Below are 44,202 nucleotides of genomic sequence, written 5' to 3'. Positions count from 1 at the left end.
AATGCCGGCGGACGATACGTCCGGCCGATAGAATTGAAGATTTGCGGCGGTCATGGCCCAGGGGAGACGCCCGGTCCCATTCCGAACCCGGAAGCTAAGGCCTGGCACGGCGATGGTACTGCACCCGACAGGGTGTGGGAGAGTAGCACACCGCCGCATTCACACTTATCGAGGCCCCGATACCCATACGGTATCGGGGCCTCTTGCATACCCGGACACATCGGCATCGGCCCGCGGCCGATTCTGTTCTGTCCGCCGCCCAAGGGCGGCGCAACTGCTCTCCCCCACCCGGCTGCGCCGGGAGCCCCCTCGTCAGAGGGGGCCAAACACACATGGCATCAATTCATACGGCCTAGGGCGATGGCGCAGGAGAGGACGAATGCTTCTCTCGGGTCGGTCGCATCCCAGCCCGTTGATTCAGCAGCGCGCTTCAAGCGGTACCGAATCGTATTGGGATGTACATTCAATTCTTTAGCGGCGGTTTCCAAAGAGCCGCCATACTTCAAAAACGTGGAAACAGTCAATAGCGTAGGATCATCAGGTCCAGCTGCAGCCAAACTGCCATACACCACGTTAACCAGCTCTTCCTGAGCATCACGGTCGCCAATCATCGCTCGCTCCGGCAGAGCATCATCATTGCGCAATGGTCGCGGCAATTGTGGAACTGCAGCCGCCAATGCAGGAGCAGCCTGCAAGCAATATAACGCGGTCTGTATCGTCCTCATTGCGCCCTGTGCACCAGTGCGCTGAGGGCCTAATGCCAAAGGCTTTACATCGTCAAATTCAGAGGCAATCGTATTGCAGATGATTTCAGGAGTGGCAGCACCCGCTGGCCGAATCAGTGCCACAACAACAGCATGAGACTTATCTGACTGATTACCTTGATTACCTTTATCACCATAAGTCGCAAGAGTGGTAATCGGATTGCTCATAACATGCTCTGCCGTCAGACATACGCCACCGAAATCAGAGACGATTTTCTCAATGGATTTGCGCGTACGTGCTGAAGAGCGTGCCGGATATCCAGCTATGGCATAGCTGTCAAAATCACCCTCAAAACCAAGCAGTGCGAATAAAGAAGTCACACGCTGATCAGATAAGCGATTAAACAGACATTCGAAAAGAACTTTGCGTATCCGATCAACAGCGCAGGCATCAGTGCCGTCTGCCACATCGGCGGCAAGAAGATCAAGAAAGTCTGAAGGCATAACCAATAGTGTAAACCTTGACGCTTATGAGTGAATAGTCAATTGGGAAGCAGCCGCTAATTCCGCGCGCGACTCACGCCAGTACGTGAGCACCACAAACCCGAATACAAAAGCCACAGGCAGCATATGACGCTCGAAATTATTGGCCGGCGCAGTAATCATCACGCCCATAAGCAATAGCAGCGGAATATGCGTCATCAATGTGAGCCAACGGCGGCGGATCACCTCAGCAGCACCGATCAACAATGTCATCACCACATAGAAATTGCCATGCGTTGGCCAGCCAAGTACAGGAATCTCGCCCCAAGCTTTTGCAAAGCCGGCAATTTGCTCGCGCCAATTATGGTTATAGGACTTAATCCATACCGAATTTTTTTGCACATAATCGCTGGTCACGTAATAGGTCATCGATACATACGGTTGATCGGTCACATTGAAATAACCGAAGCATTTAGCAAGCAGCGCATCGAGCGCGATGATTGGATTGTCTTTGACGATATCAAGCCATGCCTTATTGAAGTTCGCCATATCTTCCGGCGTCACCGTACGCCATTTATAACTGACTTTTTTGGCTTGAATACCAGAGGATTTCACCGGATCGGCATCCTGCTGGGAGTATGCGTCAGCCATCTGATCCTCGTTGAACACGGGGGAGAGGTTCTTTTTGGCTTCGGCGGAAATACCGTCTGGATTGCGTTGTGCCACGCGCGCAATCATCTGCAGCTGTACGCCGCGGCTTTCGATGGGATCTCCACCGATAATAACGCCTGAGGAAATGGCTAGGGAGATGCCACCGTGAATCAGCACGGTGGGAATCAGCAGGGCGGCAACATAGGTGGCCCAGCGTCGACGGTCGGCAATAATCGCGAGCACGATTTGCAGGGCGATAATGTACCAGGCGTATTTGGCGGAGATCAGCATGACCGACGTAGACACAATAAAGGCGATAAAACTGTGGCGTGGCAGGCGCAGAATTGGCAATGCGGCAGGCTTAGCAGCAGACTTTGTTGCCTGCTTGGCTGCCGGCCTCCACGTTTGCGTGAGCTCATACCAGATGCCAAACCACCAGACGAACGCGAATGCGAACAGAGGTGATTTGGTCAGCGAAATCGTTGAGAATACAGCCAACGGGCACACCATAAAGAACAGCAGAATTAGGAATCGAGCCAGTCCGCCAGCCTGCTGAGGAACTGCGGCATCATCAGCATGTGCAGAGACTGATGCTGCGCTGCCTGGCTGATTGTTAAGCCAAGGGCGATTCAGGAATCGATGTGCTGTGGCTGCGCAGCAGAACACGGCAAACAACATTTGCAGAGCGGCGAGCACCACAATGCCAGCATCGTTTGAGCCAGTCACATATCGCGAGAAGGCGGCCGTAGCACCGTAAATCAGGGTGAGCACGATATTGTGCTGATCGGTGAGATACGTGGGGTCGGAAGGCCACATATAGTGCGCGGTGGGGTAGATGTCCATCGGCACGAAGGAGAAGAAGCCGATATACGGCTGTTTCAGGCCAGTCCACTGGTTCCAGGCCCAGCTGAATTCGCGGATTTGTGAGCGGACATCTGCGCCAAATGCGGCGAGCAGGGTAGTGGGTACCCAGAGCCAGCCGATGAAGAACACCAGCAACAGCTTCCAGAATCGATTGGTGCCGCGGATAATCCAGCGATTCGCAAACGATAGCGCGGACGCTACAGCATGCAGCACATCATGTGCGGAAATATGGAAGCGACGCTTCTGCGCAACGGTTGAGCGCGATTGATCACTGTTCTGTGATTTCTGGACATTTGCGGCGTCTGCATTATCCGCACTGTCTGCATTGCTTGCATTATCAGTCGCGCTCGCCGTCGCAATGGTACGCAACCGTTGGACTGCATTGTGTAGATATGCTCTGAGTTTGGCGGGAAGTACGCGTCCAAGTTCCGCATAGCGCACAAATCCAAGAATGATAGCGAAATAGATAATGAACGAACCGATAAAGATTGCGGTGTTCGCCCAGTTCCAATGCGCAATAGTGCCGGTTTCAAAATCCCAGTACAGCGGGCCCACCGCAGTGCACAATGCCAGCCATAGGCAAGCCAGTACTGCCAGCGTCCACCGTGCGATAGCGCCGATACGGGCAATGCGCGGATGAGCACGGCGGGAAACGACTTGCTGTTGCGTGGGAACTGGTTGATGCATGGTTGTAATGGTAGCTGGATATGCAGTCGGACGCATTGTTGCGACAGATGAAGGTTGATTGTTTTGTGCGTAAAGTTTCTAGGCTGAGCAGTGGAACTTGGGCAATGCGCCGGCTGCGTAATGGAACAGTATGAACTGCGCTGTGACTTTGCTCACCTGTGAACGCTCACACAGTGCAATATCGTCAAAAACCTTGATTTTTAGCCGTTTTTCGTGGGATTTTTGGTTTTCGGGACGAGCAAAATGAGGTAACGTTTTGCCCATGATGCTTGCACTACATACCACGATGCCGCGGTTGCCAAAAACCGAGGCCGTTGCGAATCGGGTCGTCAGTGTTGCCGAAACCGATTCCACGAATGCACTGGCCGCCCAGATGATTACGGACGGCTCATTGATGCCGCCTGCGGGCGAGGTCAATGGAGAGTCCAAGCATAATGGTCGTCTTGCCGTAGATGTGGTAGTGGCAGACAGCCAGGTTGCTGGGCGCGGTCGGAATGGTCATGGTTGGATTAGTCAGCCCGGATGCTGCTCAACCATCTCCTATGTTGTCCGTATGCCGCGTGAGATCGCGACGGATGGCTCGCTGAACGGCTGGCTGCAAATGATTGCGGGACTGGCCACTCTTGATGCGCTGAACGGCATGATTGAGGAATCCGGCGCTTCCATGATCGATGCCGCGCACTTCCTTGAACTCAAATGGCCGAACGATGTGTTCTGCCATGGTTTGAAGCTTGGTGGATTGCTATCCGAGTTGGTGATGATTCCGGATTCCGCTGGCGCTAGCGATGATGTGGCGCTGGTGTTCGGCATTGGCTTGAATCTGGCGCTTGCTCCAAGCCGTCTGCCCACGGCAAAATCGACTTCACTGCAGCTGCACGCCACTGGATTGCCATCATTTGATGACATGCGTGATGATGTAGCCGCCCGCGAAGTTGTTGGATTGGGTGAGCGGTTGGCCAAGTTTGTGGCCGATCCTGCAGGCCAGGCTGAGGCTTTGCGTGAGGAAATGAAAGCGGTTTGCTGGGCGCGCGGCCGTGAAGTCGAGGCGCATTTCACCGATGGCAGTTCGCTTATTGGCGAGGCCATTGGACTTGATGATGATGCCTCGCTTATTCTGCGTACCCCAGATGGAGTGGATCATATTGTGCACACGGCTGATGTTGGTGTGCTGTAAATAGATGTCGTCAACGTCGCAGTTGCCGTTGGCGATGCAAGAAAGTAGAGAGAACAGTGTGGGCTACGGGGCATATCCGTAGCCCACACTGCGTATTACAGATGTTGCTGATAGTCGCTCGGCAATCAGCGGCTCAGCTTGGTTAATCCAGCTGCAGCCAAAGCGGCGACAACAGCCTTGACGGCGTCACCGGCAACAAAGCCCATCGAAGCCAGTGCCACAGCGGCAATCGGAGCACCAGTTAGTGCAGACTGCACGAGGAAACCAAAAGCGTACACGACTACAACGCCGCCAATCAGCGCAGCAAATAAATAACGCCCGGCAGTCAGCGCTGCTGCAGCTACGGAAGTGGTGTTGGCCTTACCGCGCAGCAGAGCGATAGCCACAACGCCCGGCAAGAATCCGAAGATGAATCCAGCGCTCGGGCCTACCAGTGCCATCGTGGAAGCTCCACCGGCAAATACCGGCAGACCAATCGCACCTGCTGCAATGTACAAGGCAAGAGCAGAGCCAGCCTGACGCCAAGACAGCATAAGACCAGCAAGCATCACCACAAAAGTCTGCAGCGTAATAGGAACCGGCGTACCGGGAATCGGAATTTCGCCAGCGGCTGCGGACAGCCAGAGCAGCACGGCGAACAGCACCGGCTTCCAAGAAGCGGCGATGACGCGGCGCGCTACTGAGCTAGCGGCGGCAGCGGGAGTTGTGGTGTGTGAAGACTGCATAATAATTCCCCTTGCGTGTGAATGCTCGACAGCAACATGTCTCACACCTTTTTGGGAATGAGACAGCAGGTATTGCTGATTGGCAAATTGTGGAAGGTGACGGCTGAATCAATCAGAGTGTGATTTAGGAGCCTTCCCCCAACAATTGCCATCGTACGAATGTTTGGTTTTGTGTAGTTTCGTGTGGAAATACAAAAATCAAAAGTTATCTTTGTTGTAAGTTGACGAATAAGCGCATTAATGTCAACTTTGAATTTCGTTTATTAATGAGCCAATAATCGGCGGAATACTGCGGATTATAGGGTGCTAAACTTGCCGGTTACGTAAGCGAAACTTACGCAGACGTTTGTTTGGGCTCTACAAAACCAAGTGATCGGTTTTGTTTGGATGCCGATTGCCGAGGCTGGCTCACGCGAGGACAATCTGACGATATGACTCAAAGTGTCAAGAAATTACTGATCGCGAACCGAGGTGAAATAGCCCTTCGCGTGGTACGCACGGCCAAGGAGATGGGGATATCCACAGTGGCCGTGTACGCCGAACAAGATCGAAACAGCCGATACGTAGACATGGCGGATGAAGCCTACCTGCTGTCCGGCGACACCTACAAAGACACCTACCTCAACGAAGACTTGCTCATCGATATTCTCCATCGCTCCGGAGCAAACGCCGTGCATCCCGGCTACGGATTCCTTTCCGAAGTGCCGAGTTTCGCGGTCAAGGTTGAGGAAGCCGGTGCCATCTGGGTGGGTCCGCATCACACCGCACTCGTGGACCTTGGCGATAAAATCACCGCTCGCCGAGTGGCCTTGCGAGCCAAAGTGCCGCCTGTGCCGGGTATTTCCGAACCAGTGACCGACGTGCGCACGCTGCTCGACTTCGCGCATACCCACGGATACCCCATCATGATGAAGCGCACTGATGGCGGTGGCGGTCATGGCATCACCGTGGTGCATGATGATGAAGAGCTGCGCCGCTTCTATATGAACCATGATGCGCTGCAGGGCGGCGACCTGAATGAATACTTCATTGAAAAGTTCGTGGACAAGGCTCGCCATGTGGAAACCCAGTCTGGCCGCGATTCGCATGGCAATTTCACCGTCTACTCCACCCGTGACTGTTCACTGCAGCGCCGCAACCAGAAGCTTGTGGAAGAGGCGCCCGCTCCATACTTAAGCGAAGCAGTGGTATCGACGCTGGAGGAATACTCCCGCAGACTGTTCACCACCGTGGATTACGTGGGCCTCGGCACATGTGAATTCATGGTGACGCCGAACGGCAAGGTCTATTTCCTGGAGGTCAATCCGCGCCTTCAAGTGGAACATACGGTGTCTGAAGAAGTCAGCGGACTCGACTTGGTGCGCGAGCAGCTGGTCATTGCCTCGGGTGGTGAATTGACACATGCGCCCGAGCCGCGCGGTCACAGTTTTGAACTGCGCATCACCAGCGAGGATCCGGCAACCAATCTGACTCCAGGTTCCGGCACGTTAGAGAAAATCCAATGGCCTGCAGGCCCGGGTGTGCGCATTGATACCGGCGTGGAACAAGGCGACACGATTTCACCAAAGTTCGATTCGATGATGGGCAAGGTGATTGTCACCGCGCAGAACCGTCTCGATGCCGTGGCCCGCGTGCGCCGAGTGCTCGACGAACTGGTGATCGAAGGCGTACCGACGCCAATCTCGCTGTACAAGGAGATCTTCCGTAACGACGATTTCACCGCCGAGCATGGGCATCCATTCTCCGTGACCACCAAGTGGCTAGAACGCACCTACCTGAATCGTGAGCCGAATTCCGCTCGTGCCGGTCAGCCAGCCTCCCTGGCAGGCGCGGCTGCTGGAGCTCCTGGTGCGGCAGCAGGAAACACGGATAAAGCCAAGTCTGAAACATTCGTTATCGAAATGAACGACCGCCGAGTCAAGCTCACTGTGCCGCTGGACATTGTGGAAAACCTGACCGGCTCGGCCCGCGCTCGCAATGCTAAGCGCCCAACCCAGCCGTTGCGCGGCGCTGGTCTGCACAACGTGGCATCCGGAGCTGCTGCAGTAAACGATGGTGCAAAGTCCGGCATTATCGCATCGCCAATGCAGGCCGTGGTCACGCGCATCAACGTATCCGAAGGCCAGCAGGTAGCCAAGGGCGATTTGCTCGTGGTGCTCGAATCCATGAAGATGGAGAACTACGTGTACGCGCCTGCAGCCGGCGAAGTCAAGAAGATCTTCGTGAGCCCCGCCGATGGCGTGGAAGCCGGAGACACGTTGGTGACACTGGATGTGACTGCCGGCAAGAAGGGGAGCGGCAATGACTGACATTATGGATTCGCCGGCTGTGAAGGCCGTGCAGGCTGCTGCCTCGACTGCTGCGGCTGGTGCGATTGCGACTGCGCAGCCCTCCGGGCATCAGCCGTTGCGCGCAGCCGTGGTTCGTGCGGCCGAACTGGCCCGTGCTGCCGAAGATCGCGCTCGCGATAAGCAGCATGCCAAAGGCAAGAAAACCGCACGCGAACGCCTCGACCTGCTCTTCGATACCGATTCCTTCGAGGAAATTGGCCGATTCCAAGGCGGCAACATCGCCGGTGGCAATGCCGGAGCCGCAGTCATCACCGGTTTCGGACTGGTCTACGGACGCAAAGTCGCCGTGTACGCCCAGGACTTCTCCGTCAAAGGCGGCACATTAGGTACTGCGGAAGGCGAGAAGATCTGCCGACTCATGGACATGGCCATCGACCTCAAAGTGCCGATTGTTGCCATCGTGGATTCTGGCGGCGCTCGCATTCAGGAAGGCGTGGCCGCACTCACCCAATACGGTCGCATCTTCCGCAAAACCTGCGAAGCCAGCGGTTTTGTACCTCAGTTGAGCCTGATTTTGGGCCCATGCGCCGGTGGTGCCGTCTACTGCCCGGCCCTGACGGATCTCATCATCATGACCCGCGAAAACTCGAACATGTTCGTCACTGGACCGGATGTGGTCAAGGCAGCCACCGGCGAAACCATTTCCATGGCGGACCTCGGTGGCGGCGAAGTGCACAACAAGGTATCCGGCGTAGCCCATTATCTCGGTGAAGACGAATCCGACGCCATCGACTACGCGCGAACAGTGCTCGCCTACCTGCCATCTAATGCCGAAAGTCAGCCGCCTGTATACGCGTACGCCGCCACTCGCGCCGAACGCGACACCGCCAAACGACTGGCCACCATCGTGCCTGCCAACGAACGCCAACCGTACGACATGCTCGACGTCATCCGCTGCATCACCGACTACGGCGAATTCGTGCAAGTGCAGGAACTGTTCGGTGCCTCGGCGCTCGTGGGATTCGCCTGCATTGAAGGCAAACCGGTGGGTATTGTGGCAAACCAGCCGAACGTTCGCGCCGGCATTCTGGACGTCGATTCGTCCGAAAAAGTCGCACGATTCGTACGTCTATGCGACGCCTTCAATCTGCCGGTGGTCACACTGGTGGACGTGCCCGGATACAAGCCCGGCTCCGATCAGGAACATGCCGGCATCATCCGCCGCGGAGCCAAAGTCATTTACGCCTACGCCAATGCTCAGGTGCCACTGGTCACCGTGGTGCTGCGCAAGGCGTTCGGCGGCGCATACATCGTGATGGGATCCAAAGCCATCGGTGCCGATCTGAACTTCGCTTGGCCGAGCTCGCAGATTGCAGTGCTGGGTGCCGCTGGAGCAGTCAATATTATTCATCGCCATGATTTGGCCAAAGCCAAAGCATCCGGGCTTGATGTGGAGGCCTTGCGAGCCAAGTACATCAAGGAATACGAAACCAGCACTGTGAACGCGAACCTCTCGCTCGAAATCGGGCAGATTGACGCGATGATCGACCCCGAGCAGACCCGCGAAGTCATCGTGGAATCGCTCGCCACGCTGGCCACCAAGCGGCGTGTGAAACGCACCCCCAAACACCACGGCAACCAACCGCTGTAACGCTGGCCCCCTCGTCAGAGGGAGCCGAACTTTGAACTTTGTAAGACGCAAACCAACCAACCCAAGGAACACTATGACTACCTTCTTCCTGAACCGACTGGCCGCTGAGCCGCATGCGCTCGCCTTTGCCGGACAATCCACCCCGTGGCCGGTGGCGCTCGCCGATCAGACCACCGATCCGAGCCTTGCCGAAGCACTGCATGCACATGCCGAAGCCGCCAGCCGACTGCTCGCTCCAGTCGCCGCAGACCTGCTCGCCACCACAGGTCGCCCTGTTGATCTGTTTGGCTTCACCGCAAATCCGGCTCGCCTGGGTACGGCAGCTGACGCCACCGCATCAGTCGAAGGCATCGCACTAACCCAGCTGGGCGCATTGCTCGACCTCGAGCATCTCGGCTACAGCCTGCCTGCCGCCAAGCCGGTTGCCGTGCTTGGCCATTCGCAAGGCGTGCTTGCCGTACACATGGCTCGCGCTATCGAGAAAGCCGGCTCTGTGGAGGCAGCCGGCGACGCATTGAACGAAATCCTGGCCACTGCCTCCCTGATCGGTGCAGCCGGCACCCGCCGCGTGCGCGAACTGGGACTCGGCGCCAAGTATGGCGAGGCCAGCCCGATGCTCTCCGTCAAGGGGGCGACCAAGGCACAAGTCGAGGCACTTATCGCGCGCGTTGTTGACGCCAAGCATGCGCGCGGACCGATTTCCATCGCCGTCACCAATTCCAGCAATCATTACGTGCTGTCGGGCTACCCCGAAGATTTGGCTGCGTTCGCTGTTGAAACCGAACGCGAACACAAGCATCAGGCCAAACTGCGCGAACAGAAGCTGCGCGGCGGTACCGTGTTCAATCCAACGCTCGAATATTTGGAAGTCACCCTGCCATTCCACTCGCCGCTGATGGCCGAGGCTGTGGAGCAGACCGTGGCATGGGCGGCAGCCTGCGGCTTCGACCAGAGCCGTGCACGCGCGCTCGCAGAGGAAGTTCTCATTAATCATGTGGATTGGAATGCGCGCGTCAAGCATCTGCTGGAAACCGCTGACAATCCGGCCAAGCTGTGGATTGTGGATTTGGGTCCGGGCAATACGCTGGGCAAGCTGATTGGCAACGTGGTGCAGGGTACCGGCGTTGGCGTGGTGGAGGCCACGACGCTGGCTGAACGCGCGGCACTGTCGACGCTGGAAACCGAGCCCGAACGCACGCAGAACTGGAAGACATTCGCGCCGCGCGTGATCGCAACCCCGGCCGGAAGCAAGCTTGTCACCAAGTTCTCCAAGCTCACCGGCAAACCGCCGGTACTGCTGCCAGGCATGACTCCTACCACAGTGGACCCGGAAATCGTGGCTGCGGCCGCCAACGCCGGCTACTGGGCTGAGCTCGCAGGCGGTGGCCAGGTAACCGCTGAAGTCTTCGACCGTCACGTGGCTGAGCTGGAACAGCAGCTCGAAGAAGGCCGCACGGTGGAATTCAACGCCATGTTCATGGATCGCTACCTGTGGAACCTGCAGTTCGGCTCCTCCCGCATCGTGCCGAAGAAGCGCGCTTCCGGCGCTCCGATTGATGGCGTGGTGGTGTCCGCTGGCATTCCTGAACTCGATGAGGCCGTTGCTTTGATCAAGTCCCTGCATGCGGACGGCTTGCCATACGTGAGCTTCAAGCCGGGTACCGTTGAGCAGATTCGCCAGGTGGTGGCTATTGCCAAGGCCGTGGCTCCTGCAACCATCATGATTCAGGTGGAAGGCGGCGAGGCGGGCGGTCACCATAGCTGGGAGGCTTTGGATGATCTGCTGGCCGCCACCTACGCTGACGTACGCGCTTGCGAAAACCTGGTGCTGGTGGCCGGTGGCGGTATCGGTACTCCTGAACGTGCCGCCGACTACATTTCCGGCCAGTGGGCTCGCGCATACGGCCTGCCGGATATGCCGGTGGATGGCGTGCTGGTGGGCACCGCCGTGATGACGGCCAAGGAAGCGCACACCAGTCCGGAAGTCAAGCAGCTGCTGGTCAAGACCCAAGGCATTGCTGCCGCTACTGATGGCGCTGAAGTCACTGATAAGGCTCCTGCTGACGTGTTCGCGCCTCAGGCCTCGCATTGGGTGCCGTCCGGAAAGTCCGTGGGCGGTGTCTCCTCTGGTTTGAGCCACCTACACGCGGACATCTATGAGCTGGAGAACGCTTCCGCTGAATGCGGCCGACTGCTGGTGCGTGTTATGAAGCATCCAGAGGAGCTGGACTCTCGCCGCGAGGAAATCATCGCAGCATTGGATAAGACCGCCAAGCCATACTTCGGCGACCTTGCTTCCATGACCTATCTCGAATGGGCTCAGCGTTTCGCCAAACTCGCCTTTCCCTGGGTCGATCCCACGTATGCCGATCGCTTCCAGCATCTGCTCGAGCGTATCGAAGCGCGCGTCAACGATACCGATTCCGGTGAGTTCACCTCCCAGCTGTTCGCCGCAACCGATGCCACTGCCGACGTGGCTGCCGCAGCCGGTCTGCTGACCCGTGCCGGCGTGGCCGCCGATCCGGAAGCCGCACTCGCCAAGCTTGCTGAAGTCTACCCGCGTACTGCCGAGCTCAAGGTAGTGCCCGCGGATGTGGCATGGTTCCCAGTGCTTGTGCGCGAGTATCCGAAGCCGATGCCATTCGTGCCGGTTATCGATCATGATCTGCTGCGCTGGTGGGGTCAGGATCAGCTCTGGCAGTCCGAAGATGCGCGCTATTCCGCCGATTCCGTGCGCGCTATTCCGGGTCCGATTTCCGTGGCTGGCATTACCACGGTGGATGAGCCGGTGGCTTCGATTCTCGGCCGCTTTGAGCAGGCTGCTATCGAACGTGCGAAGGAGGCGGAAGCTGGTGAAGCTGAGGTTGCCGATTTCGCAGCACTTGGCGAAGCCTTGTCTGCTGAAGACTTCATCCGTAAGTCCCCGAACATCTCTTGGGTTGGTCACATTACCGACAATCCCGCCTACGGCACCGCCTTGGGCGACGAGAATTATGAGATTCGCGCATTCGATGCCGCAGCGGGCAAGTACGATCTCGACATCCATCTCGATACTTTCTGGGACAACGATCCGGACGGCGGCACTTCTAAGCATGCCGTGCGCGACATCGTCATTCCGTTGATTGTGAACGGTGCTGAGCCTGGCCGAGTGCCGGTAGTGGATCGTGAGCGACTGATTCCAGACGTGTATGCGATGCTCGCCGCCACCGCAGGCATCGGCAACACCGCAATCACCGGCGACAAACTCACCGCAATGCCGCAGATTGTGCCAGCCTCTCGGCTCCCTCTGACGAGGGAGCTGTCTGCACAGCAGACTGAGGGAGAGAAGGCCAACAACACAGCGACTGCGGCAGCGGTCTCCTCTGATCGTCCGTTCGGCGAAGCATACACTACCTACACTCTCTCCGCCAACCTTGGTTTCGACCACGAAGCGGCCACCGGTGGCGCTCTGCCTGCAGCACTGCAGCCCAGCCGCATCGCGCCTGATGCATTGGTCGGCCCGGCATGGCCGGCGATTTACGCGGCACTCGGCTCCGTATCCGTCAACGGATACCCGGTAATCGAAGGCCTGCTCAATGCTGTGCATCTCGACCATCTCATCGAACTTGAAGTTGATGAAGAAGAACTGCTGCGCCACGTTGGCGAGACCGTTGCACTCACCTCGTGGGCGGAGGACTACTTCGAATCCGCATCCGGCCGCGTAGTCGCTATCCATGTGACCCACACCGCCGCCGACGGCACGCTGCTCGCCCGCGAAACCGAACGTTTCGCGATTCGCGGCCGCGTCTATTCTGACGCACTGCCGGCCGATGCGCCGGAATTCGGTGGGGCCGAACACGACGAAATCGAGTCCACTCCAAGGCGTTTGCTGCGCCGCGTGAAGGTCACCGCTCCGAGCGACATGACTGCCTTCGCCCGCACTTCCGGTGATTTCAACCCGATTCACACCTCCACTCGTGGCGCGCGTATCTCCGGCCTCAAGGCTCCGCTCGTGCATGGTATGTGGCTGTCCGCCACCGCCCAGCACGCCGTGCAAGCCAAGGACGATAAGGGTGCTCATTACGAGATTGCCGGCTGGACCTACAACATGTACGGCATGGTGCAGCTCGGTGACGTGGTCGAGATTTCCGTGGAACGCGTCGGCAAGGTCAGCCACGGCGGCATGACTCTCGAAGTCACCTGCCGTATCGATGGCCAGTTGGTCTCCCGCGGCACCGCACTGGTTCGCGCACCTCGCGCTGCTTTCGTCTACCCAGGCCAGGGCATCCAGAAGCAAGGTATGGTATTGGACGAGCGTGCCAAGTCCGCTGCTGCCCGCGACGTATGGGAGCGTGCAGATAAGCTGACCCGCACCAAGCTGGGATTCTCCATCATCGGACTGGTTCGCGATAATCCTAAGGAACTGACCGCCAACGGCGTCACCTATCGTCACCCTGAAGGACTGCTCAATCTCACCCAGTTCACTCAGGTGGCGCTCGCTACCGTGGCCTTCGCGCAAACCGCACGTTTGCGCGAAGCCGGTGCTGATATTTGGCCCGCTTACTTTGCTGGCCATTCACTCGGTGAATACAATGCGCTGTCTGCATTCGCTGGCGTGATTCCGTTGGAAACCGTGCTGGAACTCGTGTTCCACCGTGGTTCCACCATGCACCATCTGATCGATCGCGACGCCCAGGGCCGCTCCAACTACCGCATGGGAGCCCTGCGCCCAAACCAGTTCGGTGTGGATGACGCGCACGTGCGCGAGTACGTTGACAGCGTGGCGCAAAAGAGCGGCGAATTCCTGCAGATTGTGAACTACAACCTTGCCGGCCAGCAGTACGCCATCGCCGGCACGATTGCAGGCCTCAAGGCCCTGAAGACCGACGCCGCACGCCGCGTTGCCGAATACGGTGGCAAGCCGGCGTTCATGCTGGTGCCGGGCATTGATGTGCCGTTCCACTCCACACTGCTGCGCAAGGGCGTGCCGGAGTTCCGCGACAAGCTCGACGCACTGCTGCCGCAGTACATCGACTACCGTGGCCGTCTGGTTGGCCGTTATATTCCGAACCTGGTGGCTGTGCCGTTTGAGATGACGCGCGAATTCGCGGCGAAGATTCTTGAAGTCGTGCCGTCCGAGCGCATCCGCGAGGCGCTGGAGAATCCGGCTGTGTGGGATTCCTATGCTGCCGACGATCAGAAGCTCGGCCGACTGCTGCTGACCGAACTGCTCTCCTGGCAGTTCGCCTCCCCGGTGCGTTGGATTGAAACCCAGGCCCTGCTGTTCGGCTCTCGAACTGCTGGAGGACTCGGCGTTGAAGAATACGTGGAAGTCGGACTCGGTAACGCGCCGACCCTGGCCAACCTCGGTGCCAAGACCCTGCGTCTGCCCGAATTCGCCGGCACCGACACCGTGGTCTACAACGTAGGCCGCGACGAAGGCCGCGTCTACATGACCGATTCGGACTCGCTGGTTCCTGAGGAAGATGACGAGTCCACTTCGGCTCCCTCTGACGACGGGGCTGGCAGCCGCAGGCTGACTGAGGGAGAGACCGCGGCTCACGCCGCCAACAATACGGCATTGGCCGCAGGCCAATCCTCTGTTTCCGCGGCTCACGCTGCATCTTCTCTCCCTCAGCCTGCTTCGCAGGCAGCTCCCTCGTCAGAGGGAGCCAAGAACGGTGCCGCTTCCCAACTTGGTTCCGCTCCCGCAGTCGGAGCTCCGTCCGGCGCAGCCATCGCCGACCTTCCTTTCAAGGCATCCGACGCCATCGGCGTGCTCATGGCCTACTCCGCCAAGGTGCGTCTTGACCAAATCGGCAGCACCGACACCACCGATACCCTGACTAACGGTGTCTCGTCTCGCCGTAATCAGCTGCTGATGGACATCAGCTCCGAACTCGGCGTGGCCAGCGTGGATGGGGCTGCCGAGGCGACGCTGGTGCAGCTTGCTCAAATCGTCAATAAAGCTGCCCCGAACTACAAGCCGTTTGGTGCTGTGCTTTCCGAGGCATTGCGCGATCGTTTGCGCGCACTGTTTGGTGCTGCCGGCGTCAAGCAGCAGTACATTCGCGACCGTGTGACCGGCGTCTGGCAGCTCGGTGAAGGCTGGGTGGCCAGCGTGCTTGCCGTTCTGCTGTTGGACACTCGTGAAGGTGCCAGCTCCCGTGGTGGTGACCTGGCCAAGTTGCCTACCGCAGCTGTGCAGTCCAAGGCTGAAGCCGATAAGCTCATCGACGCAGCCGTTCAGGCAGTCGCTCAGCTGAAGGGTATTTCCGTGGCTCTGCCTTCCGCAGGCGGTGCAGCCGGTGGCGCTGTGGTGGATTCCGCAGCTCTCGATGCGTTCGCTGAAAAGGTCACTGGTTCCAATGGCGTACTTGCCGCCACCGCTCGCTTCGTGCTGAACGAACTCGGCGTGGCCGCTCCGGTGCCGGAAGAAACCGAAGATGAGAATGCGGCTGTTGTGGCTGCCGTCGAAGCTGAACTCGGCTCCGATTGGCCGAAGCAGGTTGAGCCTCGCTTCGATGCCAACAAGGCCATTCTCTTCGATGACCGTTGGGCTTCCGCTCGCGAGGATTTGGCGCGCGCCTACTACGAACACGATGCTTCCGCACTGGAAGGCAGCTTCATCGGCCTCGGCAAAACCATCGCCGACGAATCTACTTGGTTTGCTGACCAGCTCTTGGCTCCCTCTGATGAGGGAGCTGTCGAGCAGCGCGAGACTGAGGGAGAGAAGCCGAATAAGACTGCGGCCATGTCAGTGGCCTCCACTTCAATCTCCGACCTCAAGTCCATCTTCCAAAAGGTCGCCTCCGAAGCCCTCGAACCCGCATCCTCAAGCGTTCAAGCATCCCGCTTCGCGAACGACATCGCCATCGTTACCGGCGTAAGCCCGAACTCGATTGCAGCTCAGGTGGTTGAAGGACTGCTCGCAGGTGGTGCCACCGTGGTGGCTACCTCCCACAGTTTCAAGCCGTCTATCAAGGCTTGGGCAAAGCAGGCGTACCGTGCACATGCCACCGGTAACGCCAAGCTGTGGCTGGTTCCGGCCAACCTCTCCAGCTACCGCGATGTGGATGCACTGGTCGACTGGGTGGGCAACGAGCAGAAGAAGACCTCCGGTGCCACCACCACGATTCTGAAGCCCGCGTATGAGCCGACACTGTTCTTCCCGTTCGCAGCGCCGCCGGTCCACGGCACTTTGGCCGATGCTGGCGACCTGTTCGAGTCCCAGGCTCGACTCATGCTCTGGGGTGTGGAACGCGCCATCGCAGGTTTGTCGAAAATTGGTGCTGACACCAACGTGCAGCACAAGCTTCACGTGGTGCTGCCCGGTTCCCCGAACCGTGGCGTGTTCGGCGGTGACGGTGCATACGGCGAAGTCAAGTCTGCATTCGATGCCGTAGTCAATCGTGCTCGTGCCGAACGTGATGCTTGGGCTGGACGCGTGACCTTCGCTCATCCGAAGATCGGTTGGGTGCGTGGCACCGGCCTGATGGGCGGTAACGATCCACTGGTCAATGTGGTGGAGCGTCACGGTATCCACACCTATTCGACTGCTCAGATTGCAGCCAAGCTACTTGATCTGTGCACTGCCGAATCCCGTGCGGAAGCCGTCAAGCATCCGCTCGACGTGGACCTGACCGGTGGTCTCGGCTCCGAGCCCATCGATATCAAGGCCCTCCGAGCCGAAGCCGAAGCTGACGCCGCTAAGGCGGCCCCCTCTGACGAGGGAGCTGTCACGGCAAATGCCGTGACTGAGGGAGAGAAGCGAGAACACAGTGCCGAAGGCTCCGTGTTGAAGGCTCTGCCCACGCCAATCATCACCAAACAGGCTGCAGTCAACCTCGACGATTGGCAGAACGTCACCGCAAAGCCAGAAGATGAAATCGTCATCGTCTCCATCGGCGAACTCGGACCGTGGGGCTCCGGCCGTACCCGTGCCGAAGCCGAACTGGGCATCCATTCGGACGGCGAAGTCGATCTGAGTGCTGGCGCAGTACTCGAACTGGCTTGGAACATGGGCCTGCTCAGCTGGACCGATAGCCCGAAGCCAGGCTGGTACGACACGGACGGCAACCTCGTTCCCGAAGAGGACATTGCCGAGCGTTATCACGACGAAGTCGTGGCCCGCTCTGGTATTCGTCCGTTCGAGGAGGGCATGGGCAACGACTACAAGGATGGTGCCGACGAAGAGGAAGCCGAGGTCTTCCTGGACCACGACGTCACCTTCTCCGTGCCGAGCCAGGAAGTCGCTGCCGAATACGTCAAGATGGACTCCAAGCACACCACCATCGCTCCGGATGTCGAATCCGGCGAATGGAATGTGACCCGTCACGCCGGCTCGATGATTCGCGTTCCGCGCCGCGCCACCATGACCCGTACGGTTGGCGGCCAATTCCCGAAGGGCTTCGACCCGACCCGTTGGGGCATTCCTGCCTCGATGGTTGGCGACGTGGACAAGATCGCACTGTGGAACATCGTCACCACGGTGGACGCCTACTTGGGCGCCGGTTTCACCCCGGTTGAAATCCTGCAGTCGATTCACCCCTCGCTGGTGGCTTCGACCCAGGGCACCGGTTTCGGCGGCATGATGTCGATGCGCAAGCTGTACCTCGACCGCTTCCTCAACCACGAGATTCCGACCGACATCCTGCAGGAAGCCTTGCCGAATGTGGTGGCTGCACACGTGATGCAGTCCTACATCGGCGGCTACGGCAATATGATTCAGCCGGTTTCCGCCTGCGCTACCGCAGCAGTTTCTCTGGAAGAGGGCGTCGATAAGATCGCTCTCGGCAAGGCGGACTTCGTGGTTACCGGTGCCATCGATGACATTGGCGTGGAATCGGTGATCGGATTCGGCAACATGAACGCCACCGCCAATTCCGCCGAAATGTACGGCAAGGGCATCGATTCGCGCTTCTTCTCCCGTGCGAACGACCGTCGTCGTGGTGGCTTCCTGGAATCCCAGGGCGGTGGCACGATTCTCGTGACCCGTGGCGATATCGCGCTGAAGCTGGGACTCCCGGTTGCGGCTGTGGTGGGCTTCATCCACAGCTATGCGGATGGTGCGCACACCTCGATTCCGGCTCCGGGCCTTGGCGCTCTGGCGGCTGGTCTTGGCGGACGCAAGTCCAAGCTGGTGCACGATTTGGCGGCTCTGGGTGTTTCCGCGGACGATATTGCCGTAGTCTCCAAGCACGACACCTCCACCAATGCCAACGATCCGAACGAATCCGAGCTGCACAATACGCTGGCCCACGCGATTGGCCGCACGGACGGCAACCCGCTGTTCGTCATCTCCCAGAAGACGCTCACCGGTCATGCCAAGGGCGGTGCCTGCATCTTCCAGGTCAACGGCTTGACTCAGCTGTTCAAGTCCGGCGTGATTCCGGCTAATGCCGCACTCGACTGCGTCGATCCGAAGCTTCAGCGCGACGATCACATGGTTTGGGTTCGTAAGTCTTTGCGCATCGGCGGCGGCGAAGACCAGTTCGGTCACGAGACTGCTGGTCGCCCAGTGAAGGCCGGTTTGGCTACTTCACTCGGTTTCGGCCATGTCTCCGGCTTCGTTGCACTGGTTCACCCTGGTGCCTTCGAGGCAGCCGTGGCCCGCGCGGACGGCGAGGAGGCCCTGAAGGTTTGGCGTGAACGCGCCAATGCACGCCTGGCAGCCGGTCAGCGTCACCTGGAGGAAGGCATGATGGGTCGCGCCGCGCTCTACGAGCCCATCGAGAACCGTCGCTTCCACGACGATTCTCGCGGCTACGACCACCACGAGGTCGAAAAGGCCATGCTCCTCAATCCGGATGCTCGCCTTGGTGCCAACGGCTTCTACGAAGCCTGATAGCTCTCGCTAAAAAGACAAGGACGCAGTAGAAAGCCACTCCTCGGAGTGGCTTTCTACGTTACGAGGGGCTGATTTCCGCTTTTCGAAACATCTATCTGCGTTACCAGGGGCTGCCTCCCAAGTACTCACCCGCTAAGAATGGCGAAACGACGTTGGTATTACGCCGTTTTTGAGTATTGATAGTGCGGCGACCAGCCCCTTGTAACGCAGATAGACCTCCGGCGAACCGCAAATCAGCCCCTGGTAACGCAGAAATGCCCATATTGGTATTCCGTTCCCTTGTTGGATTCTGATGAAGGTCCATTTCGACAATTGTTGGTCAGTGTCCTACTGTTGAGATGTCTGTAATGAGGGGTGGAAGGCGAATTGCCGTTATGGGAGTGCAAGGTTTGGGGCATGATGTGGTCGATGTGACTGCGTTTGCCGAGCAGCTCGCCGAGCCTGGCTCTCGGATGCGCTCGCTGTTTTCGCCGCGCGAGCTTCGGCAGGCCGCCGAACGCGCGCGTCAAAAAAACGATGGCGAGGCTGTGCATTTGGCGGCCAAGTGGGCTGGCAAGGAAGCGTTCCTCAAAGCGTGGTGCGAGGCGCTGGGGGAGCGGTCTTACCCATTTACGCTTGATAATTTCCCGTGGCGAGAAGTCGAAATCCTCGATGATTCGCGCGGTGTGCCACGTGTGATGCTGTCTGGCAATGCTGAGCAATCGTTTCATGATTACGCGGGTTCGATTCCCGCGATTCAGATTCATATTTCTCTCAGCCACGATGGTCCTGTTGCTTCGGCTGTGGTGATAATCGCGTCTTGATGGTCGCCTGATTCGCGTGGATGAAACATCGCCTGAAAAGTAAGGAATTCCCCGGAGTGTCGCACATGCCGACGTCGAACCGGTTCGATACTATAGACATCAACGTCAATCGGTTGACGCGGGCATAAAGAATGGGACGAAGGAGTTTCCGATGGCTCAGGGTAACCAATCGGTAGAAGCAACCACCACCGCAGCCAAGGCCAAGACCGCAAAGTTGGCCAAGACCGCCGCAGCAACAAAGCGTACGACCGCAGCAAAGGCCAACGCTAAAGCAAAAACAGCAGCTAAACCGAAGCGTACTGCCCCAAGCCCTGTATTCCAGTCTCGCCTCGCATCTCGTAAAGATGAGCTCGAGCAGCTCTTCATGAGCCTCTACGGTGAGCGTCCTACCGCTGCCGAAGACTTCAACGCCCTCCTCGAATCCATGGCCACCTCGTACGCCGATCGTCCGACGGATCTGAAGCGTCTCGACAAGACTCGCGAGCAGGATCCGGAATGGTACAAGCGCGGCGACATGTTCGGCATGACCATGTACACCGACCTTTTCGCCGGCGACCTCAAGAAGCTTGCGGATAAGATTCCGTACCTCAAGGAGCAGAAGCTCACCTACCTGCACCTGATGCCGCTGCTTGATATGCCGCACCCGAACAACGACGGTGGTTACGCGGTCCAGGATTTCGACACCGTCGACCCCAAGCTCGGCACGAACGAAGACCTCGCAAACCTCGCCAAGAAGCTGCGCCGCGCCGGCATCAGCCTGTGCATCGACTTCGTGATGAACCACACCGCTTCCTCCCACCGCTGGGCCAAGGCCGCGCAGGCCGGCGATCCCGAATATCAGGATTACTACTTCTGCTACGACGACCGCACCGTGCCGGATGAGTATGATGCGCACGTGCCGCAGGTCTTCCCGAACACCGCTCCGGGCAACTTCACCTGGAACGAGCAGATGGGCAAGTGGGTTATGACCCAGTTCTACCCATTCCAGTGGGACCTCAACTACCGCAACCCCAAGGTGCTTGTGGCCATGATGGGCTCCGTGATGCACCTGGCCAACCTCGGCGTGGAAGTCTTCCGTATCGACGCCGTGCCGTACATCTGGAAGGAACTCGGCACCAACTGCCGTAACCTGCCTCAGGTGCACACCATCGTGCGCATGCTGCGCATCATTCTGGAATGCGTCTGCCCGGCCGTGGTGCTGAAGGGCGAAGTGGTGATGGCCCCCAAGGAGCTCGCCGCCTACTTCGGCACTCCGGAAGCCCCCGAGTGCCACATGCTGTACAACGTGTCCATCATGGTGAACCTGTGGAGCGCGCTCGCCAGCCGCGATGTGCGTCTGCTCAAGAACCAAATCGATAAGCTCGACGCTCTGCCTGAAAACTGCTGGTTCGTCAACTACCTGCGCTGCCATGACGATATCGGCTGGGGACTCGACGAGGATGTGGAACGTTACCTCGACATCGACCCGCTGAAGCACAAGGAATTCCTGTACCACTTCTACGAGGGCGCAGTTCCCGGCAGCTGGTCGATGGGCGAGCTCTACAACTACGATGAAGCCACCCGCGACGCCCGTAGCTGCGGCACCACCGCATCCCTCACCGGCATTGAAAAGGCCATCATCACACATGACAAGCCGCTGTATGAGACCTCGATCAAGCGCGATCTGCTGATGCATCAGACCATGGCATTCCTTCGCGGTTTCCCGATGCTCAACTGCGGCGACGAAATCGGCCAGCTCAACGGCTGGGATTACAAGGATGATCCGGATCGTGTGGAAGACAGCCGCAACCTCCACCGCAGCAAGTTCGACTGGGACAAGGCTGCGCTGCGCAAGAAGGCTGGCACGCTTCAGAACCGACTGTGGAAGGGCATGGAAGGCCTGCGCGAAGAGCGTCACGATCCGTGCTTCGCTCCGGATGCCTGGGTTTCCACTTGGGATACCTTCAATGATGCTGTGCTTGCAGTGATTCGTAAGGTTGATGACGCCGTGCTGGTGGGCCTGTTCAACTTCTCCGAACTTGAGCAGCACGTGCACTTGAACCCGGGGGCTGATGAATCCGGCGACTCTGTAATCAAGGATCCGCTGGAAGCCGACCTCGCTCCGTACGAAGCTCGCTTCATTCACCTGTGATGCTGTGATTCTCTGATCCTGTTTGCGCTTGAACGATGGCGGCTCTCCTTACTAACGATGAGAGCCGCCATCGTTTTATGTTTGGCAGGCCCGCGCGCCGGTGATTGCTCTGCTTCTTTTCGGTATGCTGGAATCAATTCAATGGTGAAGGTTCTTTACATACCACCGTTCGAGAGCTGTTCAAATAAATGAGGAGAGAAGTGCGATGACGCATTATTCTGCTGTATGTTCGTATGCCAAGCGCTCCAGAATGATTGTTTGGGTGCTGGCTGTGGTCCTGGCAATGGTTCTGGGACTCGTGCTGGGCGGATGTTCGGAATCCGCTCAGGCTACTGTTCCCGATGTGACTGAAAAGACGTTGTCTGACGCGCGCGATGCGCTGAAGGAACAAGGCTTCAGCGATATTACGTCGGTGGATAAAGAAGGCAAGGATACTGACGAGGATGACTGGGTGGTGCTCGCGCAGGATCCTCAAGCTGGTGAGTCTGTGAGCTCAAGTACTGAAATCAAGCTGACGATTGGCAAAGATGTGTCCCGGATTTCCGAAATTGCAACCAAAGGTCGTGTGTGGTCTGAGGCAAAGGACGAGCTGGAAAAAGCTGGTTTTACTACTGATGATTACGAAGTGAAAAGTGACACCGGCAAGATGGTGCTTATGGCTTCAAACTGGATTGTCCAATCGGTGACCGATGGCGATAAGCCGGTGATTAACGTTCGCAAGGAAAGCGACATTAAGGCGGAAGAGGAAGCAAAGAAGCAAGCCGAGGAAGAAGCGCAAAAGAAGGCAGAGGAGGAGGCCGCTCAGAAGGCTGCCGAAGAAGAAGCAGCTAGGAAGGCGGCCGAAGAGCAGGCTGCTGCCGCAGAAGCGCAAAGGCAGGCCGAAGCGCAAGCCCAGCAGCAGGCACAGCAGCAACAGCAGCAACAACAGGCTCAGCAAAATGTGTATTACGCCAACTGTGACGCGGTGCGAGCCGCTGGTGCTGCGCCGCTATATCAAGGGCAGCCGGGATACTCCACCAAGCTTGACCGTGATCGCGATGGCATAGCGTGCGAGTAGCTGCAGATTGCGGCACCAATATGGGCTTGCTGCTTTCGGGGATTTGTGTATAATATCTCAAGTCGCCAAAAGCGACGCCCTAAACGCGGATGTAGCTCAATGGTAGAGCCTCAGTCTTCCAAACTGATTACGCGGGTTCGATTCCCGTCATCCGCTCCACTAAAAAAGGCCGGAAGCCCAAGCACTGCAAGGGTTTCCGGCCTTTACTGTTTTCGGCTGCACTCGCCGCATCAGCGCAAGATTTGCACGTAGCCTTGTTTGAGGCTTGCTGCTGTCCGAATCCCGCATCTCGGGCGCGACTCGCCATGCTATAGGGAAAAGCTGATTGCACTTCGGGGGAGTTGTGCAATCGAAGCTTTCCAGAGATTCCAATAATCCTTGATATTTCGGGGAAAATCTGCCCTCTACTAGGGTGTACGCATCCTCATTTTTCGTTGAATAGCCTAACGCCTTGTAGGCGTATAGCCAGGGTTTGGCGTACGCAATCGTAGAGATAGGCAAGGCTATGAAGAGAATGAGAGACTGGTTCGCCGCAGTTGGGGATGCGGCGAACAAAAACGGTAAGCGTGCCGTAGCCATCATTGCTGCTTTGGCGATGCTCGGTGGCGTCGCCGGCGTAAGCGCAACCGCTATGGCTGATCAATCCGCTAACGCTAATACTCAGGCAAAGCAGGAAGAAACTTCGACTGATGCAAAGGCGAAAGCTGAGGCAACAGCCGAGGCCTCCAGCCTGAAGCCGGCAAGCGTTGAGGCAAATGCTGATACGGATTTGGGCGCTCCTGCACACCGTAAGTACATCAAGTACAACAACGATGGCACCTATTGGCTGAGCCTTGATGTGACTGGCGCATCCCGTGCTAGCACTGAAGAGAAGCACCAGCCTGCCGACGTGGTGTTGGTGATGGATTCCTCCGGCAGTATGTCGAATCGGGAATGTCTGAAAACAGATTGGTTTGGGGACTGCACTTCCTATGGCAATAGCCGTTGGGAAATTGCAACTTCAGCAGCATCGACGCTTGCGCAGAAGTTGCTGACGGCAGAAAATGCTGCTTTGCCAGCTGACCAGCAAGTGCAAATGTCCGTAGTAGATTTTGATACTACGTCTCGTATTGAAAGGCTTGGTAATGGTCAGTGGACCACATCTTCTCAGGCCGTTATCAATTCCTTCAGCAATATGGATGCGAGCTACCAAAACGGTGGCGGTACGAACTGGGAAGCTGCATTGAAGTCTGCCAATTCTTTGAATACTGCACGCGCCGGAGCGAAAAAATACATCGTATTTGTGTCTGATGGTGCTCCTACATATCGCATTGGCGGAGGAGATGGTTCCAGTGATGATGACAACAGGAATTTCCAAGCTGCCGTCAATCAAGCTAATCAGCGCAATGGCGCCACGCTGTATGCAGTAAGTACTGGTGCTGAAGCGAATGAGAAGATGCAGGAATTCGCTCAGGACATCAATCCGCAGGGAACCTTCTTCGATGGTACGGATGCCACGAAGCTTGCTAACGCATTCGATACCATCATCGAACAGATCAAGACGAATTCCACGTATCAGGATGTGCTGATTAAGGACACCCTGTCAGGCTATGCAGTGTCGACTGATCAAAACAGTGGCACTGGATACCTACTGTCCGCTTCCGCTCGTGATGCAGACGGTAACGATGTATCGAAGACGGATCCGGCAGCAACAAAGATGCACGCGGTTTATGACCAGCAAACGCAACAGCTGTCGCTGAACTTCGACGAAGGTACAAAGCTCAGCCCAAGCGTCACCTACACGGTGTCCATCATGCTGAAGCCGTCTGATGCTGCATATCAGTACTTCATTGAGCATTCTGGCCAATACCCGAACACCGGTGATCAAGGCACTGATGCTGAAGGTAATGACACCAGCTCCGGTAAGCCTGGTTTCTATTCCAATGCTGATAATGCTGATGGCACTACGCAGGCAAACGTGTACTACAAGGTCGTTACCAATGTAAATGGTCAGGAGACTGTAGGCGAGCAGCAAAGCTCTGCATATGACAAGCCTGTTATTCAGGTGAATGTGCCAAGTATCACGCTGGTCAAGGGCGTGGATAATACGAATGCTGGCACCTACGGTGCAAAGCCTTCCGATTGGAAGCTGTCTGCGTTGAAGAACAACGGTACTTACGGTATTGATGCAATTAATCCGTCTGGCGAGGTCACTACTGATGGCAATGTTTCCAAGCAGTCTGTGGCCAAGACTCTGGTGGCTCCTGGAACTTATAAGTTGAGCGAATCGGCTGATACTTCCACAGGCTACAAGTACTTCGGCGGTTACTCTGCAGGCCAGTGGTCTTGCGTGGATGCCAATGGTAATAAGGTCGCGGTTTCCAAGAACGACACGGTGAACTTGGCTCAAGGCGTTGACCTCACTTGCACGGTGGTCAATACCGCGAAGCCTGGTGCTGTTCAGTGGGAAAAGGTGGACGCTAACAAGCAGGATCAGCTGTTGTCTGGTTCTGAATGGACGCTCACCGGTAAGACTGATACCAACTTCAGCAAGAACGTGGTTGACGATGGCGATAACGATACTGCAGCCAACAACGCCGGCACTATTAAGGTGTCTGGTCTGAAGTGGGGCGAGTATTCGTTGAAGGAAACTGTTGCTCCTAAGGGATATCAGCTTTCCGATACAACCTACGACGTCGCGGTTCTGCCTACGAATGATGCCTCCGATGGGAATGAGTTCACTGTAGACGCTGTCACCGGTGGCAAGATTTCGAACACGTTTATCTCGGTCTCTCAGTTGCCGCTCACGGGTGGCAAGTCGGCTCGTGACTGGGTGGTGTTTGGCGGCGGTATGGGCACGCTTGCTCTGATCGCTGCGGCTGGCTACACCATCTGGCGCAAGCGTCAACTGATCTGATTCCCACGCAATCCTGTGATGTTTTTGGCTCCCCCTCGCTGAGGGGAGCTGGCACCGCAGGTGACTGAGGGGAGCGATTCAAACCACTAGCCCCTCGCTCAAATTAAAGATTTGCGGATCGCGGTGGCCCTGCTAAGGGGCTGCGGCCTCCGCGATTGCAAGAAAACACATGCCGGTGGTCTCCTCTGCCGGCAATAAGAAGTAATAAGGAAGAGAGGATTTCTCATGAAGATGAGGAAGCTTTTCGCGGGCGTAGCCGCTGTGGCCACCCTGCTCGGTGGTATGGCGTTCGGCGTCACCACCGCTAATGCGGCCGATTCTCTCATCACCTTGAATGGTGCTGAGGCTGGCCATACCTATACTGCCTACAAGATTGGCGATTACACCTCTGCTGAGGTGAAGGACGGCAAGCTTGCAAGCGTTAGCGTGAACACTGTTGACGGCTGGGCTGATGCTGTCACCGCCGCTGTTCCTGCCTCGAAGAAGGACAACGGCCAGATTCCTGATCCGTACAAGAGCAATCCGATTGCTTATGTAGCTTCCTGGGATACGATGACGGACAGCGCCGCTCTGCGTGAGTTCGCTTCGGCTCTTCAGAAGGCTGTAAGAGATGATACCGCTCTGCAGGCCAAGGGCGTTGCTGCCGATCAGGTAACTGAAGAAGGCTGGTACCTCGTGACCGATTCCCATCAGGTCACCTATCCGGGAACCACGACTCCGTCCACCAAGTATGGTTCTGCTGTGTTGGTTGGTACTCAGGTAACCGTTGATGGCACTGTATACAACCAGCTCAAGGATCAGCCGCTGGGCACGGTTAACGTGAAGCCCGACACTGTTCCGGTCAGCAAGACTGTGAGCACCGTGCAGAGTGAGGATGGTAGCCAGTCTGTTGCTCAGGAGATCGGCAAGGACGTGTATTACACGCTGACCAGCGCTGTGCCGAACAACACTGGTGTGGCATCCCCGAGCTTCAAGTTCGTGGATTCTCTCTCCGTCAACTTCACTTACAAGCAGGTTGACAGCATCACCATCGGTGGTAAGGCCGTCGAAAATCCTGCACAGTATGTGACGGTCACCGAGCCCACTACTTCCGGCAACAGCACCTCCATCACTGTTGACCTGTCCTCGATTATCAACAACTACAACTTCAACGACAAGATTGTCGTCAAGTACACTGCAACCCTGAACACGAAGGCTGTCTTGGCTCCGTACAAGAACGCTAACTCCGTGAAGGTTCAATTCAATGACAAGTCCACTGATTGGGCAACCGCCGATGTCTACACCGGCCAGCTTCAGCTGACGAAGACTAATGCTCAGGGCGAAGCTTTGGATGGCGCTCAGTTCCAGGTCTATGCCAAGGAAGGTGACGGTTACTCCACCACGCCGCTGAAGTTCCAGAGCTCTGTCAACTCCGGCATGAAGTATCGTGTGGATGCTAATGCTAAGCAGGAAAATCCTGATGTAGTGACCGTTAACAGCACCAACAACCAGAAGACTGTTCTCGAAGGCCTCGAAGGCGACTACAAGATTGTGGAGGTTAAGGCTCCTGAAGGCTACTCCTCCAACTTCCTGCCTACCTTCTATGTCAATGTCCATTCTGATGAGAACGGCACTACTGTGACCCTGACGCAGGATGCAAACAAGCTTGCTACTGAGAAAGATAATGTTGTAACCGTTGTCAACGTCAAGAACATCACCCAGCTGCCGCTGACTGGTGCTGCTGGCACTGCACTGTTCGCCGTTCTCGCTCTGCTGATCGCAGGCGCTGGCGTGACTGTGTTCGCCAAGTCCCGTTCCACCAAGCGCGCTCTCGAAGCGTGAGCTTGACAGTTACTCAATCTCATAATTGAGTAACAAGTAATACCAAAGCCGACCTGAGTATTCAGGCCGGCTTTTTTCGTGCATTATCAAGGAAAATCGGGTACATTATTAACCCTTCTAGGGGTTAAGTCGGTTCAGATAATACGTACTACTATCCCGAATCATGCACGTGCTGTTGTAGTAGCCTTCCAAATGCAAGTAAGGGATGATAATGGCCAGTGGCGGAGGGGTATTCAGCCCCGAGGAAATTAAATATTTAAAGTCGTTGCCGTCGGTAGCGGGAGCCACCTCGAAACGCATTACATATACCGACGATTTCAAACGCTATTGCATAATTCACTACAATCAAGGCGCGTCTCCAGTACGCATGTTCCGCGAAGCTGGGCTGGATCCTGCTCTGATTGGTTATAAGCGTATCGAACGGTGTATTGCACGTTGGCGTGAACAGCAAGACGAAATATTGCAATCAAATTCCACCAAATTAAACCCTAAAAATGGCCGGGGGGGGGGTATCTTCTTCGGCTATTTTTCAGGAAAACAATGAGCATAAACCAGTAGAATCTGATTTCCATGTTTCCCCCGAACGCCGCGCAATCGTACTGCCATTGAACAACGCGGACGGCGCTGTGATGGACAACGATCTGCGTGATCTGCTGATTTCGCAGCAAGTTCGTCGCATTGACGAGCTTGAACGTCAAGTAGACATGCTGGAAGCGCTGCTGCACACTGAACAGCACAAAAATCAAACCCAGAGTACTGAATCAACCATTGACAATAATGCGGCCCAGCAGGCAGAGTCATAAATCAGCAGATGATTAGCAAAAGCGGCTGTGCATAGTGCTCATTGCGAATATCATGCCAGCTTGCAGCAGATAATACTGTGCAGGCTGGCGGGCACGCTAAGATAGGCACCGCAATCAAACTGCAACTCACTCACAGAGCAGCAGGCTTATGCGGCAGACTCATGCGAGTGAATTACTAATGGGCGAGGCGGCGCATGCAAAAGGAACCGAACGAGGCTACGGAAATCGTGGGCGGCAAAGTCGAAACCGTTGAGGTGTCCAAGCACCCTGAGGCGTCGATTCCCGTCACCGAATTATCGCTGGCGGATATCGAACGTCGGCGGGCACATCCGGCACGCTGGATTGCCGTCATCGTCGCCGCTTTGGTGGCCATTATCGCGCCGTACTGGTTCGGTCGCACGCTCGCAGTCAATAACACATATGCTGTAGTCGCGGCATTAGGCGGAATCGAACCGCGCGGCATTGCCTTAGTGGGCTGGGCGGTAGTGGTGATCGCGTACGTGGGCCTCGCAATGGCCATAGTCGTATCGCCTTCCTGGCCATGGCTAATCGTATTCGTAATAGGACTTGCAGCCGAACAGTTTATTGCAGGCCTGAGCATGCTCAATCTGAACTTCTGGTATTCCACATACGTGGTGTACGGCGATCAAGCGAACGTATTCAATGCTGCAAACCTTGGCATTTTGGCCGCCGCAATAGCCATTGCTGTATACGCAGTAGTATTCGTAGGCTTACTAGTCATTATTAAGAAAACTTCGCCGCTTAACGTACTGACCAAAAGCTGGGCCAGTTTTATTCTGTACTTTGCGATTGAAGCGTTGGCTTTGTTCGTCGTACTGTTTGGTGGATTGCTGACTACTGTGTGAGGCTGCGCATTTGCAGTCCGCCCCCTGCCGTAAAGTTCTCATTTGGCGTGATTTCGCCCGCGGATAGAGAGCGTTTCGAGCGAGCCCGCACGAAACACCGCGCAACGACACAATTAAGGAGGATGCCGTGGCACTGACGGCTGAAGAGAAGACCCAGATTATCAACGAGTACGCAACGCACGAAGGTGACACCGGTTCCCCCGAGGTTCAGGTTGCCCTCCTGTCCAAGCGCATCGCTGACCTGACCGAGCACCTGAAGCAGCACAAGCACGACCACCACTCCCGTCGTGGTATGCAGCTCATGATTGGTGATCGTCGTCGTCTGCTTGATTACCTCAAGCGCGTCGACATCAACCGTTACCGCTCCCTGATCGAGCGTCTGGGTCTGCGTCGATAATTACAGACTTCCGCCCGAGTGCCTAATATGGTGCTCGGGCGTTTTACATACGCCAGCCAACGGCAACAACAACAAGAGGGTTAGAGGATAGGCCACAAAACAAGCACCGCGCGGCATCGAGTCGGGTGCTGAAGTTCACGTAGGTAAGGCCGACAAGAGAACCTGAATGAAATGGGTTGACACGAGGAGCGGCGGCCAAGGGGCCAGCCGGAACAAGGTATGTGACGTCCGCTGAAGAGGACATGCGGCATGAAGCCGCACTGCATGTAGGAATAAATAGATAAATAAAAAGGAGGAACCCTATGGAGGGTCCCGAAATTAAGGCCGTTGAGGCCGTAATCGACAATGGATCGTTTGGTAAGCGCACGCTGCGCTTCGAGACCGGCCGCCTTGCACAGCAGGCCGATGGTGCTGTGGCCGCCTACCTCGACGATGATTCCATGATTCTGTCCACTACCACCGCTGGCTCCAGCCCGAAGGAGAACTACGACTTCTTCCCGCTGACCGTGGATGTGGAAGAAAAGATGTACGCAGCCGGCAAGATCCCGGGTTCGTTCTTCCGCCGTGAAGGCCGCCCGAGCGCTGAGGCTATTCTCGCTTGCCGTATTATCGACCGCCCGCTGCGCCCGCTGTTCCCGCACACGCTGCGCAACGAAGTGCAGGTTGTGGAAACCGTGCTCGCCGTGAACCCGGATGATGCTTACGACGTTATCGCTCTGAACGCCGCCTCCGCTTCCACCATGATCTCCGGTCTGCCGTTCTCCGGCCCGGTTTCCGGTGTCCGCCTGGCTCTGATTGACGGCCAGTGGGTCGCCTTCCCGCGTTGGAGCGAGCGCGAACGCGCTGTGTTCGAGATCGTGGTCGCTGGCCGCGTGATCGAGAACGGTGATGTTGCTATCGCTATGATTGAGGCCGGCGCTGGCAAGAACGCTTGGCACTTGATCTACGATGAGGGCCAGACCAAGCCGGACGAAACCGTTGTGGCTCAGGGCCTCGAGGCTGCCAAGCCGTTCATCAAGGTGATCTGCGACGCTCAGAACGAGCTCAAGGAGAAGGCCGCCAAGGAAACCAAGGAATTCCAGCTCTTCCCGGAGTACACCGACGAGCTGTACTCCCGCATCGACGAGATCGCTCACAAGGATCTGGATGAGGCTCTCTCCATCGCCGAGAAGCTGCCGCGCCAGGATCGCATCCACGAGATCAAGGAACACGTGCGCGAGGTTCTCGCCAACGAGTTCACCGACATGGACGACGCCGAGAAGGACAAGGAGCTCGGCAACGCGTTCAAGGAGCTGCAGCGCCAGATTGTGCGCCGCCGCATCCTGACCGAGGACTACCGCATCGATGGCCGTGGCCTGCGCGATATCCGTACCCTGTCCGCCGAAGTGGACATCGTGCCTCGCGTGCACGGCTCCGCTCTGTTCCAGCGCGGCGAAACCCAGATTCTGGGCGTCACCACCCTGAACATGCTCAAGATGGAGCAGCAGATCGACGCTCTGTCCGGCCCGCAGTCCAAGCGTTACATGCACAACTACGAGATGCCGCCGTACTCCACCGGTGAAACCGGCCGTGTCGGCTCCCCGAAGCGCCGCGAAATCGGCCACGGTGCTCTGGCCGAGAAGGCTCTGGTGCCGGTGCTGCCGAGCCGCGAAGAGTTCCCGTACGCCATTCGTCAGGTCTCCGAGGCCATTGGTTCCAACGGTTCCACCTCCATGGGTTCCGTGTGCGCATCCACCCTGTCCCTGCTCGCCGCTGGCGTGCCGCTGAAGGCTCCGGTTGCCGGCATTGCTATGGGCCTGGTCTCCGGCGATGTTGATGGCAAGCACATCTTCAAGACCCTGACCGATATTCTGGGCGCTGAAGATGCCTTCGGTGATATGGACTTCAAGGTGGCTGGTACCTCCGAGTTCATCACCGCTCTGCAGCTCGACACCAAGCTCGACGGTATTCCGGCCGACATCCTGGCTGCCGCTCTGCAGCAGGCTAAGGAAGCTCGCACCACCATCCTCGAGGTCATCAACGAGTGCATCGACGGCCCGGCTGAGATGAGCGAGTTCGCTCCGCGCATCATCACCACCACTGTTCCGGTTGAGAAGATCGGCGAAGTCATCGGCCCGAAGGGCAAGATGATCAACCAGATCCAGGAAGACACTGGTGCTGAGATTGCCATTGAGGATGACGGTACCGTCTTCATCTCCTCCGAAGGTGGCGAAGCCGCTGAGAAGGCCAAGCAGATTATCGACTCCATCGCCAACCCGCACGTGCCGGAAGCCGGCGAAACCTACAACGGCAAGGTTGTGAAGACCACCTCCTTCGGTGCTTTCGTGAACCTCACCCCGGGTACTGACGGCCTGCTGCACATCTCCCAGATTCGCAACCTCGCCAACGGTGAGCGCATCGATTCCGTGGAAGACGTGCTCAAGGAAGGTGACAACGTTGAGGTCGTCGTGCAGGGCGTTGACGATCGCGGCAAGATCTCTCTGGCTATTCCGGGCTTCGAAGATCAGGAATCCGGCGCTGGCTCTCGCGGCGGTTCCCGCTCCGAGCGCGGCGATCGTGACGACCGTCGTGGTGGCCGTGGCTCCCGTGATGATCGTCGTGGTGGCCGTGGTGGCCGTGGCTCCCGCGCTGATCGTGATGACCGTGATTTCGATCGTGACGATCGCGATGATGATCGTCCGCGTCGCCGCCGTCCGGTTGACCACGACGATTTCGAGGACGATTACGATGATCGTCCGCGTCGCCGCCGCTCCGCTGATCGTGATGACCGTGATTTCGATCGTGATGACCGCGATGATGATCGTCGTGGTGGCCGTGGCTCCCGTGGCTCCCGCGCTGATCGTGATGATCGTGATTTTGATCGTGATGACCGCGATGATGATCGTCCGCGTCGCCGCCGCTCCGCTGATCGTGATTTCGATCGAGATGACCGTCGTTCCTCCGGCCGTGGTCGCGGCCGCGGTTCTGACCGCAACCCGCGCTACGCCACCGACGACAACTACGACGATTACCGCGCCGATCGCGAAGAGCGTTCCGAGCGTCCTCGCCGCCGCGTGCGTCGCGACTTTGATCCGTTCGAGGACTAAAGTCCTCTCACGGATCTTTCGCGGCAAGCCGCTCACTTCGCTTACGGGAAGCCCACTGGGCTTCCCGCTTCACGGCTCAGCATTCGAGGACTAAAGTCCAAAGCGTCGCCATAGGTGATTAGAGAGATTTCCCTCTAGAACTAGAATGCCCTTGCATTGCTACTGCAGTGCAAGGGCATTTGTGTATTTGGTATGTGCCACGCCAGCGCAAAAAGTGCATTATTGCGCCAGCGTGGCACAAGACCCCATGATCCAACACTGATTTCTCCCATAAATCGTGCCACGCTGGCACACATTATCGATAATATGCATTGGTGTGGCATGAGAGTGTGCCACGCCAGCGCAATAACGCACTTTTTGCGCTGGCGTGGCATTCCAACGAGTCGTCAACGCATTTGTGCTCCATCGTTGTGCTTCTTCGTTGTGACGTTGTGGTTGCGTTGTAGTCGTTTCAGGACATCAATTGCCCAGTCCGGTAAGTTATCCACCGTCTTTTCCACAACAAATGTGCATAACTGAAGCTAGAACCACATACCCCGTTTCAGCTTTCCTCGTAGGGGCTCGTTCGCTACCGTGAACATATGAGCATGTTTATCAATGACGATATTGTGACCGAGCCTCCACCGTGGGTATTCGAGGAAGACGTGATGCCACAGTATGGAGAAGACACCGCTCCAGCGTCAATGTGGAATGCTTTGAATTCGCGGCAAAGAGAGACTCTGGCTCAATGCACCAAAGAAGCTGACCGGCTCGGGCAGAATTTATTATTTGGCATGACAACTGCATTGATATTACACGGAGTGCCACTTCCCGCGGACTGTGATTTGGATAATTCGCGACTACACACAGTGTCAGGTTCAAGAGAGAAACGTGTCCGGTCAAATAAATCCATGTTATGTGCACATGTATGGAAGTTTGTGCCACAAGCACATAAATCGCAGTTGAGCACAAGAGTATTTGTGCTTGATGTGTTCCACGTATGGGCGCAGATGGCGAGTCATATTTCATTGGAATCGCTCATTGTGCTTGGTGATTCCATTATCACTGTTGTGAGCCGCCGGCGTAAGTGCGATGCCGAGCAGGTGTATCGCGAATTAGTGCAATTTATAAAATCGCTGACAGGATTTGTTGGCCGACCATTATGTATTCGGGCGTTGTCTTTGATTATGCCTGGTTCCGCATCTCCAAAAGAATCCGAAAAGCGGATTTCATTGCGTTTGCATGGTATTCCGCAACCGATGCTGAATTACGCAGTTCCTAATGCAGTGTTTGCCTCTTCCGGGGCAGCGATGACGCTTGATCTTGCGTGGCCGCAATATAAAGTCGCGGTGGAATATGACGGCGACCAGCATCGTACTGATAAGACGCAGTGGCGTAATGATCGGGAGAAGCGAGGTAAGCTGGTAGGGCGTGGATGGCTGATATTTACTGCTACGGCTGCAAGTCTGGCAGATGATGATGCGCGAGCAGAATTTGCATTCCACGTTGGTCGTGCACTTACCATGCGCGGTGCGCAGTTCGTATTCCATTTGCAGGCTTTGCCGATTGAAGTGCTGGCTCCATTACCAAAGAAGATTGATTGGGCTGCATTGGAATCGAAAAATGGGCAATGATGAAGTGCCACGCTAGCGCAAATCACTCATTATTGCGCTGGCGTGGCGAGCGCCATTGATGAACAACCGCGTTTTTCTTCATAAAATGAGCCACGCGAGTGCAGATTATCGATAATCTGCACTGGCGTGGCACAATCTCCTGCCACGCCAGCGCAAAAAGTGCGTTATTGCTCCAGCGTGGCACAGACGGGTAGGCCTACCGTTCGCGAAGTGGGGCGAGCTGGAAGACTTCGTCGGACTGGGCGGCGACTTCGGGGCTGTGCGTCACGATGATTACGCATTTGCCTTCGTTATGTGCCAAATTCTTGAAGATCGCCATGATGTCGTCCTGTGTGGCGAGGTCGAGATTGCCGGTGGGCTCGTCGGCAAGAATGATTTGCGGATCGTAACTCAACGCACGGGCGATGGCCACACGCTGCTGCTCACCGCCGGAGAGGTGCAGAATGCGTTCGTTGAGATATTCCGGTTGCAGTCGGACCTTTTCAATAAGCTCTGCGGCGATTTCTTTCTTCGGCTTATCGAAGGTCTTGCCGGAAGCGTCCATGGAAAGGATGATGTTTTCCGCCACGGTTAATGCCGGCAGGAGATTAAAACTCTGGAAGATAACGCCAATATCGTGGCTGCGGAAACGGTAACGGTCGGCTTTGGCTAAATCCTCGCCATTGTGCAGTACGCGGCCTTTGGTCGGAGTGGTAAGCCCAGACAGCAGCGACAGCAGCGTGGTCTTGCCCGCGCCGGACGGTCCGGTAATGGAAATGACGCGGCCCGTACGGAAGATATAGTTCTTGTCGATCAGCACGCGCTTGCCGCCCTTGCTGTAGGAGTAGGAAACGTGCTCCAGTTCCAATGCTGCCTTGACGGTGGGAGCATCCGCATCGGCTACTGGTTCGATGATGGTCTCAGTTGCAGTGTCCATAATGATTTCCTTGATGAAACAAACGTTAAGTGGTGCAATAGCGCTTACGAACGATCGGCGAGAATCTGCAGCGGTTCATAGCGCATGACGAACACGATGCCTACCAGTGCGGAAATCAGCGTCAATCCAAGGCCGATGAGAATCAGCTGGCCAACGACCGCCAGGTTTACTGTGGCGTTGATTTCACTGACGTAATTCACCGCCTGACGCATGCCGCCCGGGCCGCCTTGCTGGGAAGGCTGAGCGTTCGTGCTGGAGTTGGAGGAATTATTCGAATCCGAGGAGCTGGAATCAGAGCTGCTCGGATTCGAGGAACCAGAGCTAGAGCTATTGCTTGAGCTGCTGGATTCACCCGGTGCGCCGCCCATATCCGCTGCGCGACCGAACTGCTGCTGCTGGCTGGATGCTTCGGATTCCTGAGCGGACACCTGCGAGGCCAGCAACTGGTTCGACACTGGCACGGAAGCCACTGCACCGCCGGCCACGCCAAGTGCAATACCGCACATCGTCACAATCAGTAGCTCAATCACGAACTGCGCTGCAACTTTGGCTTTCTTCACGCCGATTGCGGTCAGTACGCCAACCTCATACTTGCGCTCGCGGATATTAAACAGGTTGAGCACCACCAATACTACGGCGCCCACCACGAGCACCACAATCAGCAGGGTCAGTGCGAACTTGGCGAGATTGTCGAGCGGCACCAGGCTGGACTCATACTGTTCCACATCGGCGGACTGCACGGTGTAGGTGTCGTCCAAACCGGCGGCCTCTACGTCGGAAGCGAAGGTTTCGTAGTCGTCCGCGCTGGAGAGCACGTACGTGTAGTTGAGCTGGGTAGTGGTGTTGTCGTTATCGTCGTTCGCGGTAGTGTCGGCATCCAGGCCAAGTGACTTCAGTGTAGAAACCGAGGTGTAAATCGCGTTATCCGCATCCTGCGAAGTGCCACCCATCGGGCCCATGGCGTTGGTGTTGCTGGAGGTGGTGTTCTCGTAAATGCCGCAAATGGTCAGCGTGTAGGTGAGCGAAGTGTCGCTCGGGTTGGTCACGGTGATGGTGTCGCCCACGGAGAGGTTGTTGAAATCGGCCAGATTCTTGGAAATGATGACCTTGCCGTTATCGGATTCTCCGTAGCCGAACACAGAACCGGACGACATCGTGAAAGTGCCGTTGGATGCGTTGGCAATAGCGGTGTCCGAAGAGAAGCCTGTCAGCGTGAAGTCGCCGGAGGTCATCATGTTGCCCTTGCCGCCGCCCATCTCGCCGCCTTGGCCGCCACCAGGTCCTTGCTGCCCATCGCTAGGAGCGGCGGAATCAGAAGAGCTGGAATCGGAGGAACTGGAGTCAGAAGAGGAGTTCGCAGCATTCGCAGTGCTGGATTCAACCGGCTGGAATGAATCAGTGCCGGAAACGCCAGTGCTTTCGGAATAGTAGGAGCTTACCGGAACGCTGGAAGCCTTCTTGTATTTCTGATAATCGGCCAGCGTAAGGCTGCTGTTCTCCAATGCGCTACGCATGGAGTCAAAGTTCGGCGTGGAATCGCTCGAAGAATCCGAGGAACTGGACTGCGATTCTCGCGCCTGTTCCATCAATTTGCTGCGATCCACGCTAATGGTGGCGGTTACTGAAGTGCTTGCCAAGCCGGTTTCGCGAGCGGTGCTTGCCGCGTTGCGAATGGCGAGGCCGATGGTTGCTGCAGCGGCAATAATTGCCACGATGAGCACGATTAAAATATTGCGGCCCTTGTTCCGTATCACGGTTTTCCAGGCGTTATTCAACACGAACATAATGGGTCCTTGTGCATGGTTGTACTCTTGCAGATTCCGCTCAGCGCATGGCATTGCCGGAATCTCTGCCCTTTACTATCGATGGTTATGGTGATTGCGCGCTGGTGCAGGGCTGACAACAACTGGCGAACTCCGTTGCACTTGACTGAGATGTTCCTGAAGGTCAGCTGAATCGAATGCCAATCATGCAACTCCAGAAGTTCACCGGGCGCTCCTCGCTTTTTGCGCTGAGTCGTGGAAGAATGGACACGAGCAGAGTTTGGGCTGGCAAGGGGGCAATTATGAGCATCGGTGCAATCATTGGCATTGTTATCGTCGTCATCATCATTGGTGTGATTGGTTGGGGCATTAGCGCATACAACAATCTCGTCACGCTGAAAAACCGCGTGAAGAATGGTTGGGCGCAGATTGATGTGCAGCTGAAGCAGCGCGCGGATTTGATTCCGAACTTGGTGGAGACTGTGAAAGGCTACGCTTCGCATGAATCCGCAGTGTTCACTCAGGTGACGCAGGCTCGCGCGGGTGCTGTGGCCGCTGCTAACGATCCGAATGCAACTGTTGCGCAGCGTACTGCCGCTGAAAATCAGCTGTCTCGCGCGCTTATGAATCTGCAGGCTACTGCGGAGGCCTACCCACAGCTGCAGGCCAATCAGAACTTTATGAGTTTGCAAGGGCAGCTTAAGGAGCTGGAGAACAAAATCGCTTATGCTCGCCAGTTCTACAACGATGTGGTGTTGAAGCTGAACACTGTGATTGAGACTGTGCCGACGAACATTATCGCGAATCTCTTCCACTTCGAACAGGCGCAGTACTTCCAAGTGGACGAGGCCTCGCGCCAGGTTCCGCAGGTTAAGTTCTGATGAAAAAGCGACTCATCCGTGCCACGATCATCAGTGTGATTATCACGCTGATGGTCGGCGGTATTTTCGCGATATTTGCGTTTGCGATGGCAGGAGGCGGAAGTGCTGCCGATCTCAGCTATCGTACGCTTGACTACGACGCCACCATCACCCGCGAGGGCGATCTTACAGTCACGCAGCATATCGATGTGAAACTGCGCAAGCGCACCGATAGCAACGATGACACCAAGCCATGGAAGCAGTTGTATCAGCAGTACACATTGCGCTCCAGCAATCTCACCGATATCAGTGATATCTATGTGCGCAATGTGACCGATGGCACTACCTATCAGCAGCAAACTGAACTAAAGCTCCCCAGTGATGTGGCTTCGGATAGTCAATGGGATTCCGATTACGCTGGTCACTGGTATATCGCAGACGTGACAGCCGGCGAATATGATGCTCATCCGTACACTCCCGGCGAGGATGCGCTCCCTGTTACTGCGGCTGACGGCTCGGATGCTACGCAGAAAACCGTGGAGATTGGCTGGAATATTCCAACCACTGTTTCCGCGGATTCGATGAAATTCGATGTGTCCTTCACCATGCACAACGTGGCTACGCAATGGGATGACATTGCAAGCCTGCAATGGGAGCCGTTCGGTAAGAGCAACCCAGTGCCTATTGGCACGGTTAGCGGAACTGTGCATTTCCCCGATGACGTCACCGCAGATACCTCGTGGGGTTGGCTGCATACCGAACGCACGTCTGAGACACGCAGAACCTCAGACGGCAGCCTCGCATTTAAAGCGTATAACGTTCGTTCCGGCGATTATCTGGATGTGGTCGCTGCCTTCAAAGCAACGCCGAATGTTACTGGTATTGCTCGTCACGAATCCGGCAGCCATTTGAATGCGCTCAAACAAAGCGAATACGAGCAGGAGCAACAGTGGCGCGATAAGCAACGCACGATGGCTCGCGTGCGACTTGGCATTTGGATTGCAACTGTGGTGCTCGGTATCCTCTTCTGCGCGTGGGGCATTTGGGCTGTCATCCGAAGCAATAAGAACTCGAAGTACCACGGGCCTATTGAATACTGGCGTGACGAGCCCGGTATTAGCCCGGCTTCGGCTGCCCGGCTTATCGATGTGGTGGAGCCGTCCAAACGGTCGCAGACTAATCGTGGGCTGACTGCTACGATGCTGTCGCTCGCGGTAAAGAAGGCTATCGCCATATATCCGGGCCCGGCGGATATGTATCGCGGCATCGATATGAGCAAGGCCACTCCTGTGGGTCTCAGCCACATGATCGACCGCACGCAAGGCATGCGGCATGCGGCTCGCACCACGAGCACCATTGTGATTCTGCCGGATGCCATCGATGCAATACCGAACCGCGAGCAGTTTGGTCTGTGCGACTCCGAAAACGCGCTTCTGAAACTCCTGATTGTGATTTCCAAGCGCATCGGCTCCCCGGTGTTCGACCTCACTCAGATGAACAACACGTGCAAGGGTTGGAAGAACGGCTATATAGAGCTCGACAAATTCATTGGAGCATGTGATATCGAATACGCGCGCTTGAACGCCTCCCGCACGCGCGGTTGGCAATCGATTGTGGCCGGTATTTTTACAGCAATGACTGGCTTTACCGCGATGTTGAGCAATGCGCTTCTTGGGTACGCGATGGTGGGCATCATCATCGGTGTGCCGTTGTTCGGTATTGGTATGTTCTGTACGTTTGCGGGCGCAACGCGCGAGCTGACTGAGCAAGGTCAAGAGATTGCTGGCAAATGCTTGGGATTGAAGCATTACATGCAGGACTTCTCGAGCTTTACTGATCGAGGTGCTGCTGATTTGGCACTGTGGGATTGGTACATGGTGTACGCTGCCGCGTTTGGTATCAGCGAACGTGTGGCTGCCGAGTTGGCCAAGGCTTACCCACAGGTGACTGATCCACGCTGGCTTGACGAGAATGCTTCTGATTCCACGCTGTACTGGTCGTATCGTACGCATAGCTGGGATGACAATGCCCACTATGGATACGGTGCGCGCGTTGGCTCGCACAACGGCGGTCTTGCTGAACAGTTCGGTGCAGGTTCGCTATTCGGGGGCAATTCGTATGCGGCTGATTTTGGTGATCTCGGCTCGCAGCTGTCGTCCGGATTTGCAGACATCACCTCCACGATCGATGCTGCGGCGCCCAGCTCATCAAGCAGCAGTGGTGGCTTCAGCTCCAGCTCCAGTGGCAGCTTCTCCAGCGGAGGCGGCTTCGGCGGTTCCTCCGGCGGCTCCGGCGGCGGTAGCTTCGGCGGTCGCTAATTTCGGCAAGAGCTGTCGGTGTGTCGTAGCTGACTACGTAATTTTTGTCAAGTATTTCATGCCCTTTTGCGCGTCCGCATATTGGCTTAATTCCGTACTGCGGTAAGGGAAACGGGGGTATGGGTTAACGGAGTTAATTTTCTGCAACCGTTTGCATCATTGAAATTGCAACGTTTTCATTCGTTAATTTGTTCCTTGGTAGGGGGTATTGTGTGCACTATGGGGGTCTGAGAGAGCCCTGTGAGTGTGCTCAAATGTGTGCTGCAGGGTGGCGGTTCATCTCGGCGGGCCTACTTGTAACGAGAAACAAGGGAGTTCAAGGATGCTTCGCCTGCTAAATACAACGGTTGGACGAATATGCGTGGCAATGCTGGCCACAATAGCCATGCTGGTAACGGGGGTAAACCTCACGCCTGAGGCCAATGCAGCTGAAACTGCATATAATCCAAAAGCATCAAGCGTAGAAGTCACCAGTGGTGTGACAGTAAAAATCTACAAAGACAAGAATCACACACAACCATTCGATCCAGACAACGATGTGGCGGCAGTCGGCCAAACGTTCTACGGCAATATCAGTTTTGATTTCAGTGATAAGGAAAAACCGACGCTTGATAGTCCGACTCGTTCTTACACGTTCCCTGAGAATATCAATGTCAAAGATGTAAAAGAATCCACGCTATATGATGCGGACGGCAATGTGGCCGGTACTTGGTGGATTTCCAACGGCGTAGTCTCTGCACAATGGAATGAAGATTGGCTCACCTCGCACCCCTCTGATATCACCTCGTATGTGAGCTTCGACTTCACCCTCGGCGAGAACGCTGGTGGAGACGGCAATAAGGAAGATATTCATTTCCCCGGTGGCGGCGGTGACATCACCATCACTATTGACAAGTCCAAGGTGGGTGGCGACAAGGACTATGAGCTCAACGATGACGGTACCGTTACGTTCACTGTTACGCTGAAGCCGCAGTTCTCCGTGAAGAACATGGTGGTCACCGACACGAGGGCTCCAACTTCACGTTCGTAGACGGCTCATTCCAGCTTGATGGCAAGACGGTGAACGCCACGATTGATAGGCAGAAGGCCACAGTGGCCCTTGGCGATCTCGCAGCCAACAAAAGCGGGTACGAGTTGACTTACAAGGCTCAGCTCACTGATGCTGCGAAGAAGCTCCTCGCCGCTGGTGAGAAGCTTGATGATGCTCAGAATGTTGCCAACTGGACTTGGGATGGTGCCGACAAGCCCGGCGAGGCCGATACCACCCCGAACTTCAGCTACAAGATGGTGCAGAAATCCAAGGGTTCCGGCAATGCGTCCGACATCAAGTGGACTGTCAAGCTCAACACTGGCAGCATTAAGGCTGATATGGCCAACTATGTGTTCAAGGATGAGCTGCAAGGCGGCCAGCATTACATCGGTTCCTACACGGTGAAGAACGCTAAGGGTAAGGTTGTGGCCACCGGTGAGCTCGACGGTTCGGCTAGCAGCTTCAACTACACATTCCCGGCCGACGCTGGCGCTCAGCAGTACACCATCGAATACCACACGGCACTCGATGATGCGGATTCCACCGCTACAGTGAACAATCATGCCGAGGTTACGCCTCCGGACGATCAGCATCCTGGTGGCAGCGACGACGGTTCCTATACTCCAAAGGGTCCGGATCAGCCGGACGATACGAATACGTACGTCACTAAGAGCGTGGATTCTTCCAAGGCATCCACTGACGGCACTGCCGAATGGACGTCGCTGGTGAAGTTCTCGCTGATGGCAGCGAATACTGACCCGACCAGCGTGCAGTTCATTGATGAGAAGCTTGAATTTGATCAGACTGCGAACACATCAGGCTCCAGCGATGGCGGTTTCGGTTTCGATCTCAACCGCGAGCCGGTGCTCACTATCGATGGCACTACCCTGACGAATGGTGTGGATTATTCACTGAAATATGCAGATGACTCCATCAAAATCACGTTCAAGAGCAGTGCTGCCATCAAGGCTGCTATCGGTAAGTCTGATGTGCAGATTCAGTACTGGACCGTTAGTGATAAGACTCCTGGTAAGTACAAGAACACTGCCAAGGTGAAGTACGACCGCGATACCACTTCCGCTACGGCCGATTACAGCATTGAGAACACCAACCTGGTGTACAAAACCGGCAAGATGGTGTGGAACAAGGACTTCGACTGGAGCCAGATCGATGCCAACGACACCACCAAGGGCGCCTGGATTGCCACGTGGAATGTCACGGTGAACGAGAATGACGACCAAAATGATGGCGCCGGCAAGGAAGAGCTTAACGGCAAGCCGATTGTCGTAATCGATACGCTGCCTGAAGGTATGAGCTATGTGCCGGGCGGTACGTACACGGTGCAGGCTGGGTATAACCCGTTGGCCACCAATACCAGTAATGGCGCGATTAAAGGCAAGCTTGACGATGTGCTGGAAAACAACGCCGGTAAGCTCACCTTCACTATCCCGACTGAGGGTGTTGTTCAGCGTGATGGCTCTGACAAAGCCTTCGCCAAGCTCACCTACCAGACCGCAGCCAAGGGTACCGGTCAGGAAGTCAACTTCACCAACACGGCCATGGCTGATTCCGGCAGCATCCACTTCGGTGAGGATTCCGACACGGTGACCGGCAGCAGCAAAGTCATCACCAAGTCTGCCGCCCAAGTCAAGGATCTGAACCGTGTACGGTACACCATCAAGGTGAACCCTGAAGGTGCCGACCTAATCAAGGATTCCGACACAGTAACCCTGTCTGACGTAATGGACGCCGAGGGCACGTTTATTCCGGCCTCCCTCAAGATCACCAACAGCAACACCGGCGCAACCCTGATGGTTCCGGTCAAGGTGGAGGACGTAACCGACGCAGACGGCAACCCGACCACCAAGCTCACGCTTACGTTGCCGGACTCGACGCCAGTCACTGTGGTGTATGACGTGAAGCCTAACGGCACCCCTGGCGAGAAGGTGAACCTGAAGAACACCGCAACGCTAGATGGCGTCGCCGGTGGTGAATCCATCAACGACAAGGACTGGAATGTTACCAAGCCGACTTCCGGTACCGATGGTGCAGCTGGCACAATCGCTATTACCAAGGCAGATTCCGCCGACCTGTCCCGTTACCTGTCTGGTGCTGAATTCGCCCTGTATAAGGTGGACATGAGCAAGCTTTCCGGCTCTAAGGTCACATTCGACCAAGTGCAGAAGGCATCCGCTCAAGCCAGTAGCAATATCACCACCGATGCTTCCGGCCATGCACAGTTCGGTACCACTAATCAGCCGTTGGAAACCAATACGTTGTTCTACTTTGTAGAAACCAAGGCTCCAACTTTTACAGCTGATGACGGCACAGTAACCGAATATAAGCTGGACTCCACTCCGCACTACTTCATGCTCCCCGGCACTAATGCCGATGAAGCAGCTGCCGCGCTCGCCAAGGCTAAGAGCTTTGGCCTGCCGGTTTCAGACAGCACGTCATTCAACGTGTACGATACCCGCAAGCCTGCTTCCATCAAGGGTTCCGTAACTCTTGGCAAGCAGCTGACCGGTCGCACTTGGTCTGATGCGGATGCGTTTACATTCAAGCTGGCTCCTAATACGAAGAACAGCAAGAATGTGACTGAAGACGAGCTGAACGCTGCTATGCCGAAGAACACCACCGCTACTGCCAAGAAAACCGGCGATGGTGCAGACGGCAGCATCTCTACGTTCACTTTTGGTGATTTCACATTCGCGGAGCCAGGCACGTATGCCTACACGGTGAAGGAAACCAGCAAGGGTGGTGATGGCGTAACCATTGACACC

The 44,202-nt window shown here is 56.4% G+C and carries 23 protein-coding genes, 1 tRNA gene, 1 rRNA gene and 1 pseudogene (1 of these 26 only partly in view); 21 read left to right on the top strand and 5 right to left on the bottom strand.

Going from position 1 to position 44,202, the window contains the following annotated elements:
• Nucleotides 1-42: 42 nt before the first annotated feature.
• Nucleotides 43-159: ribosomal RNA gene (rrf, locus tag AC1AY0_RS10430) — 5S ribosomal RNA — on the top strand.
• 179 nt (nucleotides 160-338) lie between these two features.
• Here the strand turns inward: rrf and AC1AY0_RS10425 are convergent.
• Nucleotides 339-1,208 carry a PucR family transcriptional regulator gene (locus tag AC1AY0_RS10425; protein ID WP_476526382.1) on the bottom strand — a complete coding sequence of 290 codons (870 nt, stop codon included), beginning with the start codon at nucleotides 1,206-1,208 and terminating at the stop codon, nucleotides 339-341.
• 24 nt (nucleotides 1,209-1,232) lie between these two features.
• Complete coding sequence (locus AC1AY0_RS10420) at nucleotides 1,233-3,389, bottom strand: DUF6020 family protein (protein ID WP_476526380.1); 2,157 nt, start codon at nucleotides 3,387-3,389, stop codon at nucleotides 1,233-1,235.
• Between the two features lie 262 nt (nucleotides 3,390-3,651).
• Between AC1AY0_RS10420 and AC1AY0_RS10415 the strand changes: the two genes are divergently transcribed.
• Entirely contained in the window at nucleotides 3,652-4,563 is a 912-nt protein-coding gene (locus AC1AY0_RS10415) for a biotin--[acetyl-CoA-carboxylase] ligase (RefSeq protein WP_476524027.1), read from the top strand.
• A 125-nt stretch (nucleotides 4,564-4,688) separates the two neighbouring features.
• On the opposite strand, the gene AC1AY0_RS10410 is transcribed toward AC1AY0_RS10415, so the two are convergent.
• On the bottom strand, nucleotides 4,689-5,288 hold the full coding sequence (locus tag AC1AY0_RS10410; protein WP_476524026.1) for a biotin transporter BioY: 600 nt from the start codon (nucleotides 5,286-5,288) through the stop codon (nucleotides 4,689-4,691).
• A 431-nt stretch (nucleotides 5,289-5,719) separates the two neighbouring features.
• Between AC1AY0_RS10410 and AC1AY0_RS10405 the strand changes: the two genes are divergently transcribed.
• The 15 genes and pseudogenes from AC1AY0_RS10405 (at nucleotide 5,720) to AC1AY0_RS10335 (ending at nucleotide 34,532) form a co-directional block, all read left to right on the top strand.
• Nucleotides 5,720-7,597 (top strand): ATP-binding protein, encoded by a 1,878-nt coding sequence (locus AC1AY0_RS10405; protein WP_476524025.1) that lies wholly within the window; start codon nucleotides 5,720-5,722, stop codon nucleotides 7,595-7,597.
• Nucleotides 7,590-9,230 carry an acyl-CoA carboxylase subunit beta gene (locus tag AC1AY0_RS10400; RefSeq protein ID WP_476524024.1) on the top strand — a complete coding sequence of 547 codons (1,641 nt, stop codon included), beginning with the start codon at nucleotides 7,590-7,592 and terminating at the stop codon, nucleotides 9,228-9,230. Before AC1AY0_RS10405 ends, AC1AY0_RS10400 begins: the two co-directional genes overlap by 8 nt.
• A gap of 73 nt (nucleotides 9,231-9,303) precedes the next feature.
• Nucleotides 9,304-19,056 (top strand): fatty acid synthase subunit beta domain-containing protein, encoded by a 9,753-nt coding sequence (locus AC1AY0_RS10395; RefSeq protein ID WP_476526379.1) that lies wholly within the window; start codon nucleotides 9,304-9,306, stop codon nucleotides 19,054-19,056.
• A gap of 377 nt (nucleotides 19,057-19,433) precedes the next feature.
• Nucleotides 19,434-19,862, top strand: coding sequence for a holo-ACP synthase (locus AC1AY0_RS10390; RefSeq protein ID WP_476526377.1), 429 nt, complete (start codon nucleotides 19,434-19,436; stop codon nucleotides 19,860-19,862).
• A 151-nt stretch (nucleotides 19,863-20,013) separates the two neighbouring features.
• Nucleotides 20,014-21,993: an alpha-amylase family protein gene (locus tag AC1AY0_RS10385; RefSeq protein WP_476526375.1), complete on the top strand. Its 1,980-nt coding sequence runs from the start codon at nucleotides 20,014-20,016 to the stop codon at nucleotides 21,991-21,993.
• 205 nt (nucleotides 21,994-22,198) lie between these two features.
• The gene (locus tag AC1AY0_RS10380; RefSeq protein ID WP_476524019.1) at nucleotides 22,199-23,050 is read left to right on the top strand and encodes an excalibur calcium-binding domain-containing protein; all 852 of its coding nucleotides are present in this window, start codon (nucleotides 22,199-22,201) and stop codon (nucleotides 23,048-23,050) included.
• An 85-nt stretch (nucleotides 23,051-23,135) separates the two neighbouring features.
• Nucleotides 23,136-23,209: transfer RNA gene (locus tag AC1AY0_RS10375), tRNA-Gly, on the top strand.
• A 346-nt stretch (nucleotides 23,210-23,555) separates the two neighbouring features.
• Nucleotides 23,556-25,946, top strand: a complete 2,391-nt coding sequence (locus AC1AY0_RS10370) for a DUF7604 domain-containing protein (RefSeq protein WP_476524018.1) — start codon at nucleotides 23,556-23,558, stop codon at nucleotides 25,944-25,946.
• Nucleotides 25,947-26,171: 225 nt separating this feature from the next.
• Nucleotides 26,172-27,767: an isopeptide-forming domain-containing fimbrial protein gene (locus AC1AY0_RS10365; protein WP_476524017.1), complete on the top strand. Its 1,596-nt coding sequence runs from the start codon at nucleotides 26,172-26,174 to the stop codon at nucleotides 27,765-27,767.
• 211 nt (nucleotides 27,768-27,978) lie between these two features.
• A pseudogene (locus tag AC1AY0_RS10360) lies at nucleotides 27,979-28,216 on the top strand (hypothetical protein); the annotation flags it as partial.
• Between the two features lie 180 nt (nucleotides 28,217-28,396).
• A complete protein-coding gene (locus tag AC1AY0_RS10355) occupies nucleotides 28,397-28,570 on the top strand; it encodes a hypothetical protein (RefSeq protein WP_476526374.1) in 174 nt (57 codons plus the stop codon).
• A gap of 194 nt (nucleotides 28,571-28,764) precedes the next feature.
• A complete protein-coding gene (locus AC1AY0_RS10350; protein WP_476526372.1) occupies nucleotides 28,765-29,436 on the top strand; it encodes a hypothetical protein in 672 nt (223 codons plus the stop codon).
• Nucleotides 29,437-29,563: 127 nt separating this feature from the next.
• Nucleotides 29,564-29,833, top strand: coding sequence for a 30S ribosomal protein S15 (rpsO, locus tag AC1AY0_RS10345; protein WP_109058111.1), 270 nt, complete (start codon nucleotides 29,564-29,566; stop codon nucleotides 29,831-29,833).
• A 302-nt stretch (nucleotides 29,834-30,135) separates the two neighbouring features.
• Nucleotides 30,136-32,919, top strand: coding sequence for a polyribonucleotide nucleotidyltransferase (locus tag AC1AY0_RS10340; RefSeq protein WP_476524013.1), 2,784 nt, complete (start codon nucleotides 30,136-30,138; stop codon nucleotides 32,917-32,919).
• Between the two features lie 581 nt (nucleotides 32,920-33,500).
• Nucleotides 33,501-34,532 (top strand): hypothetical protein, encoded by a 1,032-nt coding sequence (locus AC1AY0_RS10335; RefSeq protein ID WP_476526371.1) that lies wholly within the window; start codon nucleotides 33,501-33,503, stop codon nucleotides 34,530-34,532.
• A 196-nt stretch (nucleotides 34,533-34,728) separates the two neighbouring features.
• Here AC1AY0_RS10335 and AC1AY0_RS10330 read toward each other — a convergent pair whose 3' ends face one another.
• Both AC1AY0_RS10330 and AC1AY0_RS10325 read right to left on the bottom strand, forming a co-directional pair.
• Nucleotides 34,729-35,448, bottom strand: coding sequence for an ABC transporter ATP-binding protein (locus AC1AY0_RS10330; RefSeq protein ID WP_476524011.1), 720 nt, complete (start codon nucleotides 35,446-35,448; stop codon nucleotides 34,729-34,731).
• Nucleotides 35,449-35,492: 44 nt separating this feature from the next.
• Entirely contained in the window at nucleotides 35,493-37,232 is a 1,740-nt protein-coding gene (locus AC1AY0_RS10325) for an ABC transporter permease (RefSeq protein WP_476526369.1), read from the bottom strand.
• Between the two features lie 281 nt (nucleotides 37,233-37,513).
• On the opposite strand from AC1AY0_RS10325, the gene AC1AY0_RS10320 reads away from it, so the two are divergent.
• The 4 genes from AC1AY0_RS10320 to AC1AY0_RS10305 all read left to right on the top strand — a co-directional run.
• Complete coding sequence (locus AC1AY0_RS10320; protein WP_476526368.1) at nucleotides 37,514-38,092, top strand: LemA family protein; 579 nt, start codon at nucleotides 37,514-37,516, stop codon at nucleotides 38,090-38,092.
• Entirely contained in the window at nucleotides 38,092-40,389 is a 2,298-nt protein-coding gene (locus AC1AY0_RS10315) for a DUF2207 domain-containing protein (protein WP_476526366.1), read from the top strand. Before AC1AY0_RS10320 ends, AC1AY0_RS10315 begins: the two co-directional genes overlap by 1 nt.
• Before the next feature lie 367 nt (nucleotides 40,390-40,756).
• Nucleotides 40,757-41,419 (top strand): hypothetical protein, encoded by a 663-nt coding sequence (locus AC1AY0_RS10310; protein ID WP_476526365.1) that lies wholly within the window; start codon nucleotides 40,757-40,759, stop codon nucleotides 41,417-41,419.
• 29 nt (nucleotides 41,420-41,448) lie between these two features.
• A protein-coding gene (locus AC1AY0_RS10305) for a Spy0128 family protein (protein ID WP_476526363.1) crosses the window boundary here: on the top strand, nucleotides 41,449-44,202 show its 5' portion. Its footprint extends 5,937 nt past the window's final position; 2,754 of the gene's 8,691 nt are visible here — the first part of the coding sequence; its start codon is at nucleotides 41,449-41,451; its stop codon lies off the right edge, out of view.

The sequence above is a fragment of the Bifidobacterium sp. LH_416 genome (assembly GCF_056357055.1).
The sequence above is the reverse complement of the archived record's forward strand: the minus strand, read 5'-3'. Positions and strand labels throughout refer to the sequence as shown.

What these genes read in the sequence shown, in the direction of transcription:
- AC1AY0_RS10335 (WP_476526371.1), top strand. Translation starts at nt 33,501, where the DNA reads ATGAGCATGTTTATCAATGACGATATTGTGACCGAGCCTCCACCGTGG.
- AC1AY0_RS10330 (WP_476524011.1), bottom strand. Translation starts at nt 35,448, where the DNA reads ATGGACACTGCAACTGAGACCATCATCGAACCAGTAGCCGATGCGGAT.
- AC1AY0_RS10390 (WP_476526377.1), top strand. Translation starts at nt 19,434, where the DNA reads ATGGGAGTGCAAGGTTTGGGGCATGATGTGGTCGATGTGACTGCGTTT.
- AC1AY0_RS10425 (WP_476526382.1), bottom strand. Translation starts at nt 1,208, where the DNA reads ATGCCTTCAGACTTTCTTGATCTTCTTGCCGCCGATGTGGCAGACGGC.
- AC1AY0_RS10395 (WP_476526379.1), top strand. Translation starts at nt 9,304, where the DNA reads ATGACTACCTTCTTCCTGAACCGACTGGCCGCTGAGCCGCATGCGCTC.
- AC1AY0_RS10410 (WP_476524026.1), bottom strand. Translation starts at nt 5,288, where the DNA reads ATGCAGTCTTCACACACCACAACTCCCGCTGCCGCCGCTAGCTCAGTA.
- AC1AY0_RS10320 (WP_476526368.1), top strand. Translation starts at nt 37,514, where the DNA reads ATGAGCATCGGTGCAATCATTGGCATTGTTATCGTCGTCATCATCATT.
- AC1AY0_RS10340 (WP_476524013.1), top strand. Translation starts at nt 30,136, where the DNA reads ATGGAGGGTCCCGAAATTAAGGCCGTTGAGGCCGTAATCGACAATGGA.
- AC1AY0_RS10365 (WP_476524017.1), top strand. Translation starts at nt 26,172, where the DNA reads ATGAAGATGAGGAAGCTTTTCGCGGGCGTAGCCGCTGTGGCCACCCTG.
- AC1AY0_RS10380 (WP_476524019.1), top strand. Translation starts at nt 22,199, where the DNA reads ATGACGCATTATTCTGCTGTATGTTCGTATGCCAAGCGCTCCAGAATG.
- AC1AY0_RS10325 (WP_476526369.1), bottom strand. Translation starts at nt 37,232, where the DNA reads ATGTTCGTGTTGAATAACGCCTGGAAAACCGTGATACGGAACAAGGGC.
- AC1AY0_RS10400 (WP_476524024.1), top strand. Translation starts at nt 7,590, where the DNA reads ATGACTGACATTATGGATTCGCCGGCTGTGAAGGCCGTGCAGGCTGCT.
- AC1AY0_RS10350 (WP_476526372.1), top strand. Translation starts at nt 28,765, where the DNA reads ATGCAAAAGGAACCGAACGAGGCTACGGAAATCGTGGGCGGCAAAGTC.
- AC1AY0_RS10385 (WP_476526375.1), top strand. Translation starts at nt 20,014, where the DNA reads ATGGCTCAGGGTAACCAATCGGTAGAAGCAACCACCACCGCAGCCAAG.
- AC1AY0_RS10405 (WP_476524025.1), top strand. Translation starts at nt 5,720, where the DNA reads ATGACTCAAAGTGTCAAGAAATTACTGATCGCGAACCGAGGTGAAATA.
- AC1AY0_RS10420 (WP_476526380.1), bottom strand. Translation starts at nt 3,389, where the DNA reads ATGCATCAACCAGTTCCCACGCAACAGCAAGTCGTTTCCCGCCGTGCT.
- AC1AY0_RS10355 (WP_476526374.1), top strand. Translation starts at nt 28,397, where the DNA reads ATGGACAACGATCTGCGTGATCTGCTGATTTCGCAGCAAGTTCGTCGC.
- AC1AY0_RS10310 (WP_476526365.1), top strand. Translation starts at nt 40,757, where the DNA reads ATGCTGGCCACAATAGCCATGCTGGTAACGGGGGTAAACCTCACGCCT.
- AC1AY0_RS10315 (WP_476526366.1), top strand. Translation starts at nt 38,092, where the DNA reads ATGAAAAAGCGACTCATCCGTGCCACGATCATCAGTGTGATTATCACG.
- AC1AY0_RS10415 (WP_476524027.1), top strand. Translation starts at nt 3,652, where the DNA reads ATGATGCTTGCACTACATACCACGATGCCGCGGTTGCCAAAAACCGAG.
- AC1AY0_RS10370 (WP_476524018.1), top strand. Translation starts at nt 23,556, where the DNA reads ATGAAGAGAATGAGAGACTGGTTCGCCGCAGTTGGGGATGCGGCGAAC.